The 57,671-nt window shown below is 40.8% G+C and carries 55 protein-coding genes and 1 pseudogene; 12 read left to right on the forward strand and 44 right to left on the reverse strand.

Annotation, left to right across the window (positions count from 1 at the left end):
- Nucleotides 1-369: 369 nt before the first annotated feature.
- The 5 genes from KQ486_RS10460 to hprK all read right to left on the reverse strand — a co-directional run bounded on the left by KQ486_RS10460 (nucleotide 370) and on the right by hprK (nucleotide 4,465).
- Nucleotides 370-873: an acyltransferase gene (locus KQ486_RS10460; RefSeq protein ID WP_216687590.1), complete on the reverse strand. Its 504-nt coding sequence runs from the start codon at nucleotides 871-873 to the stop codon at nucleotides 370-372.
- 28 nt (nucleotides 874-901) lie between these two features.
- Complete coding sequence (gene ppaX / locus KQ486_RS10465; protein ID WP_216687591.1) at nucleotides 902-1,543, reverse strand: pyrophosphatase PpaX; 642 nt, start codon at nucleotides 1,541-1,543, stop codon at nucleotides 902-904.
- Nucleotides 1,540-2,487 (reverse strand): nucleoside recognition domain-containing protein, encoded by a 948-nt coding sequence (locus KQ486_RS10470; protein WP_144163504.1) that lies wholly within the window; start codon nucleotides 2,485-2,487, stop codon nucleotides 1,540-1,542. The genes ppaX and KQ486_RS10470 overlap by 4 nt, the downstream gene beginning before the upstream one ends.
- 34 nt (nucleotides 2,488-2,521) lie before the next feature.
- Nucleotides 2,522-3,445: a prolipoprotein diacylglyceryl transferase gene (lgt, locus tag KQ486_RS10475; protein WP_144163505.1), complete on the reverse strand. Its 924-nt coding sequence runs from the start codon at nucleotides 3,443-3,445 to the stop codon at nucleotides 2,522-2,524.
- An 81-nt stretch (nucleotides 3,446-3,526) separates the two neighbouring features.
- Nucleotides 3,527-4,465: an HPr(Ser) kinase/phosphatase gene (gene hprK, locus KQ486_RS10480; RefSeq protein WP_144163506.1), complete on the reverse strand. Its 939-nt coding sequence runs from the start codon at nucleotides 4,463-4,465 to the stop codon at nucleotides 3,527-3,529.
- Nucleotides 4,466-4,649: 184 nt separating this feature from the next.
- On the opposite strand from hprK, the gene KQ486_RS10485 reads away from it, so the two are divergent.
- The gene (locus KQ486_RS10485; protein WP_216687592.1) at nucleotides 4,650-5,486 is read left to right on the forward strand and encodes a YrhK family protein; all 837 of its coding nucleotides are present in this window, start codon (nucleotides 4,650-4,652) and stop codon (nucleotides 5,484-5,486) included.
- Nucleotides 5,487-5,547: 61 nt separating this feature from the next.
- Here KQ486_RS10485 and KQ486_RS10490 read toward each other — a convergent pair whose 3' ends face one another.
- Both KQ486_RS10490 and KQ486_RS10495 read right to left on the reverse strand, forming a co-directional pair.
- Nucleotides 5,548-5,904: a phage holin family protein gene (locus KQ486_RS10490; protein ID WP_144163508.1), complete on the reverse strand. Its 357-nt coding sequence runs from the start codon at nucleotides 5,902-5,904 to the stop codon at nucleotides 5,548-5,550.
- Nucleotides 5,905-5,932: 28 nt separating this feature from the next.
- Complete coding sequence (locus tag KQ486_RS10495; protein WP_144163509.1) at nucleotides 5,933-7,006, reverse strand: DUF4097 family beta strand repeat-containing protein; 1,074 nt, start codon at nucleotides 7,004-7,006, stop codon at nucleotides 5,933-5,935.
- Between the two features lie 137 nt (nucleotides 7,007-7,143).
- Between KQ486_RS10495 and KQ486_RS10500 the strand changes: the two genes are divergently transcribed.
- Nucleotides 7,144-7,776 carry a hypothetical protein gene (locus tag KQ486_RS10500; protein ID WP_216687593.1) on the forward strand — a complete coding sequence of 211 codons (633 nt, stop codon included), beginning with the start codon at nucleotides 7,144-7,146 and terminating at the stop codon, nucleotides 7,774-7,776.
- A gap of 53 nt (nucleotides 7,777-7,829) precedes the next feature.
- Here KQ486_RS10500 and bshB2 read toward each other — a convergent pair whose 3' ends face one another.
- The 6 genes from bshB2 to KQ486_RS10530 form a co-directional block, all read right to left on the reverse strand.
- Nucleotides 7,830-8,516 carry a bacillithiol biosynthesis deacetylase BshB2 gene (bshB2, locus tag KQ486_RS10505; RefSeq protein WP_144163511.1) on the reverse strand — a complete coding sequence of 229 codons (687 nt, stop codon included), beginning with the start codon at nucleotides 8,514-8,516 and terminating at the stop codon, nucleotides 7,830-7,832.
- Nucleotides 8,517-8,543: 27 nt separating this feature from the next.
- The gene (locus KQ486_RS10510; RefSeq protein ID WP_144163512.1) at nucleotides 8,544-8,897 is read right to left on the reverse strand and encodes a YojF family protein; all 354 of its coding nucleotides are present in this window, start codon (nucleotides 8,895-8,897) and stop codon (nucleotides 8,544-8,546) included.
- Between the two features lie 30 nt (nucleotides 8,898-8,927).
- Nucleotides 8,928-11,789 carry an excinuclease ABC subunit UvrA gene (gene uvrA, locus KQ486_RS10515; protein WP_216687594.1) on the reverse strand — a complete coding sequence of 954 codons (2,862 nt, stop codon included), beginning with the start codon at nucleotides 11,787-11,789 and terminating at the stop codon, nucleotides 8,928-8,930.
- Between the two features lie 6 nt (nucleotides 11,790-11,795).
- On the reverse strand, nucleotides 11,796-13,775 hold the full coding sequence (uvrB, locus tag KQ486_RS10520) for an excinuclease ABC subunit UvrB (protein WP_216687595.1): 1,980 nt from the start codon (nucleotides 13,773-13,775) through the stop codon (nucleotides 11,796-11,798).
- Between the two features lie 488 nt (nucleotides 13,776-14,263).
- A complete protein-coding gene (locus KQ486_RS10525) occupies nucleotides 14,264-15,913 on the reverse strand; it encodes a hypothetical protein (protein ID WP_216687596.1) in 1,650 nt (549 codons plus the stop codon).
- A 904-nt stretch (nucleotides 15,914-16,817) separates the two neighbouring features.
- On the reverse strand, nucleotides 16,818-17,498 hold the full coding sequence (locus KQ486_RS10530; RefSeq protein WP_216687597.1) for a hypothetical protein: 681 nt from the start codon (nucleotides 17,496-17,498) through the stop codon (nucleotides 16,818-16,820).
- Between the two features lie 226 nt (nucleotides 17,499-17,724).
- Here KQ486_RS10530 and KQ486_RS10535 point away from each other — a divergent pair.
- Nucleotides 17,725-17,817 (forward strand): annotated as a pseudogene (locus tag KQ486_RS10535) (IS3 family transposase); the annotation flags it as partial.
- Nucleotides 17,818-17,870: 53 nt separating this feature from the next.
- On the opposite strand, the gene KQ486_RS10540 reads toward KQ486_RS10535, so the two are convergent.
- From KQ486_RS10540 to flaG, 13 genes are all read right to left on the reverse strand, one after another.
- Nucleotides 17,871-19,367, reverse strand: a complete 1,497-nt coding sequence (locus tag KQ486_RS10540; RefSeq protein ID WP_216687598.1) for a S41 family peptidase — start codon at nucleotides 19,365-19,367, stop codon at nucleotides 17,871-17,873.
- 180 nt (nucleotides 19,368-19,547) lie between these two features.
- Nucleotides 19,548-21,068 (reverse strand): murein hydrolase activator EnvC family protein, encoded by a 1,521-nt coding sequence (locus tag KQ486_RS10545; protein WP_216687599.1) that lies wholly within the window; start codon nucleotides 21,066-21,068, stop codon nucleotides 19,548-19,550.
- 81 nt (nucleotides 21,069-21,149) lie between these two features.
- Nucleotides 21,150-22,043 (reverse strand): permease-like cell division protein FtsX, encoded by an 894-nt coding sequence (gene ftsX, locus KQ486_RS10550; protein WP_216687600.1) that lies wholly within the window; start codon nucleotides 22,041-22,043, stop codon nucleotides 21,150-21,152.
- Complete coding sequence (ftsE, locus tag KQ486_RS10555; protein ID WP_144163521.1) at nucleotides 22,033-22,719, reverse strand: cell division ATP-binding protein FtsE; 687 nt, start codon at nucleotides 22,717-22,719, stop codon at nucleotides 22,033-22,035. The genes ftsX and ftsE overlap by 11 nt, the downstream gene beginning before the upstream one ends.
- 630 nt (nucleotides 22,720-23,349) lie before the next feature.
- The gene (cccB, locus tag KQ486_RS10560) at nucleotides 23,350-23,685 is read right to left on the reverse strand and encodes a cytochrome c551 (RefSeq protein WP_144163522.1); all 336 of its coding nucleotides are present in this window, start codon (nucleotides 23,683-23,685) and stop codon (nucleotides 23,350-23,352) included.
- Between the two features lie 54 nt (nucleotides 23,686-23,739).
- Nucleotides 23,740-24,841, reverse strand: a protein-coding gene (gene prfB / locus KQ486_RS10565; protein ID WP_144163523.1) for a peptide chain release factor 2 whose coding sequence is annotated in 2 segments (ribosomal slippage) — nucleotides 23,740-24,768 and nucleotides 24,770-24,841 — 1,101 coding nt in all. Because the reading frame shifts where the segments join, the coding sequence is not laid out codon by codon here.
- Between the two features lie 1,170 nt (nucleotides 24,842-26,011).
- A complete protein-coding gene (gene secA / locus KQ486_RS10570) occupies nucleotides 26,012-28,522 on the reverse strand; it encodes a preprotein translocase subunit SecA (protein WP_216687601.1) in 2,511 nt (836 codons plus the stop codon).
- An 895-nt stretch (nucleotides 28,523-29,417) separates the two neighbouring features.
- A complete protein-coding gene (gene hpf, locus KQ486_RS10575; protein ID WP_216687602.1) occupies nucleotides 29,418-30,002 on the reverse strand; it encodes a ribosome hibernation-promoting factor, HPF/YfiA family in 585 nt (194 codons plus the stop codon).
- 153 nt (nucleotides 30,003-30,155) lie between these two features.
- Complete coding sequence (locus tag KQ486_RS10580) at nucleotides 30,156-30,347, reverse strand: hypothetical protein (protein ID WP_216687603.1); 192 nt, start codon at nucleotides 30,345-30,347, stop codon at nucleotides 30,156-30,158.
- The gene (gene fliT / locus KQ486_RS10585) at nucleotides 30,347-30,709 is read right to left on the reverse strand and encodes a flagellar protein FliT (protein WP_216687604.1); all 363 of its coding nucleotides are present in this window, start codon (nucleotides 30,707-30,709) and stop codon (nucleotides 30,347-30,349) included. Before fliT ends, KQ486_RS10580 begins: the two co-directional genes overlap by 1 nt.
- Nucleotides 30,702-31,100: a flagellar export chaperone FliS gene (fliS, locus tag KQ486_RS10590; protein WP_212367243.1), complete on the reverse strand. Its 399-nt coding sequence runs from the start codon at nucleotides 31,098-31,100 to the stop codon at nucleotides 30,702-30,704. Before fliS ends, fliT begins: the two co-directional genes overlap by 8 nt.
- A 21-nt stretch (nucleotides 31,101-31,121) precedes the next feature.
- Nucleotides 31,122-32,630 carry a flagellar hook-associated protein 2 gene (locus tag KQ486_RS10595; protein ID WP_216687605.1) on the reverse strand — a complete coding sequence of 503 codons (1,509 nt, stop codon included), beginning with the start codon at nucleotides 32,628-32,630 and terminating at the stop codon, nucleotides 31,122-31,124.
- A gap of 12 nt (nucleotides 32,631-32,642) precedes the next feature.
- Nucleotides 32,643-33,011: a flagellar protein FlaG gene (gene flaG, locus KQ486_RS10600; RefSeq protein WP_216687606.1), complete on the reverse strand. Its 369-nt coding sequence runs from the start codon at nucleotides 33,009-33,011 to the stop codon at nucleotides 32,643-32,645.
- Nucleotides 33,012-33,193: 182 nt separating this feature from the next.
- Here flaG and KQ486_RS10605 point away from each other — a divergent pair, with 182 nt between their 5' ends.
- The gene (locus KQ486_RS10605) at nucleotides 33,194-34,456 is read left to right on the forward strand and encodes a cytochrome P450 (protein ID WP_216687607.1); all 1,263 of its coding nucleotides are present in this window, start codon (nucleotides 33,194-33,196) and stop codon (nucleotides 34,454-34,456) included.
- A gap of 62 nt (nucleotides 34,457-34,518) precedes the next feature.
- On the opposite strand, the gene hag (KQ486_RS10610) is transcribed toward KQ486_RS10605, so the two are convergent.
- The 13 genes from hag (KQ486_RS10610) to KQ486_RS10670 form a co-directional block, all read right to left on the reverse strand.
- On the reverse strand, nucleotides 34,519-35,358 hold the full coding sequence (gene hag / locus KQ486_RS10610) for a flagellin Hag (protein ID WP_216687608.1): 840 nt from the start codon (nucleotides 35,356-35,358) through the stop codon (nucleotides 34,519-34,521).
- An 83-nt stretch (nucleotides 35,359-35,441) separates the two neighbouring features.
- The gene (hag, locus tag KQ486_RS10615) at nucleotides 35,442-36,299 is read right to left on the reverse strand and encodes a flagellin Hag (protein ID WP_216687609.1); all 858 of its coding nucleotides are present in this window, start codon (nucleotides 36,297-36,299) and stop codon (nucleotides 35,442-35,444) included.
- Between the two features lie 123 nt (nucleotides 36,300-36,422).
- Nucleotides 36,423-36,647, reverse strand: coding sequence for a carbon storage regulator CsrA (gene csrA / locus KQ486_RS10620; protein WP_216687610.1), 225 nt, complete (start codon nucleotides 36,645-36,647; stop codon nucleotides 36,423-36,425).
- Nucleotide 36,648: 1 nt separating this feature from the next.
- Nucleotides 36,649-37,089, reverse strand: a complete 441-nt coding sequence (fliW, locus tag KQ486_RS10625; RefSeq protein WP_216687611.1) for a flagellar assembly protein FliW — start codon at nucleotides 37,087-37,089, stop codon at nucleotides 36,649-36,651.
- Nucleotides 37,090-37,103: 14 nt separating this feature from the next.
- A complete protein-coding gene (locus tag KQ486_RS10630) occupies nucleotides 37,104-37,658 on the reverse strand; it encodes a DUF6470 family protein (RefSeq protein ID WP_216687612.1) in 555 nt (184 codons plus the stop codon).
- A gap of 66 nt (nucleotides 37,659-37,724) precedes the next feature.
- A complete protein-coding gene (gene flgL / locus KQ486_RS10635) occupies nucleotides 37,725-38,612 on the reverse strand; it encodes a flagellar hook-associated protein FlgL (protein WP_216687632.1) in 888 nt (295 codons plus the stop codon).
- Between the two features lie 6 nt (nucleotides 38,613-38,618).
- The gene (gene flgK / locus KQ486_RS10640) at nucleotides 38,619-40,073 is read right to left on the reverse strand and encodes a flagellar hook-associated protein FlgK (RefSeq protein WP_216687613.1); all 1,455 of its coding nucleotides are present in this window, start codon (nucleotides 40,071-40,073) and stop codon (nucleotides 38,619-38,621) included.
- A 25-nt stretch (nucleotides 40,074-40,098) separates the two neighbouring features.
- A complete protein-coding gene (locus tag KQ486_RS10645; RefSeq protein ID WP_216687614.1) occupies nucleotides 40,099-40,593 on the reverse strand; it encodes a flagellar protein FlgN in 495 nt (164 codons plus the stop codon).
- A 27-nt stretch (nucleotides 40,594-40,620) separates the two neighbouring features.
- Entirely contained in the window at nucleotides 40,621-40,884 is a 264-nt protein-coding gene (flgM, locus tag KQ486_RS10650) for a flagellar biosynthesis anti-sigma factor FlgM (protein WP_216687615.1), read from the reverse strand.
- Between the two features lie 77 nt (nucleotides 40,885-40,961).
- Entirely contained in the window at nucleotides 40,962-41,387 is a 426-nt protein-coding gene (locus KQ486_RS10655; RefSeq protein ID WP_216687616.1) for a TIGR03826 family flagellar region protein, read from the reverse strand.
- A gap of 89 nt (nucleotides 41,388-41,476) precedes the next feature.
- Entirely contained in the window at nucleotides 41,477-42,145 is a 669-nt protein-coding gene (locus KQ486_RS10660; RefSeq protein ID WP_216687617.1) for a ComF family protein, read from the reverse strand.
- The gene (locus tag KQ486_RS10665) at nucleotides 42,146-43,537 is read right to left on the reverse strand and encodes an ATP-dependent helicase ComFA (protein ID WP_216687618.1); all 1,392 of its coding nucleotides are present in this window, start codon (nucleotides 43,535-43,537) and stop codon (nucleotides 42,146-42,148) included. It lies immediately after the preceding gene.
- Between the two features lie 105 nt (nucleotides 43,538-43,642).
- The gene (locus KQ486_RS10670; RefSeq protein ID WP_216687619.1) at nucleotides 43,643-44,488 is read right to left on the reverse strand and encodes a DegV family protein; all 846 of its coding nucleotides are present in this window, start codon (nucleotides 44,486-44,488) and stop codon (nucleotides 43,643-43,645) included.
- Nucleotides 44,489-44,614: 126 nt separating this feature from the next.
- Here KQ486_RS10670 and KQ486_RS10675 point away from each other — a divergent pair, with 126 nt between their 5' ends.
- Nucleotides 44,615-45,013: a hypothetical protein gene (locus KQ486_RS10675; protein ID WP_216687620.1), complete on the forward strand. Its 399-nt coding sequence runs from the start codon at nucleotides 44,615-44,617 to the stop codon at nucleotides 45,011-45,013.
- On the opposite strand, the gene KQ486_RS10680 is transcribed toward KQ486_RS10675, so the two are convergent.
- Together KQ486_RS10680 and KQ486_RS10685 are read right to left on the reverse strand one after the other, a co-directional pair.
- Nucleotides 44,985-45,656, reverse strand: a complete 672-nt coding sequence (locus KQ486_RS10680) for a response regulator (RefSeq protein WP_216687621.1) — start codon at nucleotides 45,654-45,656, stop codon at nucleotides 44,985-44,987. The genes KQ486_RS10675 and KQ486_RS10680 overlap by 29 nt on opposite strands.
- Before the next feature lie 250 nt (nucleotides 45,657-45,906).
- Complete coding sequence (locus KQ486_RS10685) at nucleotides 45,907-47,049, reverse strand: sensor histidine kinase (protein WP_216687622.1); 1,143 nt, start codon at nucleotides 47,047-47,049, stop codon at nucleotides 45,907-45,909.
- Nucleotides 47,050-47,483: 434 nt separating this feature from the next.
- Here KQ486_RS10685 and KQ486_RS10690 point away from each other — a divergent pair, with 434 nt between their 5' ends.
- From KQ486_RS10690 to KQ486_RS10700, 3 genes are all read left to right on the forward strand, one after another.
- Nucleotides 47,484-48,128: a YigZ family protein gene (locus tag KQ486_RS10690; protein WP_216687623.1), complete on the forward strand. Its 645-nt coding sequence runs from the start codon at nucleotides 47,484-47,486 to the stop codon at nucleotides 48,126-48,128.
- 16 nt (nucleotides 48,129-48,144) lie between these two features.
- Nucleotides 48,145-49,137 (forward strand): LCP family protein, encoded by a 993-nt coding sequence (locus KQ486_RS10695; protein ID WP_216687624.1) that lies wholly within the window; start codon nucleotides 48,145-48,147, stop codon nucleotides 49,135-49,137.
- 598 nt (nucleotides 49,138-49,735) lie between these two features.
- A complete protein-coding gene (locus tag KQ486_RS10700) occupies nucleotides 49,736-51,181 on the forward strand; it encodes a S8 family peptidase (RefSeq protein WP_216687625.1) in 1,446 nt (481 codons plus the stop codon).
- Nucleotides 51,182-51,986: 805 nt separating this feature from the next.
- On the opposite strand, the gene KQ486_RS10705 is transcribed toward KQ486_RS10700, so the two are convergent.
- Complete coding sequence (locus tag KQ486_RS10705) at nucleotides 51,987-53,486, reverse strand: APC family permease (RefSeq protein ID WP_216687633.1); 1,500 nt, start codon at nucleotides 53,484-53,486, stop codon at nucleotides 51,987-51,989.
- A 322-nt stretch (nucleotides 53,487-53,808) separates the two neighbouring features.
- Between KQ486_RS10705 and KQ486_RS10710 the strand changes: the two genes are divergently transcribed.
- Nucleotides 53,809-54,411, forward strand: coding sequence for a hypothetical protein (locus KQ486_RS10710; protein WP_216687626.1), 603 nt, complete (start codon nucleotides 53,809-53,811; stop codon nucleotides 54,409-54,411).
- A gap of 11 nt (nucleotides 54,412-54,422) precedes the next feature.
- Here the strand turns inward: KQ486_RS10710 and KQ486_RS10715 are convergent, their stop codons facing one another.
- On the reverse strand, nucleotides 54,423-54,908 hold the full coding sequence (locus KQ486_RS10715; RefSeq protein WP_216687627.1) for a hypothetical protein: 486 nt from the start codon (nucleotides 54,906-54,908) through the stop codon (nucleotides 54,423-54,425).
- Between the two features lie 136 nt (nucleotides 54,909-55,044).
- On the opposite strand from KQ486_RS10715, the gene KQ486_RS10720 reads away from it, so the two are divergent.
- Genes KQ486_RS10720 through KQ486_RS10730 form a run of 3 tightly spaced genes read left to right on the forward strand, consistent with a single transcriptional unit; the run spans nucleotide 55,045 to nucleotide 56,585 of the window.
- Nucleotides 55,045-56,127 carry an AI-2E family transporter gene (locus KQ486_RS10720; RefSeq protein ID WP_216687628.1) on the forward strand — a complete coding sequence of 361 codons (1,083 nt, stop codon included), beginning with the start codon at nucleotides 55,045-55,047 and terminating at the stop codon, nucleotides 56,125-56,127.
- A 34-nt stretch (nucleotides 56,128-56,161) separates the two neighbouring features.
- Nucleotides 56,162-56,338 (forward strand): hypothetical protein, encoded by a 177-nt coding sequence (locus tag KQ486_RS10725; RefSeq protein ID WP_216687629.1) that lies wholly within the window; start codon nucleotides 56,162-56,164, stop codon nucleotides 56,336-56,338.
- A complete protein-coding gene (locus KQ486_RS10730) occupies nucleotides 56,322-56,585 on the forward strand; it encodes a hypothetical protein (RefSeq protein ID WP_216687630.1) in 264 nt (87 codons plus the stop codon). The genes KQ486_RS10725 and KQ486_RS10730 overlap by 17 nt, the downstream gene beginning before the upstream one ends.
- Here KQ486_RS10730 and KQ486_RS10735 read toward each other — a convergent pair.
- Nucleotides 56,534-57,565 carry a nuclease-related domain-containing protein gene (locus KQ486_RS10735; RefSeq protein WP_144163804.1) on the reverse strand — a complete coding sequence of 344 codons (1,032 nt, stop codon included), beginning with the start codon at nucleotides 57,563-57,565 and terminating at the stop codon, nucleotides 56,534-56,536. The two genes, KQ486_RS10730 and KQ486_RS10735, sit on opposite strands and share 52 nt — an antisense overlap.
- Nucleotides 57,566-57,671: the final 106 nt, after the last annotated feature.

The raw sequence follows: 57,671 nt of genomic DNA on the forward strand, positions 1-57,671 counted from the left end.
TATTAATTCTCCTCATATTTATTAGATTAAGTTTAATTGACCTTATAAAATCTGTCCAACCAAGTGTAACCGATTCAGCAACTTTCTGCGGCCGTTCGAGGGTATAGAGACCTTCTATAAGACTTTCCAGCAACTTTTTCCGCCCATTCAGGGGTATAGAGACCCCCTATAAGACTTTCCTACAACTTTTCCCGCCCGTTCGAGAGTATAGAGCCTCTCTATAAGACTTTCCTACAACTTTTTTCGCCCGCTCGGGGGTATAGAGCCTCTCTATAAGACTCTCCAGCAACTTTCTGCGGCCGTTCGAGGGTATAGAGCATTCCAAAATCAAAAAGAGTCCCCCACTAAAACGCGGGGAACTCCTCACCATCATTTTCTATTTTCCATTTCTTCTTTCGTGTAAATCAATTTCATTGGATTACCACCGACGAACGCTCCGGCAGGAACATCTTCATGCACCAGTGTAGCCGCTGAAACGATTGCTCCATCACCAATCGTCACACCGGGCAAAATCGTGCAGTTCGCTCCAATCATCACTTCATCACCGATGATGACATCCCCTAATCGGTATTCATCAATTAAGTATTCATGAGCTAAAATCGTCGTGTTATAGCCGATGATTGTATTTCGACCGATTGTTATTTTTTCAGGAAACATCAAGTCAGGCATGACCATCAAAGCAAGAGACGTTTCACGATCGATCTTCATCCGCAAAAACGTTCGGTATAACCAACGTTTTAAACGAAGAGAGGGGGTGTAGCGCCCTATTTGGATAAAGATAAAATTTTTCGCGACTTTAAAAAACGATACCGTTTGATAAATATGCCATAGCGAGTTCGCGCCCTTTACGGGATATCGTGTTGTTTTCCGCATGGCTACCCACCTCTCCATTTTACGTTTCTTATTTTCCTTGAACGATTTTTTCTAAATCAGAAATGTGCTCAAGCATGTAATGTGGATCGAATGTTTGTAAAAATTCCGTGCCTTTGGCCGACCAAGCGACACCTGTAGCCAAAACGCCTGCATTGTGAGCCGCTTCGAGGTCGTGTGAATTGTCACCGACCATCATCGTCGTCATTGGATCTGCTTTCAATTGGTCCATCGCTTCGACCAATGCTTCCGGATGAGGTTTGGCATTGTCGACATCATCCAAGCCGATGATGACATCGAAGAATTGATCAATCCCTGTCAACACCATTCCTTTGATGGCTGTATCCCGTAGCTTACTCGTAACGATCGCCATCTTGATGCCTTTTTCATGAAGGTTTTTAACCGTTTCAAAAACACCATCAAAAGCTTTCACTAAACGGTCATGGTTTTCCAAGTTATGCGAACGGTAGGTGTCCATCATTTCATCTACTTGGTCTGGTCGAATTTTCATTAATGAATCGCGAAGAGGCGGTCCAATAAACGCTTGGATTTCATCCTCTGTATATTCTCTGTCTGCATATTGCTTAATCGTATGCTGAAAAGACCCCATGATCAAGTCGTTTGTATCAAGCAACGTTCCATCTAAATCAAATAAAATCGTTTCTATTTTCATGTTTGAATCGGTTCCTTTCTCCGTAGTGTTTTGTCTTTTTCAACTCGTTTCCATATTACCGCAACCGTAATCGTCAAGATGAGCGCTGTAACGAACCGGATAAGCAGTAATGGCCATACTGGTATGCCGAGCGGGATGAAGATGAGTGTATCCTCAACAACTGCGTGACATGTCACGAGAAAAATCATCACGAGGTACATATCTTTTTTGGAAACATGATCTTCTTTCACCGCTTGGATCATCACACCTGCCCCGTAAGCAAGCCCAATCGTGAGCCCTGCTACCAACGTCATCGAAGCATTTCGCTCAACGCCGATCACTTTTGTGAATGGCGCGAGTTTCCGCGACATCCAATCCATCCAATGACGATCGCGTAACCATTGCATAACGATCATCAGCGGTATGACTATCAATGCCAATTGTAAAATCGCCAACGTTGCTGTTTGTACGGCATTTAAGACAATCGCTGTCCAGCCCTCCGGTTCAGCTTGAGAACTGATCATCCCATATTGAGCCGCTTCACTTCCGCCCTTCCACAACAAATTAACTAGGAATGCAGCAACCAACGCCAAGCCGACACGAACGAGTAAGATCACCCAAAATTTAATGCCGACTTTTGAAGCGACTGCTGATTCAATGAATAAGTTATGGCAAAACGAAAGCATAATCGCCATGATGAAAACTTCTTTCACCGTAAACTCAAAGCTGACAATCGCAGCAATGCCTGCATACAGATTCAAGAAATTTCCCAACACCAATGGGACGGCAGCTTCGCCGGATAAGCCAATGAATTTCATGAACGGCTCCAGCCACTCAATCACCATTGGCATTACCGGTGTGAACTGCAAAATCGTCACGATCAATGTAATTGGAAAAATGACTTTCCCCAATGTCCACGTTAGATTCAGCCCGCTAAACAGACCTTTTTGCAACGTTCCAGTCAATTGACATACTCCTTTTCCGCTTGATGCTGAGTCGTTATTTCTTCTTACCTTTTTGGTTCTTCTTTTTCACGTTTTTCTGCTGGTTCGCTTTTTTGTTTTTCGACGGACTTCCCTTCTTGTAACCACCGACAGGCGTACCATCATACAATTCATCTGCATAACCTTTTTGCTTACGATAGAACATGACAATGAGCGAGCCTGCAATCAATAGAATGGATACCAACTGAGCCGTACGCAATTCAACAACGAATAAATCGATATATAAACTATCCGTACGCATGCCTTCGATAAAGAATCGGCCGACAGAGTACCAAATTAAATAGTTTAAGAAAATAACGCCACGTCTTGGGTTCACTTTATATCGTAAAATCAATAACAAAACCAAAACGAGCACATTCCACATCGACTCATATAAAAAAGTCGGATGCATGTATGTTCCATCAACACACATTTGGTTCATAATCCAATTCGGTAAATATTGGTGGAAATTTTGATAGGCTTGCTCAGATATCGGCCCACCATACGCTTCTTGGTTCATGAAGTTACCCCAGCGACCAAGAATTTGCCCAATCAATAAGCTCGGAGCAGCAATATCGGCAATTTTCCAAAAGGACACTTCTTTTACTTTTGCATAAAAATACGCAGTTATTACAGAAAACAATAACGCCCCGTGAATCGCCAGGCCACCTTCACGAATATCGATAATATCCATCAGTGAATTGTAACGTTCCCATTCAAAAACAACGTAATAAAGTCGTGCACCGACGATGGCTGCGGGTACGGCAAAAATCAATAGATCAACGAAAAAATCTTTATGTAGACCGAGACGCTTTCCTTCTTGGGTGGCAACAACTAAAGCAATTAACGCCCCCATCATGATCAGAAAGCCATACCAATAAATCGGTAACGAACCAATTTCGATAAACACTCGATCATATGGCTCTTGTGTACAATACATCGAATCTCTCCTGTCTTTCCTTAACTAGACAACTTAATACGAATTCTATTTCAGCAGACTACTTGTAAATAAGACTTGTTCCTATTCAATCTCGGTACTATCTACATCATCAAAAACCGAGTTTAGCCGTTCGGAAAATTCCTCTGCCGTATTGACGCCCATTCGTTTCAAGCGGAAGTTCATCGCGGCCACTTCAATAATGACGGATAAGTTTCTCCCTGGGCGAACCGGAATAATTGCTTTCGGTAAATCCACGTCCATAATTTTCATCCGATCCTCATCAAGGCCGAGGCGGTCATATTGCTTGTTTTCTTCCCATGTTTCCAAATGAACAACAAGTGAAATCCGTTTATAATTACGGACTGCCCCTGCACCGAATAAAGTCATGACGTTGATGATTCCCAAGCCTCGAATTTCCAATAAATATTCAATTAAATTCGGTGGATTCCCAATGAGTGTATCATAGTCTTCCTGGCGAATCTCCACATTATCATCAGCGACTAATCGATGCCCTCTTTTGACAAGCTCCAATGCGGTCTCACTTTTACCGATCCCGCTTTTTCCGGTAATCAAGACACCTACACCGTACACATCCACTAATACACCATGGACAGCCGTTGTCGGTGCGAACCTTGTTTCCAAGTAGTTTGTCAAGCGACTGATGACCCGCGTTGTTTTATGAAGCGAACGCATTAACGGTACACCTGCTTCATCTGCTACATCAATCAATCCTTGAGGTACGTCCTGACCACGCGTAATGACGATCCCTGGTGTGACATCCGTACAAAGATTATCCATCAACTGCCGCATTTCATTATTCGGAAGATCGATCAAAAAGGATAACTCCGTACGCCCCATTAATTGGAGACGCTCTTTCGGGTAATATTTAAAATAACCAGCCATTTCCATCCCTGGACGGGAGATATCACTCGTTACAATTTCTCTATGTAAACCGTCTTTTCCGCCAATTAGCTCTAAATGAAACTGTTCCAATAAATCTCTGGTCTGCACCTTGATCATCTATGATTCCTCCAAACATTCATCACTCATCATCATACCATTTCTTAGGAATAATCGCATAACTCATGATAGATTTTTCATGATTTTAAACAAAACAATCATTAAGAAAGTGTGTAAAGCGAAGGAATCCGGGTAAATAATATCTATGATGACATAAGAGACAATTGAAGAAGGAGGGAACATGATGAAAAGGTTCGTTCCTAAAATCAAAACGAAAGAAGATCAACAACGAAATAAATATGACTTAGAAATCAAAAATGGACATTTTAAAATATATTTCACTGAAAAATACGCCTCCATACAGCTATTTGGCGATATTGCTGTCGGTTTTTTCTTTGTGTTCGGAAGCTTGATTAATATATTCGGTGGACCTTCAGTCATCAGTAATAGCGCTTATTTAGTCGGAAGTCTTTCACTTACCGTCCGCCCAATTTTAAAGATCATTCGCCGCACTTGGATTTACAATGAGAAAAAAGAAGACGACCAAGACATTACTGATTATCGACAAACTCATTCAACGACAGAAGAATACAGACGTGTCAAAGACCAAGCCATTCATGTAAATGGTGAGTTTTCAGAAGATGTCCAGCAAGCTTTCCTTGACCGAGGAGAACTTAAGGATGAAGGTGGCATGGAAGTCACACGGAAAGGAGCACACTTTGAAAGTCATACAATCGGAAAGGATATTCAATTAGACACTAAAAACGAACTCTCAAGCGAAGAAGAAATGATGGAACAAAGTGAGGATTCGACGCAGCCATCCAGTCATTCAAAAGGACAAATTAATCTTGACCACAAAGCAGAAGAAAAGAACGAACAAGAAGAAACTGCCGACAATACACCCGATCCGAAAGAGGGACAAGAACAGAATGATTCGGAAACGGACGAAGATGATACAGGAACCGACCGAGGTTTCTTCCACCATGACGCCAGCGAAGATAACAGTGAAAGCAATGAAGACGAACAATCACTTTCCGTCGACCCTGAAGATCGTGAAGAAAAAGAAAAAGATTCGTCATAACAAAACAAAGCGAAAACGCTCCAACAGTTGTGTTAGAGCGTTTTTATCATTGGTCTATATTTTACTTCGCTATATCTTTCACTAATCTTTCCAGTAACGTATTTAACAAGGAAATGATTAGTGCAGCGAGAATCGCCCAACCAAATCCGTCAATGATGAACGTATCACCCATCATCCACTGGGCAAGCATCAAGGTAATCGCGTTAATGACAAATAGAAACAGGCCAAGCGTAAAAATCGTGATTGGCAATGTAAAAATCAAAATAATCGGTTTCACAATCACATTTAAAATCGATAAAATGAACGCAGCTATTAAGGCATAACCGAAATGCTCAATTTTCACGGCATCGAAGAGCTCTGCCACAGCAATAATCGCAACAGCATTGAGGATAATTGAAATAATCCATTTTCGCAGCATCAAAAAACTCCTTACTTTAAACGTTTTCTTATTTTTCGATAATAGGATTTACCTTAATATTACCTGTTTTTGTTGATAGGTCAATGTCCAAATATTCTTTTTCTTGATCGGTATTATAGAATTGAGCCTGTTTTTTCATCAGCTGTTCATCCATGTTCATTTTCATGACGTCCTTCAGTTGGACGTCAATATTACCAATCGACGTATTCGCTGAGCCGATCATCGGTATGTCTTCCGGCAGATAGATTTGGATGGATCCAGTCATCGTTTCAACATACAAAGATTTTGCTTGCTTGTTCCGAAGATAGTTTCGAACACTACCGGTTACCACATAAATATCCAAATCTTCCATCGAACCGTCGACATAGACGGAACCCGTCGTTGCTGTCAGTTTACCCTTCGTGAATTGAACATCATCAAGCTTAATCGATCCGTGCTTTGTTTCGACATACAATGCATCACCCGTATATTCATCCATCGTAATACTTCCATTGGTTGTCGAAATGCTTGCTTGCTCAAAATGAGTCGATAGAAATTTCATCGAGCCATTAAATGCTTTGAACGATGCCTTCTCATATTTTTTCTTCGGCAAATAGATTACTAATTTAGTTTGTATATTATTATCCTCTGTTTCAAAGCGTAATGTGTCCCCTGTAAGCCCGACTTCCGTATAGCGGTCGAAATACTCCTCCGCCTTTAGCTGATCATTTTCCTTATACACCTTCGCTTTACAATCAATGACGATTTCACTCGAACCAATCGGCAAAAATTCCAACGTTGTATTAAATAAATCGAAGTCTAGATGATTCACTTGGCTAACTGGAAACGTATACTTACGGTGAATATCCATTTGTTGAAAGTTAAATTCAAATGGCCCGTCTTTAACACGTTGAAATGTATCGTTTAAAAGATTTTTAACACCCTCAGTAAAGCTACGGACATCTTGTTTGAACCTCTCTTGTGTATAGCCTTCACTGTTATTTTTTTGACGTCCTTTTTCAGCTTCTGTTTCATCTACATCATCCAATAAACGATCCGCTTCATCGCTCGTAATTTGACCCTCTTCCAAAAGCCTCAAAATACGTTTTCTTTTTTCACTCATAAATTTTCCTCCATTAATACATCATCTTCATCTTATGTTTATTATAGTGGATTTAGACATCAAAAGGAATCAAGCAACAGTCTGAAAATTCAAGCAAAAAAACTCATCCTCGCGACCGAGCTGGTGATTAGCATGTGGTGACTGATGAAAAACGCGTGTTAACTGGTGATAAACGAAGGCTGACTGTTGATAAATGCTGGCTAACTGGCGATAAACTTACGCTAACTGCTGATAAACGTGCGTTGACTGTCGATAAATGCACGCTGACTGTTGATAAACGCTTGCTAACTGTTGATAAACTCGTGCCAACTGTCGATAAAATAACGCTGACTGTCGATAAACGCGCTCTAACTGTTGATAAGCGCTGGCCAACTGTCGATACACTCATACTGACTGCTGATAAACGCTTGCTGACTGTCGATAAATGCACGCTGACTGTTGATAAACGCTTGCTAACTGTCGATAAACGTGCGCTGACTGTCGATATACTCATGCTGACTGTCGATATACTCATGCTGACTGTTGATAAACTCGTGCCAACTGTCGATAAAATAACGCTGACTGTCGATAAACGCGCTCTAACTGTTGATAAACTCGTGCCAACTGTCGATAAAATAGCGCTGACTGTCGATAAACGCGCTCTAACTGTTGATAAACGTGCGCTGACTGCTGATAAACGCTTGCTAACTGTTGATAAACTCGTGCCAACTGTCGATAAACTCATGCAACTACTGATAAAAGCACCCATCCAGCAGTCCCATACAAATTAAAAAAGAGGCCATTGAAAAACAAATCGTTTTCAATGGTCTCTCAGAAAATCAGCTTATTCATTAAAGTTAACCGTATGATAGGTTTCATATCGGAAATGACGCAAGGCGAGGTCAAATTCACTGAGCTCTTCATTTCCTTTGCGAACTTTTTGTAACATGCCATCGATCTGGCTCTTGTGGGCTTTCAATGCATTCAGCTTCTTTTGGAAGACTGTTTTTGTATCAACGACAATGTCAGGGCTCCCTAGGATTTCTTCATGGCCATTTGAGATGGCGTTGGCCCATACCTCTGGCCGTTTCTCTGCATCCATATCACGGATGGCACGGAAAGCTGCGCGTCCCATCGCATTGTGATCAGGATGTACGGCATGAGGTGGATAAAATGTGATGACTAAAGAAGCATCCAATTCTTCAATTCGCTGACGAAGGTCATCAGCTACTTTTTGCTCATCCTCAAATTCCATTGTTTTATCTCGATAGCCGAGCATTTGTAGATCCATGTCGATTTCTTTACATGCTTTAATCAGTTCTTGCTTACGGATTTCAGGTAGTGTCTCGCGGTTTGCAAAAAACGGACTACCCATGTTCCGGCCCATTTCACCGAGTGTTCCACAAAGGTAAGTGACTGGGACACCTGCTTCTCTGAATTTCACGACTGTTCCTGCTGTTCCAAATGATTCATCATCCGGGTGAGGATAAATCACGACGACTTGTTTATGTTTACTGTAATCAATTTCCATGAGACCCCTCCTTTTTGCACATCATTTTTAATAGTTGAATGGTTTTTCGCTCAGCTGCATGGCAACCATCAAGCGACCGTCCGCATCATGTCCTGCCATCAGCAATTGATTGTTTTCATTGAATTCAAAGTCGGTTAATCCTTCTGCATAAATCCAACCGATTTCATGTTTGAGGCCGACACGGTAGGCACCTTCCTGCTCGACAATTTTCCCTTGTGTATAAGTGATTTGAGCATTTCGAACATAGGCCCCTACATTATATGCGTTGGCATCAAAGTGCTTGGCATAAGCACCGTTTGTTGTTTCGACGTGTACATATACTGGTTTGTTCGTCCATTGGTCAAGATACTCTTGGACTTTGTTCAAATTAATTGATTCCATATCCATTCCTCCAACTGCTATTGTTCAGATTTAATTCGATGGTTCCAATAGCTCTTTCATTCGTTTTCGATCTCGTTCCAATATCGGCTTCAAATATTGACCTGTGTGTGACTGCTCTACTTCGGCTACTTCTTCCGGCGTTCCTGTGGCAACGATTTGACCGCCACCGTCTCCGCCTTCAGGTCCTAAGTCGATTAAATAATCGGCAACTTTAATGACATCTAAGTTGTGTTCGATGATCAAGACCGTATCTCCATTATCGACCAATCGTTGCAACACATTGAGCAGTTTAGCGATGTCTTCTGAATGAAGACCTGTTGTCGGCTCATCCAAAATATAAAAGGTTTTACCGTTTGACCGTCGATGCAACTCACTGGCAAGCTTGACGCGCTGTGCTTCGCCCCCTGATAGAGTCGTTGCAGACTGACCTAATCGAACGTATCCTAAACCGACATCATAAATGGTTTGTAGCTTCCGTTTGATTTTAGGAATGTTTTCGAAAAATTCAAGTGCTTCCTCAATCCGTAGGTCAAGTACTTCCGCAATGTTTTTCCCTTTGTATTTCACTTCCAACGTTTCACGGTTATAACGCGTTCCGTGACATACTTCACATGGGACATAAACATCTGGGAGGAAGTGCATTTCAATTTTAATGATTCCATCCCCTTTACAAGCTTCACAGCGTCCGCCTTTTACGTTAAAACTGAAACGTCCTTTTTGATAGCCGCGAATTTTTGCTTCGCTCGTATCCGCAAATAAATCACGAATATTATCAAAAACGCCTGTGTAGGTCGCTGGGTTTGAACGGGGTGTCCGGCCGATTGGTGACTGATCGATGTCGACTACTTTTTCCAATTGCTTTAAGCCCGTAATTTTATCATGTTTGCCTGGCTTTGTTTTCGCTCGTTGCAATTGCTGAGCTAATGCCTTTTGTAAAACACCGTTGATCAGTGTACTTTTACCTGATCCAGAAACACCTGTGACAACATTCATGACACTAAGTGGAATGGATACGTCAATATTTTTTAAGTTGTTTTCGTGTGCACCTTTAATGTTGATCATTTTATTCTTATTCACTTTTCTTCGCTCTGCAGGTAAGTGGATGAATTTTTTGCCGCTTAAATATTGACCTGTCAACGATTCTTCAACTTCCATGACTTCTTTTGGCGGTCCGCTAGCAACGATTTCGCCGCCTTGCGCTCCAGCACCTGGTCCGATGTCGACTAACCAATCGGCTGCAAGCATCGTATCTTCATCGTGCTCAACGACAATGAGCGTGTTATCCAAGTTACGCATTTGCTTGAGCGTCTCGATTAAACGGTCATTATCCCGTTGGTGCAATCCAATCGAAGGTTCATCCAATACATACAGTACACCGGTTAGTGCTGAACCGATTTGTGTTGCTAAACGAATCCGTTGAGCTTCACCACCGGATAAAGTTCCTGCCGACCGAGATAGCGTTAAATAATTCAACCCGACATTTTGCAAAAAGTGCAGACGGTTGTTAATTTCTTTCAAGATCATTTGGGCGATTTGTCGATCTTGCTCGGATAATGATAATTCTTGAAACCAATTCAATGAATCGGTAACCGAAAAATCAGTGACTTCAGAAATATGCTTATGATTGATTTTGACGGACAATACTTCTTCGGATAGACGGTAACCATCACAAGTCGGGCATGTGTGCTCTGCCATATATTTCCCCATCAATTCACGCGTGAAGCTTGAAATCGATTCATGGTAACGACGAGAAATATTGTTGAGTACACCTTCAAAGAAGATTTGATTCTCACGTACTTGGCCTTGCTCATTTTTATAACGGAACTTAATTTTTTCGTCTCCGCTTCCATTCAAAACAATATCCATATGCTCTTTCGGTAAGTCTTTGACTGGTTTTTTCATATCAATGCCGAAATGTTTACATACACTTTTTAAAAGCTGTGGATAATACTGTGAAGACACCGGTTGCCAAGCAGCGATTGCGCCTTTCTGTAATGACAGATCCCAGTCTGGAACAACTAAATCTAGATCCACTTCCAAGTTGGACCCAAGACCATCACATGTTTTACAAGCACCAAATGGACTGTTGAACGAAAACAATCTAGGCTCAAGTTTCCCGACGGTAAACCCACAGATCGGACAGGCCAAATTTTCATTAAACTTCATTTCATCACCGTCGATCAAGTCAACGATCACTTGGCCTTCTCCGAGCTTCAAAGCTGTTTCCATCGAGTCCGCCAGTCGACTTTCGACACCTTCTTTGACGACAATCCGGTCGATGACGACTTCAATCGAGTGCTTTTTATTTTTTTCCAGTTCAATTTCCTCGGAAATTTCTCGCATTTCTCCGTCTACACGTAGACGAATGTACCCTTCTTTTTTCAAGTTAGCCAATACTTTTTTATGCTCACCTTTTCGGTCCGAAATAACGGGAGCAAGTAGTTGGATTTTCGTCCGTTCTTCAAGTTCCATGACTTGATTGACCATTTGTTCGACGGATTGGGCACTGATTTCCACGCCATGTCGCGGACAAATCGGTTTCCCGACTCGTGCATAAAGCAGACGAAGATAATCATAAATCTCTGTCACTGTTCCAACCGTCGAACGTGGGTTACGGCTCGTCGTTTTCTGATCGATGGAAATCGCTGGAGAAAGTCCTTCAATCGCATCAACATCCGGTTTATCCATTTGACCGAGAAACTGTCGTGCATAAGCGGAGAGGGACTCCACATAGCGGCGCTGTCCCTCTGCATAAATCGTATCGAACGCTAAAGATGATTTCCCTGAACCGGATAACCCTGTCATAACGACTAATTTATTTTTTGGGATTTGCACGTTTACATCTTTTAAATTATGCGCACGTGCACCTTGAACGGTAATTTCTTTTGTCATTTACGCTCATCCTTCCACTTTCAGTTCCAATAATGCATCGCGTAGTTCCATCGCTTTTTCGAAATCCAACTCTTTTGCTGCTTGTCGCATTTCTTCTTCCATTTGATCGATGAACTTCTGTTTCTCTTCTTTCGATAAATTCGCATACTCGGAAATCAGTTCAGCTTGCTGATCGTCTTCTGAATCATAAGTGGCGCGAATGACATCGCGGATTTCCTTTTTGATCGTTGTCGGTGTAATGCCGTGTTTCTCGTTATAAGCCATTTGCTTTTCACGGCGTCGGTTCGTCTCTTCAATCGCGGCCTGCATGGAATCTGTCATTTTGTCAGCATACATGTGTACTTGTCCGTTCTCATTCCGTGCAGCACGGCCAGACGTCTGAATCAATGAACGCTGGGAACGGAGGAACCCTTCTTTGTCCGCATCCAAAATAGAAACGAGCGACACTTCTGGAATATCGAGTCCTTCACGTAACAAGTTAATGCCGACAAGAACGTCGTATTTCCCGATTCGCAAGTCGCGAATGATTTGAATCCGCTCCAATGTTTTGATTTCACTGTGCAAATAGGCAACTTTGATGCCCATTTCTTGCAAATAATCCGTTAGGTCCTCAGACATTTTAATCGTTAACGTCGTAACCAACACACGTTCATTTCGTTCAATCCGTTTATTGATTTCACCAATCAGGTCATCAATCTGTCCCTTACTTGGTTTCACGGTAATTTCAGGATCCAACAAACCTGTCGGACGGATAATTTGCTCAACCATTTTCGGTGTATGCTCAAGCTCATAAGGACCCGGTGTGGCTGAAACATAAATTGCTTGGTCCACATGCTTCTCCCATTCTTCAAATTTCAACGGACGGTTGTCCAATGCTGAAGGAAGACGGAAGCCATGTTCAACGAGCGTCATTTTTCTGGCACGGTCTCCATTATACATTCCACGAATTTGCGGCAACGTAACGTGCGACTCATCGATGACCATCAATGAATCATCTGGGAAATAATCCAGTAATGTATATGGCGTTGCACCTTCATCGCGCAACGTTAAATGACGAGAGTAGTTTTCGATTCCTGAACAGAAACCCATTTCACGCATCATTTCCAAATCATAATTCGTCCGTTGCTCAAGTCGTTGCGCTTCAAGAAGCTTTCCTTGCTCCTCAAATTTCGCCAACTGCTCTTCCAGTTCTTTTTCAATATTTTTAATGGCAATCTGCATTTTTTCATCTCTTGTGACGAAGTGGGATGCCGGGAAGATCGCTACGTGATCACGATCACCGATAATCTCGCCAGTCAAAGCATCCACTTCACGGATCCGGTCAATTTCATCACCAAAAAACTCAATCCGGATACAATGCTCTTCGCGTGAGGCTGGTATAATCTCCAAGGAATCTCCACGGACCCGGAACGTACCACGTTGAAAATCGATATCATTTCTTGCATATTGAATATCGACAAGGTCACGTAACACTTCATTACGCTCTTTTTCCATGCCGACACGAAGCGAGAGTACTAAATCGCGGTATTCCGTTGGATTCCCTAACCCGTAGATACAGGATACACTCGCGACAATCAGCACATCCTGGCGTTCAAACAACGAGGATGTTGCCGAGTGACGCAGCTTATCAATTTCATCATTGATGCTCGCGTCTTTTTCAATAAATGTATCAGAGCTCGGCACATAAGCTTCCGGTTGATAGTAATCGTAATAACTCACGAAATACTCAACGGCATTATTTGGAAAAAATTCTTTAAACTCACTATATAATTGTCCAGCCAATGTCTTGTTGTGAGCAATGACAAGGGTTGGACGATTGATTTCTTTCACAACATTCGAGACAGTAAACGTTTTCCCCGTTCCTGTCGCTCCTAATAAGGTTTGATGTTTTTGTTTCTTTTCGATTCCATTGACCAATTGTTCGATCGCTCGAGGCTGATCTCCCTCTGGCTGGAACTCAGAAAACAACTCAAATTTTTGACTCAAACACATCATCTCCAAAAATAATTTCACTAATCTATTTTAACATGTCACGAACAAAAGTTCTATTGTAGTGACTTGGCCTTATATACCTTAAGAATATTTTCTTCTACTCACTTTTGCAAAGAATGTGATGTCTAAGATTTTCCATAAAAAGAACGACAAGGTTGTGATAAAAGTTCTTTAAAAAATAAAAACCGAACAATTTAGGCGTAAAAAATTGTTCGGGTTTTCTTCTTAGTTGGCGCTCCATCAAAATACTTCGCTTGCACCCAAAGGGCATAAGGCGACATCTGCGATAAATCGCAGTGTCTTCTATACCGCGGGCACGGCTCGAGCCTCCTCGGCCGAAAACCGTGGCCTGTGGGGTCTCGAGTCACGTGCTGTTCCCGCAGGCGTCTACGTATTTTGATTCCGCTTCCTATCTTTACTTGTTATATAAATAGTCATCTTTTGCATCAATATTTTTCTTTTGTCTCAGTTTTCCCGATAATTCAGTCCTTCTTTTGGTCGTCTTCATTGCTGCGTAACTCTTCAATCAACGACATCAGTTCATCTTCGTAGAGAGCTTTTTCATTGATGTTATGCTCACTATTTTTCGGTTCTTCAATTTTTTCTTGTTCCGTATGTCTTGGTCCAGTTCGGTTTGCTCTTTGATTCGGAGCGTCCAGTTTTTCTGGCGACGCTTGTTTCGGTGGTTCAAGTTGATCTTGCTCGCTTGAATCACTTTCCAAAAAGTCTAAGAACGAATCATGCGATTGTTCAATTTTTGGTTGCTTCTCTAAGTCAGATGATTCAAGCTTATCCTGTTCGTTCCACTCGATTGAAAATTGTTCTTCTTCCATGTTTCTATTCGTTGTGTAACTTTCAGGTGAATCCGACTGATGATATTTTTGCTGATTCTTTTCCGTCGCGGTTACAACTTCATCTAAATCAAATTCTTCTGTTTGACTCGGTTGCAGGCTAAACTTTGGCTTTTCTTTAACAAACACCAAGCCCAGTTCGTGACGTTCATTTTGATAGATGGGACGTTGTACGAATCGAACTTCCCCATCTAAATTTTTCACAGACAGCTTACAATAGGTTTGATTGACACTCATAATTTCATAAAACTCATGTTCATTACTCACTGGGTGATCGTGGACTCGGACAATTTTTTCACCGATGACTAAGCCCATTTCATCCGCAGGTGAGTGTGGTGTGATGCCGACAATTTGGATTCCGTCTGGTTGTGGACTATAAATCGAGCGTTTTCCTGACTCGCTCATGTAAGTAGCCCATTGAATCAATAGGCGTCCAACAATCGCAACTGCTAGAAATACATAAACCCATTCTGGATAAAAATATAGCCCGACCGCCAGAGCTAACAGTACGACGAACAACAGCGTAAGTTTTTTGGCTAGCTGCTTGGCTCCGTGATCACTCAACGTGCTATGGAAACGCTGCTGGAAACCAATAATAGCTGGGAATAACATGAGACTAAACGTTGTGGAACCCATTTCAAACATTGGCCACCACGGCAGCCACTGGTCCAGTTGTAATGCTGTTCCTTGAATCGGAACAAAAAATGGAATGAGCATGAGTCGTTTCGCCGAATGAAAGCCGACGAACTTACCGCGGTCACTTTTTTCTAACCCAGGGAATGTCCGTGAGCGTTTCGTCGTTGTGACCAATATAATTTCCGCCAAAAATAGAACGAGCATGATATAGCTTACAAAGACAAAATCGACGGTGTAAATCGCATCCGAAATGGCTTGATTAATAATCGTTATATCAAAGAAGTTCAATAGCCAGATCGTCAATGCAGAAATCCCGATTGTATAGATCGGCGACAGTAAACGGGTTTGGTTAAATAACAGAAATAGAAGTGTAACTGCGGATACGAACAGCATCCATTCATAACTAATCAATCCGCCGGTCAATAAAATCCCGATAGAAAGAAGCAAGCCAAATAACAGGCCTGTTAACCAAGTTTTCTTCCATTCTGCTGTGATTTCAAAAATCCGGTGACCGAACTGCTTACGTTCCTTTTCAATTCGTTTATACCCTGTCCAAAACGCAAAGATTATGGCTGCATATAAAAGAGGTTGCCATGTCACACGTAAAATTCCTAGTCCGATCTCAACCAGCCATTCCATCCACACGTTCAATCCCTCACTCTCTCTAAGAAGCAACTTCGTCTATTTAAAGATCTATTGTAAATTTTAATACATTGTATTTGAAATTACTAAACAGGGCTATCGAAAAACTCGTTAATACTATATACATTTCGTCAAAGCTAGTGCAGAATCCTGCAAACTTTGCTAATAAAATTCTAGATTAGTAGGTTATGTAGCTCCCAACTGTATATGTCCCCAAAAACTTGAGTTATGAACCTCTTATGGTGAAATTTCCTTATTGTTGATGTCAGCTATGCGAACTGTTTGGAAAATACGTGTTCAGGGGTAGTAGGTATTCACTCTCTGGGAAATATGCTTTCAGTTGTAAGAAATATGCCTCTAACCCTATGTCATATCGACCAAACTATGATTCATGTTTCGATAGATTCTTGGTGCGGTTAGTCTTGAAAAAAATGCTTACTGAATTTTAGGTATCAGTATATTACAACATGTAATTATGGATCCTAGCTAAATACAAAAATCATTCCAATATAAAACTTTTTGAAGGATTTCAACTGAATTATATAGAGTGGGATTATAAAGGCGAAGAAACTTTAACTTTTGTATATGTACATGAAACTTTCACTGATAGTTATGTTGCAACAGATGGCGGTAATTTTACATTAGATGTTACAAGTTATGGAACAAATTTTAATAGTTTCAGTGCAACAATGTATGTTAACGGTAATTATCATTCTTCAAAACCAGTGGCATATTCTGATGGCAACGGTACTGTTGAATTTAGTAGTATTCCAGCTGGTAGCACAGTGAAATTCTATATTGGAGTGAGTATAGACGATACCGTTAATATTAAATTTTATGATTAATGATTGATGACTAATGTGATTAAATCGACTACGGAAATGACATAGTCGTTTTTTTATTTATCTTAATTATCCACATTTTTCACAGATACATCGTAACCTTGAATCTTAGAGATAGAATTAAACTTCTGAGTATTTAACAGTTCCTTAACCTCTTTTTCAATTTCTTTCATTTTTGATTGAACATATTGATCGGTTCCCTTAATTTTTGTTTCTATTGTAATAGACTTTTGATATTGTGATTTTATATCGATTACTTCATCAAAAACCTGAAGTTCTTTTAATAAAGTTTCCGTTATGGCTAATAATTCACTATGAATTTCGTTCAATCTCTCCCTCTCTTTGAAAGAAGAAACATACTTAGTAACAGAAATTAAATGTTCGTTAAGAATTGTACCTTCAATTAACTTTTTCACTGAATTCTCTATATCTTTTTCAACCGATGTTAAATACTTTTGAGAACCTTTCACTTCTACTACTATTGTATTTGACGGATATTTGGTTTTTATCACTGCAATATTATAGTTGGGTTGTAATTCTGCTTTAATCTTCTGTAAAATTCGGCTAATTTCTTTATTGGTCTCATCACTTGAAGGGATTAGTTCTGAATCTTTCACCTCTTCATTAGTGCTACTTATTATTGTTTGATTAAATAAAAAGGTTGAACCTAATCCCACAACAAAAAAATTCCGATTAAAATGATGATGTTTTTTTTCATTTTTTATTCTCCCCCCCCCTTTTAACAAAATTTACATCTATTATTCATTATTATTCAAAAGTATTTAATTAATTCTAACTTAAAGGTATTTTTTAAAATCTCGGTGTGGCGATTTTTAGCTTAGGCGAAACACATTAAACTTCCCATCACTTTACAACCTTGTGGTTGAAAGTGGGGGATTCTCGGCGTAATCGCCAGTTATTGATTAGGCTAGACCCTCAGTACTTACGGTTAGAAGTCTTATGGCTTCTTTGGTTTTTTACTACAATAACGAACGAATAAAAATAAAGTTGGCTGGTTTAAGTCCAGTACAATACCGAACTCAAACCAGCCAAACAGCTGCATAATAAAACTCTAACTTTAAGGGGTCACTACCAAAGCCATCTTTTTCGTTTATTATTTAACTACCTGTAATTTCTTCTAAAGCACGTTTTAACTGAAGGTCGTTTTCTGTTTTTTCAACTGCTTCCAAGATTAAAGTTTCTAGTTTTTCTTCAGTCTTTTCATTGATTTCACCAGTTACTTTCAAATCATGCTCTTGCTGGAAGGTTTCAACTGCATCTGTTGTTTGCTTGTCGAAATATCCATCTGTCCGGTCCATTTCGTAACCTAAACCTTTTAGCATAATTTGAGCTTTCTCCACTTCAGCGTTATTCATATTGTACTTCAACGGTTCTTCCGTTTGAATGAGCGTCGTGTAGAAATAATCTGGCTGTTTCACTTCGATGGTAGGTTCGACACCGACTTCATTGATCTGATTTCCATGCGGACTGAGCCAGTTCATGACCGTAATTTTCAACATGCCATCGCCTAACTCCATCGCTTGCTGTACAGTACCTTTTCCGAACGTCGTTTCACCAATGATGTCTGACTCGACGACTTCTTTAAAGGCTGCCGCTAAAATTTCAGACGCAGATGCACTGCCTTCATTGATCAATACAGCAATCGGATAATCTTTTCTGCCTTGACCATTCGTATAATAGGCTTCACCTTTCTCGCCACGTCTTTCTGTCATGACGAACGGATCATCCGGACCGAGGAAGTTGGCTAAAATACTTTCGACTGAATCGAAAAGACCTCCTGGATTTCCGCGGACATCAATGACAAGTCCTTCAATATTTTCTTCATCTTCTAATTTTAATAATTGGTCGTTAAACTCTTTTGCCGTTCCTTCACCGAATGAACGGATTTCCAGAACCCCGACTTTCTTGCCATCCTGTTCCATCACATCAGAATAAACGGTCGTAAGCGGGATGGTATCTCTCGTGATCGTAATTTCAATCGTTTCTTCGTTGCCTGGACGATCGATTGTGAGGACGACATCTGTTCCTTTTTCACCACGAATGAGCGAAGTCGCTTCATAAACCGTGTAGTCCTCAACCGATTCACCATCCACCTCAATCACTCGGTCGTTCGGCCGGATGCCTGCCTCTTCAGCAGGGGAGCCTTTCAATGGCGCAATGATGGTAATATGCTCATTACGTTTGGTAACTTCAGCACCTATACCTTCAAAGCTCGACTCCAACGATTGATTAAACTGCTTCGTCATCTCGGCATCCAAGTATTCACTATAAGGATCATCCAATTTACTGACCATCCCTTCGATGGCCCCGTTCACGAGCTCTTGGCGTTCCACTTTGTTGACGAAATTAGCTTGAATCAGATCAATCGCCCGGTCCAGTGATTGAAATTCGGCCGGTGTTTCCGCTTTTTCAGACTTCGATTCTTCGTCCTGATCATTCTTTGAATCAGTCTCTACTTTTCCATCTGTTTCTTCCTGTGTTTCCTGGTCACTAGCTGTTGTATCCATCGCTTGCATCGTCAACCCCGTTGCGACGCCACCGATGAGCAGAGCGATCAAGATCATGCTTATAAACAACTTTTTACTGATATTCATTTGGTCACCTCAAAACAAGAAAGTTTGTCCAATTTCACTATGTATCGATTTTAACACCGATATATGATTCGAAGACGAGGCTTCATTTCGCAACGTCTATAAAAATAGATAAAAGCATCACACAAACTGTGTAATGCTTTTATCGTACTATAGGTCATCTCATCCGTAAATGAGAAAAACTTATCTGATTCCGAAACTTGCTGGATTTACTGCATTACTCTTAGAGTAATTCCATCCGCCTCGGTGAATTTCGAAGTGTAAATGCTGACCGAATGATTGTCCTGTGTTCCCCATGTTTCCTAAGTATTGTCCTTGGCTTACTGTTTGACCAGTAGAGACCGCTCGATTTCTCATATGTGCATAAACAGTCGTATACTTCTGTCCTTTAATGATATGAGAAACAAACACGACATTTCCGTAACTGCTGGAGAAATAAGAACGACTTACAATTCCTGAAGCAGCGGCTTTGACTGGCACCGTTCCACCTTGTGCGATATCTACACCTGGGTGGTATGAAGAACATCCACTACAACTTCTGTGACCGAATCCAGAAGAAATATAACCTGCTGCAGGTTTGATGAAACCACTGGAAGAAGTCGTTTGTTCAATTTCAGGACTTCCTGAATCGTTGTTGGATGAACCTGAATTGTTTGAACTTGAATTATTTGAGCTTGAGTTTGAGTTATTCTGTTTCTCTTTTCTTTTTCGTTCTTCTTCTTTTTGTTGCGCGATGAGTTTGTCAAAAGCAGATTTCTGGCTTCGAAGGTTTTCTTCTTTTTCAGACAAGCTCATTTGGTGATTATGTGCTTCTTCTTCTTGCTTTTCTAACTTCGCCATTTGTGTATCTTTCATGCCAAGTTGGTCTTCCAACTTCACAAACAGGTTGTCCAGTTTGGATTTCTCAGCAGCTAAAGAAGCTTTTTGAGATTCTAACTGTTTCTTTTCAGAAGCGACTTGATCGCGTTGTGCCGTTACAGTCTCTTTATCTTTTTCAACTTGTACTTTATTTTCTTCGACTTTTGTTTTATTTTCTTCGACTTGTTGTTTATTGTTCTCCAAGTCTATTTTCTCTTGGATATGTGTTTCTAGAATTTGATTGTCTTGTTCCATGATTTTATTGACAGCGACGGTCCGGTTAATAAAATCACCAAAGTTTTTCGATCCTAAAATCACTTCTAAGTATTGGATGTCTCCTCCATTTTTTTGCAGACTACGTAAACGATTTTTCAATAAATCTTCACGCTTCTCAATACTCGCTTCTTGTTCTTTAATTTCTTCTTTGAGTTGTTTGATTTCTTCTTTCAACTGTTTAATTTCATCTTGGAGTTCTTTAATTTTTGTTTCTAGTGTATTGATTTCTGCATTTAATTCATCGATTTCACTTTGTTTCGTATTAATTTGGCTTTCTTTCTTTTCTAGCTCTTTAATTTTTTTATCAATCTGGCTCTGTGTATTCGATGCTTTTTCATCCAGTTTATTGATTTCACTTTGTGTATTTTTCTGTTTTTGTTTAATTTCATTCAAGCGATCTTTCGCTTCATCCAGATCACTTTTAACTTCTTTGTGCTTCTGATTCACCTGGCTTTTCTCTTTCTGTAAGTCACCGATACTTTTTGCACTGACATCTGCTACTGCTGTTAGTTGAAAAATTCCTATGAACAAAATTGCTGCTAAGAATAGTTTTACCGTTTTTTTTCCCAACTTTTGTTCCCCTTTCAAATCTTTAAAAGATTAGTAGATTTGTTTGCTGTCTTTCTCTAGCGATGCTTGTATGATGGTTTTCTATACGCGCAAAAACTTACGAACGCTCATGACGCTTCCCCAAATACCGATGACAACGCCAATTCCAAGTAATATTCCTGAGATTTGCCAAATGAATGGATTCGCCGGTAATAATTCAAAGAATGGAATCGGAATTTCATCTGCGAATTGATTGTAAAGATAGTAATATCCACCAGCTACAACAGCTATCGGAATAATCGATCCAAGAACGCCCATCAAGGCACCTTCAACGAAAAATGGCCAACGAATGAAACTGTTTTTCGCTCCGACAAGCTTCATAATGCCGATTTCTGTCTGACGTGCGATAATCGTCATTTTAATCGTATTGGAAATAAGGAAAATCGCTGTCAACAGTAGTGCGCCGATGAAGATAATTCCAATCCATCTTGCAATGTCATTGAAGGCGATTAAACGATCGACGACATCTTTCATGTAATTGACTTCTTCTACGTTATCCATTTGTTCAATTTGATTAGCAACGCCTGCCAACTGCTCTGGTTCATACGTTTTTATATTAAAAGCGTCATTCAATGGGTTGAATTGTTCAAATAGCTCCCATTGATCGCCGGATTCACCCATATCGGAGATGAGCCCTTCCAGTTCATCTTCTTTTGATGAAAATTCCATCTCACTAATATCTGAGATTTCATTGATTTGTTTTTCCAATGCTTGAATGTCTTGGTCTTCAGCAGTTCTTTCTACGTAAACTTTCATCTGTGCTTCATTTTCAATGTTCTCAGCCAGCTGATTTAGGTTAAACATTAATGCGAGGAAAATCCCGACCAACACTAACGTTGTCGTTACCGCACCAACTGACGCTACCGTCATCCAACTGTTTCTGACTATATTTTTCGTGCCCTCTCGCACGTGTCTTCTCATTGTACTAAGCTTCATAACCGTATTCCCCTCGGTGCTCGTCTCTCACTATTTGACCGTTTTCCATAGCGATGACTCTTTTTCTAAGTTTGTTTACGATTTCCTGACTGTGAGTCGCCATAACGATTGTCGTTCCTCGTGTATTGATCTCTTCAAAAATTCGCATGATTTCCCAAGAAGTTTCAGGGTCCAAGTTTCCTGTTGGCTCATCAGCAATGACAATCTTTGGATTGTTGACAATTGCCCGGGCAATCGCAACTCGTTGTTGTTCCCCACCTGATAACTGGTTTGGAAGGAATCTTGCTTTTTGCTTCAACCCGACCATTTCCAATACTTCGAGTACACGCTTGTTAATTTTCTTTGGATTTTCTTCAATAACTTCCAACGCAAAAGCGACATTTTCAAACGCTGTCAAACGAGGAAGTAATTTAAAGTCTTGGAAGATGACGCCGATATCGCGTCGTAAGAACGGAACGTCCTTCAATTTCATGTCGGTCACATTCTTACCTTCAATCAAGACTTCACCTTTTGTGGCTAGCTCTTCGCGGTACATCATTTTAATAAATGAACTTTTCCCAGCACCACTCGCCCCTACAATATAAACGAATTCACCTGCATCTATATTTACGGTTAAACCGTCAACGGCCATAACGCCGTGGCTATATTCTTTATAAACATTTTTCATCTCTATCATAATAAGTAACACGATCCCCCTAGGATGTTTTTCGTTAGCTGTCGATTCTATGTGTTTTTTCTATCATTATAGGAAATCTAGTAGATTGGTCGTTTGATTTGTTTCAGGACAACCAACTAACTCTTAATTCAAAACCTATTATAACATCATTCGGCATAAATTTTACCCTTTTTAATATTACATTTTCATTTCAAAGTCATGTCTACAATCGTATTTACTAGGAGATTTGTCTCTTCTTTACGATTAACTCACTGTCTTTTGATATATATCGACCAGATTCCCTCTTTCTTTACATCAATTTTTCTGAATGAATCATTCAAATTACCTAAACATAATGTGGTGATAGGTCAAATGGAACAATTTAAATAGAAATAGAGTAGAAAGTTGAGGGGGTGATTAACACTGAAGGATGGATTTTTAACACTGAAGGTGGGTGAGTTAACACTGAAGATTGGGGAAATAACACTGAAGAAATGTGAATCAACACTGAAGGTCTAGGATTTAGCACTGAAGGTAGAGCAATTAACACTGAAGATCACACGATTAACACTGAAGATTCACAAGCGTATCCAACAAAAAACTACCCCATCCATTTTAGATGAGGTAGCTTGTTCAATACATCCATTCAATTTACTGTTGAACTAACCAATCAGCGATTTCTTCTGCATCGCCTTGTTCAACGTTTTGTGCTGGCATTGAACCTTTACCGTTTTGAATGATGTCTACGATTTCACTTGCATCGTAGTCATCTCCAACGTTTTCTAGAGATGGACCTGCTCCACCGGATAGGTCACCGCCGTGGCAAGATGCACAGTTTTGCTGGTAGAGCTCTTCACCTGCGCCAGTGTCGCCACCGCCAGATGCTGATTCTTCTCCACCGCCGTCTCCGCCACCGTCATCGCCGCCACCACAGGCAGCTAAGACAAGCATTCCACCAAAGATTGCAGTGAGTAACTTTTTCTTCATGTTTGTTGACCTCCTCATTATGTTTGTTTGTATGTTTCCCTAAACATCCAAAAGTTAATCAACTTTTGAACGTAAATAGGCATCAATAAATGAATCTAACTCTCCATCCATGACGGCTTGAGTATTGCCGTTCTCAAGGTTCGTACGATGGTCTTTCACCATGTTGTACGGATGGAACACGTAAGAACGGATTTGACTGCCCCAGCCAATTTCCTTCTGTTCTCCTCGAATTTCATCCATTTCTCGTTGTTGTTTTTCAATTTCCAATTGGTATAGTTTCGATTTTAACATTTTCATCGCTTGTTCGCGGTTTTTGATTTGAGACCGTTCCGACTGGCAAGTAACAACAGTACCTGTCGGCTCGTGTGTAATCCGGACGGCTGAGTCGGATGTGTTGACGTGCTGGCCACCGGCACCACTCGAACGGTACGTATCAATGCGCAATTCCTCTGACTTCACATCAATTTCAACATCTCCGGAAAATTCCGGGACGACTTCACATGATGCGAATGAAGTATGTCTTCTGCCTGAGGAGTCAAACGGTGAGATCCGCACTAGTCGGTGTACACCTTTTTCAGCTTTTAAGTAACCATAAGCATTATGCCCTTTGATTAAGAGCGTAACACTTTTAACGCCTGCTTCATCTCCGGGTAAATAATCCATCGTATCGACTTTAAAACCTTTTTTCTCAGCATATCGCGTATACATCCGGAGTAACATCTCTGCCCAATCTTGAGACTCAGTTCCACCGGCACCCGAATGGATCTCTAAAATGGCGTTATTTTTATCGTAAGGCTCACTCAGTAAAATTTCAAGTTCGAAGCTGTCGAGCTCCTTCGAAAAATGTTGAATGCTTTCATGTAAATCATCAAAAAGCTCTTGATCATTTTCTTCTTTGATTAATTCATAGGAAACATCGAGATTTTCAAGTTCCTCTGAAAGCTTATCGAGCTCTTGAACCGTTTTTTTTAGGCCATTCATTTCATCAATCACTTGCTGGGCGTTATCTTGATCGTCCCAGAAGCCTGGTTCAGTCATTTGGATTTCTAACTCTTCAATGCGTTTACGCTTTTCAGGTAAGTCAAAGTGACCTCCTAAAGTTTTCTAAAGTCTCATTCATTTTATCGATTTTCTGTTTGATTTCTGTTAAATCCATACTTTCACCTCTGTTGATTATTGTTTACATTTACCCGTATTATAACACGACTAAACAAAACTAAAACTGAACAATTCGTTACAGATGGTTGGATTTCCCAGTCAATTCATTAAAAATAGTGCCTTACACCTAGAGGTTTTGCAACTTGAGTTTATTTTATTTACGATTCAACGCAAAATTTGTGTGACTTATTGTGTGGATTTGCGACCAATATTCGGATATATGCGCCGGCTAGATGTAGATATGCACCTTTTTTTTCGTGAGTTAGGAATGTTTTGCGCTCTATTCAGTTTTATTTGAGACCAATGGAACCGGATATGCGCCCGACTAGAAGACTTATGCTACCAAATTTCGGATATATGCGCCCTATTGTACGATTTATGTGACCAAAATGAAAAAATATGCCCTCAAACCAACAACATCAGTGATAATCCAACTAAAGATGAGTCATCAGCTACATTAAGCAAAATACCAGTAAGCCCTCAACATATTCAGTATGTTATGCGCCCTATTCAGTTTTATTTGAGACCAATGGAACCGGATATGCACCCGACTAGAAGACTTATGCTACCAAATTTCGAATATATGCGCCCTATCGTACGATTTATGCGACCAAAATGAAAAAATATGCTCCCTAACCAATAACATCAGTGATCAATCCAAATAAAGATGAGTCATCAGCTACATTAAGCAAAATACCAGTAAGCCCTCAGCATATTCAGTATGTTATACGCCCTATTCAGTTTTATTTGAGACCAATGGACTCGGATATGCGCCCGACTAGAAGACTTATGCTACCAAACTTCAGATATATGCACCCTATCGTACGATTTATGTGACCAAAATGAAAAAATATGCCCTCAAACCAACAACATCAGTGATAATCCAAATAAAGATAAGTCATCAGCTACATTAAGCAAAATGACCAGTAAGCCTTCATCATCTTCAGTATGTTATGCGCCCTATTCAGTTTTATTTGAGACCAATGGACTCGGATATGCGCCCGACTAGAAGACTTATGCTACCAAATTTCGAATATATGCACCCTATCGTACGATTTATGCGACCAAAATGAAAAAATATGCTCCCTAACCAATAACATCAGTGATCAATCCAAATAAAAAAAGTCGAAAAGCTGGGAAACCAGCTTTTCAACCTTTTAGCATTTCATTATTTTCCATGACAGTGCTTATATTTTTTCCCGCTGCCACATGGACATGGTTCATTACGTCCGACTTCTTTTTTCTTTACAATCGGTTGGCGCTTTTTCTTTTGATCTTGGCGTCCGCCCGCAATCGCCTCGGTACCTGTCGCGACAGCTTGACGTTGCAAGTTTTCTCGAATTTGTGCCTTCATTGCATATTTAGCAACTTCTTGTTCGATGGAAGCAATCATCTCTTCAAACATCGAGAAGCCTTCCATTTGGTATTCCTGCAATGGATCGTTTTGACCGTATGCACGCAAATGAATTCCTTGGCGTAGTTGGTCCATCTGGTCGATGTGATCCATCCATTTGCTGTCAACCGTACGCAATAGGATGACTTTTTCAAATTCACGCATTTGATCCTCGGTCAATTCTTCTTCACGAGCATCGTATTTCTCTTGTGTTTTTTCAATGACCCACTCAATGATCTCTTCTGGTTCTTTTCCTTTAAGATCATCAACAGAGACTTCATCCTGGTTCAACACGTTCGCTTGTAAAAATTCAGCCAGTGCTTCGAGGTCCCAGTTCTCATCGTCTTCATCTTGCGTATAGGCATGCACATTCCGTTCGACTGTTGAACGAATCATACCTTCAATGATTTCACGTAGACTATCGGACTCAAGCACTTCTTTCCGCTGCTCATAAATAATATCGCGCTGTTGACGCATAACATCATCATAAGCAAGTAGCTGTTTACGCGCATCAAAGTTATTCCCTTCGACTCGCTTCTGAGCCGATTCCACTGCTCGGGAGACCATTTTACTTTCAATCGGTTGGTCTTCTTCCAAACCGAAACGGTCCATCATCGATTTCATATTGTCTGATCCGAAACGGCGCATCAATTCATCTTCCATGGAAAGGTAGAACTGAGAGACACCTGGATCTCCTTGACGACCCGAACGTCCACGAAGCTGGTTATCAATCCGGCGTGATTCATGTCGTTCTGTTCCGATAACGGCCAAACCGCCAAGCTCTTTTACACCGTCACCTAATTTGATGTCTGTACCACGACCGGCCATGTTCGTCGCAATCGTTACGGCACCTTTTTGACCCGCTTCCAAAATGATTTCAGCTTCTTTAAAGTGGTTCTTTGCGTTCAAAATATTGTGCTTAACGCCAACCTTTTTCAAGAAGTTTGAAATCAATTCAGACGTCTCAACGGCGACCGTACCAATCAAAATCGGTTGTCCTTTTTCGTGGCGCTCTTTCACTTCTCGAACGAGCGCTTGGTATTTCCCATCAACGGTTTTATAAATCAAATCCGCCCGGTCATCCCGGCGAATCGGTTCGTTCGTTGGAATGGAAACGACCTGCATATTGTAAATATTACGGAATTCTTCTTCTTCCGTTTTTGCCGTACCGGTCATCCCGGAAATTTTTTCATACATCCGGAAGAAGTTCTGGAAAGTAATCGTCGCAAGCGTCATACTTTCCTTCTGGATCGGCAAGCCTTCTTTCGCCTCGATTGCTTGGTGAAGACCATCACTATAACGACGGCCTTTCATCAAACGACCCGTAAATTGGTCGACGATGACGACTTCGTTTTCCTCAACCACATAATCGGTATCTTTACGCATGACGACATGCGCTTTCAACGCTTGGTTAATATGATGCGTCAATGCAACATTATTTAAATTATAAAGGTTTTCGATATTGAAATATTGTTCAGCTTTCGTGATTCCTTGCTCTGTCAGCTGCACATTCCTTGTTTTTTCATCATACGTATAGTCTTCTTCATTTCTTAATGTCGAAGCAAACTGATCCGCTTGTAAATAATTGGACTGTGATTTTCGCTGAGACCCAGAAATGATTAATGGTGTTCGCGCTTCATCAATTAAAATCGAGTCAACCTCGTCAATGATCGCAAAATAAAGTGGTCGCTGCACCATTTTTTCTTTATATAACACCATATTATCGCGTAGATAATCAAAGCCGAATTCATTATTCGTACCATACGTAATATCTTTGGCGTATGCTTCACGCTTTTCGTCTTTTGATAAACTATTCGTATTCAAACCGACTGTCAGACCAAGCCAATTATATAGCTCACCCATCTCATTCGAGTCACGATCGGCAAGGTAATCGTTCACCGTAATGATATGAACGCCTTTTCCTGTAATCGCATTTAAGTATGCCGGCATGGTCGAGGCCAATGTCTTACCCTCACCGGTTTTCATTTCCGCTATATCCCCTTGATGCAAAGCAATCGCACCAAGCAGCTGGACGTAGAACGGACGCATGCCTAGCACACGTTTCGAAGCTTCACGCACAACCGCATACGCTTCCGGCAACAAGTCATCCAATGACTCGCCATCTTGATATCGTTTTTTAAACTCATCCGTTTTTTCCTGTAACGCATAATCAGAAAGCTGCTGCATCTGTGGTTCTAGTTCTTCTATTTGATCCGCAACTTTTTCTAGTTTTTTCAATTGGCGACTATTTCCATCACCAAAGACTTTCGTCAATAATTGCTTCATATATCCTCAACCCCAAGATTAAATTTACACTTGCACAACATTAATGATAACACTAATGAAACCACCATGACAACAATCCTCACCTGCATAAACCCGTCGCACTGCCGGCCAAAAATCGACAAGCAATTGATATTTACACTAAAGAAAAAATGGTTGACTGGGGCAGTAGTCAACCATAACAAGACCATTAAGCGGATGGTTATTTGGAATTGAGGAAGGAGTAGGATTTCGGCTGAAGGATTTCTGGAGCGTTCGTTGTGGAGGTATAAACACTCAGATGGTCTTCAATGACAGATATTTTTTCATTAGACGCTGCGACAATGCGCATTAATTGTACGATGATCTCGTTCTGTTGATTAAGCTTTTTCTCGAGACGTGAACAACTGGGGCAAGGTTTGACATTGCACATCTCGTATTCCCCCCTTAATGATCTTGCATATCTTAGTTATATCACAGAGTGTTGAGCAATAAAAATCGCTAAAATGCTCGCATACCAGGGTTTTAGGACACTTTTTGTCTAGAATTTGAGATAAGTGAGCAGAAATCGATTGGAAAAATGATTTATCTACAAAATGAAAGTTTTTTAAAATTTTTTGTGGGTGAATAGGATATGGACCCAAGCGGTTGAAATATGTGCTCATTGATTGTGAAACCCTCACAGTTTAGCAGTGGGATGCGCCTCAATGACGCAGATATGCTCCCTAATTAGATGGATATGAGCCTCACTAATGATATATGTTCCCTCATTTGATCGATATGTGCCCGGATCATCGAGATATGCTCCCTAGGATAGAAAATATGTGCCCGATTTGAAAATATATGAGCCGTTCATGTTCGAGAAAATAAAAATAGCCTCAGTCCAGCAATCGGACCAAGGCTATCTGATGTAATGCCATTAAGCATTCGGCTCAATCAAACCATATCTTCCATCTTTACGTTTGTAAACGACATTCGTTTCACCTGTGTCAGCACTTTCAAATACGTAGAAATTATGTCCTAACATATCCATTTGTAGTGCCGCTTCTTCAGAATCCATCGGTTTTAGATTAAATCGTTTTACACGAACGATATCCACTTCACTATCTTCTTCTTCTGCTTCATCTTCATCTAATAGCAAACCACCATTGGCGTTTGCTTCTCTTTCCATTTCAGCAAATACGTATTTCGCAGCGCCTTTTTGACGGAACTTACGATTCACTTTTGTTTTGTACTTACGAATTTGTCTTTCCAATTTATCTACGACTAAATCAATTGCAGCGTATAAATCGTTATGTGCCTCCTCAGCGCGCAGAACCAAATCTGTCATTGGGATCGTCACTTCAATTCTTTGCCCATCATTATGAACACTTAAATTCACATGTACTTCAGAAGTAGGCGTTTGATCAAAATAACGCTCCAATTTGCCGATTTTCTTCTCGACGTAATCCCGAATCGCATCGGTCACCTCGATATTTTCACCACGGATATTATACTTAAACATAAGCAGGCCTCCTTTTAGTCGTATGTATATATTATTCTACCTTACCCGCTCATAATCCTCCATAAACTCGACTTTTATTTTATTCTTTATAGTTAAGATTCATGATTTCGACAAATTTCCCGGGAAATAAGGGGGTTGCTGGACTATTGAGGCTCAGGGCTGATGATCTTCTTTAATGTACAAACCTTTTCGTATCGTCCCTTCATAATTCAAACTCACTTTTTGCTTCACTCGCTCAGTACCTTGATTTGTATGCAAAGCATTGGCTTGAATACCGAGTAAATCCATTTGTTTAGAGCTAAAAAAAGTAGCATCCATCTCATGAATGCTACGTCGTTGTCTCATTATTTCCGTTTGTCCAAAAAAGCTCCATCAGGACTCTTCATTTTGCTGTATGGATTGGTATATTTCATGTTGGTATCTTTCTTTTTCTTCAGTATAATGATTTCACGTTTAAAGCTATCAAAGTACTGGTTCACCATGCGATTAAGTTGTTGATCAAGCTCGATTACTTCATCAATAATCGATTGCTGCGTTTTTCTCTCTTCATCAGAAAGATTCAATTCTTTCAGCAACTCATCACGTTCGTCAGCAGCTTGCTCGATCACTTCAATAAAAGTCTCGTGATCATGCTCAGCTGCTAACTTTTCAACTTTCTCAATTGTTCCTTCGAGTAGATTCTTAAGCTGAATGAGTTGTTTATCCATTCACAGGGACCTGCTTTTGTTGTTTATTTAGCTTCAATACTTCTTTCCACGTATCGCGAAACTCACTGACCAAGCCCTCTACTTCTGATAAAATCTCCACATCATTTTTAATGTTCGCCTGAATCAATTGACGGTTCATATAATCATACAACGGGCGCATTTGATTGGAAATTTCCACCTCAGGATTCAACGTAACCATCAGTTCATTGATGATATTCTGAGCTTTTTGGATATTGACGTTTTTCTGCTCAATATTCTCGTTTTCAATGCCCTTTTTTGCGAGTCGAATAAATTTCAAGCAGCCGTTATATAGCATCATCGTCAACTCTCCTGGGCTGGCAGTTTGTATGGAATTTTGCTGGTAGGCTTGATGTGGTTGTTGGTAATTCATGATAACACTCCTACTGGGTTATTATTGGCCACCGTTTAATTGGTTCATTAACTGGGCAGATTGCTGGTTCATACGCTGAATCGCTGTTTCCATCGCAGTAAATTGTTTGTAATAACGATTCTCGACTTGAGCCAAGCGACGTTCGAAGTCTGTAATTCGCTCTTCCATCCCGAGCAACTCACGACCCATTGTATAAGTCTGTTCCGTCCGGTTTTCGTTCCCGGCTTTATCCGTGATTCGAGAGATCATATTGTCGAGATTATCTTCGACACGGTTGATTAATCCTCGTGAATCATCATTTGCAGAATTTGAAAATAATCTTCTAACATCCTCCGAATTATTTTCAATCGCTCCTCGAAGTTTGTCTTCGTCAATCACTAACTTTCCGTTATCCCGATAGTTATTGGACGTTGTGATCCCAAGATCCGCTAAGCGGTTAAACGCTCCATTTTCATTCTGTACATTCGAATAAAATGCCGTACGCATACCCGTCATGCCACTTTGAATGATATTGTCACTTCGAAGCAAACCACTTTTCGCTTTTTCCTCCCACAACTCGATTTCATTCTCAGACATATCGTCCTTTTGCTCTTCGGTTAATGGAGGAAAATCACGATGCCGTTTTTCGCTCGTTTTTTCGGACGTGAATTCAATTAATTCGTTGTATTTTTCGACAAACTCAGTGATCTTATCAAACGTCTTTTGTGTATTTGTCCGTACATTAAGGACTGCATTATCAACTGTCTGATGAAATTGATAAGTGACGCCATCGAGTGTGTATGAGTTTTCTTTAGACGTTAACTCAACATTGTTATAGGTGAATTTAGCATCTTCTCCACCGTATTCTTGGCCAGTGAGTTTTAGGGTTTCCGTGAAAAAAGAACCCGCATCGCCAGCGCCGAATGTGATTTCTGCTCCGTCTGGGTTGAAATCACCCGAAGCGGTGCGTTCCATGAAAACTTTATCAGAGTTTACATCATAGTAAGCACGTACAGCTCCGTCAGATGCTTCATTAATTTTTTTGAAGACATCATTTAATGAATCATCTTCAGCAATCGTGATTTCATGTGGGTTAGCTTGTCCGTTTTCACCATATGTCTGAAAGGTAAACGTTTTCCCAGATAGATCTGAAAAGCGCGCGGCTAAGGCTTCGTTTGGGTCAATCTGTTCTCCATCTCCTGAAATACCTGTCTCTGAAACCCGCATCGCCTTCGAAGCCAGCTGACTGACAGAAATCGAGTGTGTTCCTTCTTTAGCTGCACTTGTTGCTGACGCATTTACACCGATTGCTGATGTCGTAACTAGCTTCGACTGGTAAGCATCAGAAAACTTTAAATCCCTGAACATATTTTTAAACTCAGACAGCTTCGAATTGACTTCACGATAAGCATCGCGCTGCCACGTCAGCCATTCCTGATCTTGTTGCATCTTGGTCATTGGAATACGTTCAGCTTTCATCAAATCTGCGATGATCTGATCCGTATCCATTCCAGATGCAAGTCCACTCACACGCATGGTATTGTTAATCATAAGAACACCTTCCTACACTTTCTCATCAACGATAAAGCCCATAAATTCTGCCATCGCCGCATACATATCAAGCATTTTTTTCGGCGGAATCTCTTTGATGACTTCATCGGTATTTTTATCAATAACGGATACATAATAACGGTCTAGCTTGTCATGAAGTTCAAACTTAATCGATGTGTGCATCGGTTCAATAAAATCATTAAGTCCCTTTACAAGCTCTGCTGCTTCTTCTTTTGAAACTGATTCTTCTTTTGAAACTGATTCTTCTTTTATTGTTTGCTGCATGTCCGGATGTTCTGGTTGCTTGACCTTCACCGATTCATGAGTTGATGCCGGTTGCTGCAAAATAGGAGAACTTTTGAGTAATGTGTCCAATTTCATCCTATTTGCTCCTCCACTATTCTTTTTAATTATATCGGAACATTGTGCTAAATGTTTAACTTTTGTGGAAAGCATCTATGGATAATTTAAGGATCTTCAATCCAAATTAAGGAAGATATCGTTTGAACTACTGCTTTCAGGGTATAAATGGAATAGAAGCATTAAAAAAACGAGGTGTTAGCATGACTAGAAGATCAAGCATTCCACGGGAAGTCGGATTAGACCATACGAAAGATGTTCTCCGAGAAGGCTATCAATACATTCCAAATAGAAAAAAAGCCTTTCAATCGGACTTTTTTGAGTCACGAATACTCGGTGAAAAAACGGTTTTTATGAGTGGCGAAGAAGCAGCGGAACTCTTTTATGATACGGATAAATTTAAACGAGAAGGCGCTGCACCGAAAAGAGTTCAAAAGACATTATTGGGCGAACATGGTGTGCAAGGATTGGATGGACCGATCCATCGCCACCGTAAAGAAATGCTCATGAGCTTAATGTCCGAAGAACGTCTGCAAGCGTTAGACCAGACGATTGAAACATACTTAGAACAATACATCGATAAATGGGAAAAGAAAAAAAGTATTCAATTATATGATGAAGCGGTAGAGATGATTTTTCAAATTGCTTGTGATTGGGCTGGAATTCCACTTGAACAGCATGAAATCAGAAATCTCGCACCTAAGACAGCCGATTTGTTTGAATCGCCTGCGACCATTGGAGTGAAACAATTTAAAGGACGGAATTCGAGAATTCAACTGGAAAACTGGGCGAAAGATTTGATTATGAAAACCCGTGAAAAAGAAATTCATCCACCTGAAGAGACTGCTTTATATGTAATTGCTTGGCATAGAGACTTGGAAGGTAAATTAGAGGACATTGAAGCGGTTGCCGATGATTTGTTGAATATTATCCGCCCGATGGTTGCTATATCGATTTATGTTACCTTTACGGCTCATGCTGTTATTCATCATCCAAAAGAAGTAGAGAAATTACGAGCGCATGATGACCGAGATGCTTATAAACGATTTATTCAAGAAGTTCGGCGCTTTTATCCATTCTTTCCATTTAACGTAGCTCGTGTGAAAGAGGACTTTGTTTACCGAGGTCATGCATTTAAGGAGAATGACCAAGTGATCTTTGACTTTCACGGAACAAATAACGATCCGAAGATATGGAACAATCCTGATTTGTTTACACCCGATCGATTTAAAGATTGGGATGGTAGTCCGTTTAACTTTGTCCCACAAGGTGGAGGAGATTACTTAGGTGGACATCGCTGTGCAGGTGAATGGATTACGATTCGAATGATGCAGATTTTCTTGCATTATTTTGTGGAGAAGATTGATTTTGAAGTGCCTCCGCAGGATATGAGTTATAGTTTAGTTCATCCACCGACAATGCCGAAGAGTAAAATTGTGATGAAGAATGTGAGATGGAAAGCATAAGCAAGAAAAACGTCCAAAAGCCGGAATAGCTTTTTGGACGTTTTTTGTAAGTAAAAATAATATTACTGAAGTAACTGAAGTACTCCTTGTGGTTGCTGATTCGCTTGAGCCAACATCGCTTGAGAAGCCTGAGAAAGAATGTTATTCTTCGTGAACTCCATCATTTCTTTAGCCATATCAACGTCACGGATACGTGATTCGGCAGCTGTTAGGTTTTCAGCAGAAGTACCCAAGTTATTAATTGTGTGTTCTAAACGATTTTGAACAGCACCTAATTCAGAGCGTTGAGCTGATACATCTTTAATTGCAGCATCTATAGTATCAATATATCCAGTTGCTTTAGTATAATCCGACACATCAATAGAATCAGCAGCAGTTAGCCCTAAAGAAGTAGCTTCCATACTACTAATTTCAACTTCAATGTTCTGTCCATTGTTTGAACCAATTTGTAGATTCAATATTCCTTCTCTACCACCACTTGTTAATGAGCCATCAAGTAATGTTTTACTGTTAAATTCCGTATTGTTTGCGATTCGATCAATCTCTTTGGTTAGCTGTTTTAATTCGTCGGTAATTGCATCTCTATCAACTGATTCGTTAGTATCATTTGCAGCTTGGACAGTCAATTCTCTCATTCTTTGAAGAATAGAGTGAGTTTCTGTTAAGGCACCTTCAGCTGTTTGGATCAATGAAATACCATCTTGAGCATTTTTTTGAGCCATTTCTAATCCACGAATTTGACCACGCATTTTTTCCGAAATCGCTAGTCCTGCGGCATCGTCACCTGCACGGTTAATCCGAAGCCCTGAAGATAGTTTTTCCAAAGATTTTTGGATGTTGTTGCTGTTGTTCGTTAACTGGTTGTGTGTGTTCAACGCAGCAATGTTGTGATTAATACGCATAAGTAATTTCCTCCTTGAAATGTTTTTTAGGCACATCCATGTGTCTGTTTATTATTTTGGGTATTCTTAAATTTTAAAAATTACTATTGAAGTAATTGAAGTACACCTTGTGGTTGTTGATTTGCTTGAGCAAGCATAGCTTGAGATGCTTGAGATAGGATATTGTTTTTAGTAAATTCCATCATTTCTGAAGCCATGTCAACGTCACGGATACGTGATTCAGCGGCTGTTAGATTTTCTGCTGATGCATCAAGGTTATTAATAGTATGTTCCAGCCGGTTTTGAACTGCACCTAATTCAGAGCGTTGTCCAGAAACAGTCTCGATAGCAGTGTCTAGTTCATCTAAGAAAGCAGTTGCATCAGAATAGGTTGAAACATCAATACTAGCTGTATCTACACCCAAAGTTTTAGCGTCCATTTTACCAATTTCAAATTTGATATTTTGATCTTTATTTGCGCCAATCTGGAAATTCAGTTCAACACCCATTTTTCCATTACCATCTAAATTTACGGAAGTATCAAATGAACCATCAAGCAAAGTTTTGCTATTAAATTCAGTATTATTTGCAATTCGATCAATTTCGGCAGATAACTGCTCTAATTCATCGTTAATTGCAGTTCTGTCTACTGACTCGTTCGTATCATTAGCTGCTTGAACTGTAAGCTCGCGCATTCTTTGAAGAATTGAATGAGTCTCAGTCAAAGCACCTTCAGCAGTCTGAATCAATGAAATACCATCTTGCGCGTTTTTAGAAGCCATTTCCAAACCACGAATCTGACCACGCATTTTTTCGGAGATTGCTAGTCCTGCAGCATCGTCACCTGCACGGTTAATCCGAAGACCTGAAGATAATTTTTCCAAAGATTTTTGGATGTTGTTGCTGTTGTTCGTTAGCTGGTTGTGTGTGTTCAACGCAGCAATGTTGTGATTAATACGCATAAGTAATTTCCTCCTTGAATTGTGTTTCGCCACGTCCTTGTGGCGGCTAAGTAAAATGAAACGTTTGTCGGCCGACGTTTGTTTCATCTTCTACTAGATATATCGGTACGTCTTTTGGTTTGTTTACTCTCTTTTAAGATTTTTTATAAAATCTTTTATATCTTTATTTAGAGAGGCTTGTTGGTTTGCTTCAATAATTTGTTGATAGATTTCCGAGCGGTGGATATCCACATTTTTAGGAGCATCGATGCCCAGTTTGATTTGGTCGCCTTCCACAGCTACAATTTTAATGGTGATATCATCACCAATTTGGATTGATTCCCCAGTTTTTCGTGTGAGTACGAGCATCTTACTCCCCTCCTTGCTTGACGGCTTGGATTGGGTGTTTCGTTGTGTAGGTATCATCGTCCAATACAATTTGCTTTGCTTGTTTCTTGGTTTGGTTAATGACCAACGGTGCTTTAAGGTTAATCGTCGATTGGTCAAATGGTTTATGTACAGTTAAAGTTGAACGAATCAGCACATCTTTTTCCGACTCGATTTCTAGTTGTTCTACGACTGAATTTTTTACGTCAAATTGATAATTTGGATAAATTAAAAATGGGTCGGTTATCACAAATGCTAGATTTTCGTTACTGATTGATTGCAATACTTGGAATGCCGGATTGCCTTCTAGATCGACAATGACAAATTCTTTTTCATCCGGAAAGCCTGGTAGGCCATTTACAAAGTTGATAACTTTCGTTTCATCAACGGTCAACTCGCCAAAATAATTCGTTTGGATTTTCATTTCTATCATCCTTTCTATGCTTGGAACTCAATTTGCAGGTCAGCTGGTTGTCTGACATAAATGTCTAGGTTCCCTGGTTGGTATTCGTGAACCACTTTTTGAGGTGTTGCGTTAATCACTGGTTTTCTTGCTTGTGCTGAAATTTCCACTTCAGCTGGTGTATACCTTGTTTTCACGGAAAAAAGTGATGGAATCCAGTCCAGTTCTGCTGGCTTCACATCTGACATTGTTTGTTGTTTCGAAAGAGAAGCGATGACGTTCCCGCCATTTTCAATCTTCATGAGCTGCTTACCCTCACGAGATTTCTCAGCAATTGCTTCCATTGTCGCTTGTTTCCATTTTTGAGCAGCTTTCTTCGTCGCCTCCAAAGCTCCGAATTTTCCCATGTCAGCCCATGCTTGTGATTGATCAATCGATAATTTGCCAGATCGCTGTGTGATCGACACGTCTGCTTTTGGTTGCTGAATTTGCATGTCAGCTTTCGGTTGCTGGATTTGTTGTGAAGCAGGTTGGATGTTCATACCAAGTAATGCAGGCTGTGACTGAATACTTAATCGTGGAAATTGCATCGCTTCTCCTCCTCTCGTGAAAGAAAGCTATCTGCATCAAACACAGATAGCTTATCCAGTAATCTATTAACGTAAGAAATCAAGTAATGTCGGTTGAATGACTCGTGAGCCTGCGCCAAGTGCCGCTCGGTGAACGCTTTCTGCTTGCACAAGATTCATAATGACTTTTTCCATGTCGGCATCTTCATTGGAAGACATCAAGTCAGTTGTCGCGACACGTTGCTGTGCGATTCGGCTCTCCATCAATTCCACTCGGTTCATGCGTGCACCTAAGTCAGCACGTTCATTCGTCAAGCTTTGCGTAAATCCGTCGATGTCTTCGATATATCCCTCAATCGTTGCGTTACTCGCATTTGGATTTTCCAACTCAGCAACAACTTCATCCAGCTTTGAAAACAAGTCAGCCGGAAACGCATTCGCTGGGTTCACGTTCGAACGAACTTTAATTCCATCCGCTAGTTCAATTTCGACATCGTTATTATTTGTATCTGCCGCATTGATCAGTTGACCGTCTTTATCAAAGCGTGCTTCCGTCGTATTCGTACCGTTAAAAATATACTTGTTATTTACTTTTGTGTTGGCGATATCGACTAAATGCTTTTTTAGCTGATCGACTTCCTTGCTAATGTTGTTTCGCTGGTTTTCTTCATACGTATCGTTACTCGCTTGAATAATCAATTCACGCACACGATGAAGTGCTTGTCCCGCTTCATTCATCGCATCATCTGAATTGTCCATCCAGTTATTCACTTCGGCAATGTTGCGCTCGTATTGTTCGATTTTTCCTAAACTGTCTCGATGGCTTACTCCACGCATCGCAACGACTGGATCGTCGGAAGGGCGATTAATCTTTTTCCCAGTCGACAATTGATCCATATACTTATCAATCTGTGAATAGCTATTGCTGATATTTTTCAGCATGTTTTGACTGATCATGGACTGTGTAATTCGCATCATTCATTACCTCCCGACGACACCCATTTGGTTAATGATTCGGTCGAGCATTTCATCGACGACCGTCATACTTCTTGCTGCAGCATTATACGCATGCTGGAATTGAATCAAATTCGACATTTCTTCGTCCAGTGAAACACCACTGACAGACTGACGATTTGCGTTCACCGAATTCTTCAGTACTTCACTATTATTTTTCAATCGGTTCGCTTCTTGTGCTTGAACACCGAGCTCCCCGACCATTCCTTCATAAAATTCTTGAACCGAGCGATCGTCTAAACCTGCAATCGGCTGGTCCTTCACTTTTGCAAGTTTAATTGCATTGTCGCCGTTACCGGGAAAACCATCGAGTGAGGCTGCGATTTTACTCACGTCATTTAAAATTACATCGGATACGGCTAAGTCAGCGGCGCCATTACCAGTGAAAAAGTCACCACCGGCATCGCCGTTTAAATCCGTTCCTTGAGTGTGTTGCGTGTTAAAGGCTTCTTTAAATGCATTAGCCATTTTATCCAAATCCGTCAGTTGTTCGCCGTAAAACTCACTTGATTCCTTTAACCCACGTAAAGAACCGACAGCTGTTAATTCAAATGTTGCCCCAGCAGCAACTTTTCCGTCCTCATCCATCGTACCAACAGAGAATTCACCACCATTGACAGCTAATCCGTTCAGCTCACCATCTTTGCCAATGAGTGTCTGCTTTGTACCATCAGCGAGTGTAAACGAAATGGTAGTTTTCCCCATTGCAATATCTTTTGCATTACCACCACTTGGCTCTGTTCCGACTTCGATATCGAGCTTTTGGGACAAGCGATCAATTAGTACATCCCGTTGATCATACAAATCATTCGGTAAGTAACCATGCGGCTCAACCTCACCGATTTGTTGGTTCAAGTCATTGATTTGACGAAGCAGACTATTCACTTCATCGACTTCGGTTTCGAGTTGATAGTCGATTTCGTCTTGAACGCCACTTAATGTGTTATGTAAATAATTGAGTGTATCGGCAACGGCAACCGCTCGCTGTGCTGCCACTTTCCGCGCCCCTTCATCTTCCGGGTTTGTCGCCACGTCTTGTAACGATGACCAGAATCGGTTCATCACTTTCGATAAGCCCTCATCGCTCGGCTCGTTCATCACATCTTCCATGCGTCGCAATGCTTCAGCTTTCGATTCCCAATAACCTGCCTTGGAATTTTCATTTCGGAATTGCAAATCTAAAAAGCTATCACGAATTCGTGTAATATCACCCGCTTTAACACCGGTTCCCATTTGACCAGGTAGCTCTGGACGATTCATGCCGCCTGCAGGCCATGGAGTTTCCGCTTCAAAATTGACCCGCTGCCGTGAGTATCCTTCCGTCTTCGCATTCGCGACGTTATGAGAAGTTGTATGTAGTGCACTTTGTTGTGTAAAAAGTGCACGTCGAGCTGTTTCTAGTCCAAAAAAGGTTGATCGCATAATAAGCGAACCTCACTTTCATTCGTTAAGCTTTCGAATCAAAAACCGATTGACTCGCTTTGTTTTGTTGTACTTGCTTTTTATCATAATTCATATTTTTCTCATGGTTTGGCTTTAACAAATCTAGCGATAACTCGACGAACTGAAGCGATTGTTCCATCAACTCCCGGTTCAGTTTTTCTTGATTTTTTAAATCTGCCAACACATAGATGAAATTTTCATAGATCGCTTGAAGCTGTTCTTTTTCTTCGTTGTTTTGCAAATGGTCGATCACTTGCTGGATCGTTTGCTCTTCCGCTTCTGGTGCATACGTTCGGAACCATCCACTCGTCGCGATCACTCGTTTTTCTTCCAATTGCTGAATGGCTTTGACGTGCTTCCGTTCGTCCATGAGTACTTGACGCATGCCATCGATGTTATTGTCTTTAATGAGTTGCTCTTTTTGCTTCGAAATCTCCAGCAAACTCTGATGCAGTTGATATGTTTTTTCTAGCAATTGTACTTGGTTTTCAATAGACAAAGGATTGTCCTCCTTCAGATGGTTGGTTTAACGACCGTTCCAAAATTCAACCATTTTTTCAGCAGTTTGTTTTGGGTCCAACTGATAGGTGCCGTTTTGGACTTCCTGCTTCAAACTCTCAACTTTCTTTTGCCTTGCCTCGACAATCGGATTGGACTGTTGAAGCTGTTTTGCTTCTTTTGAAATTTGAACTTGGTCAGTGGCTTGGTTTTTGGACTGCGTCTGTTGTTGCTGCTGTACTTGTGGTTTATAAGCATTAATTTTGGGATTGTTCAATGGATTGATTTTCATCCGGCTCACCCTTTCACGATTTACGACGTTTCTCTACTCTTTTATATCGGTATGTTTTGGAATTAGTTTAATTTCAATTACGACCGCCATGTTCGGTCCTTCGTTACATTATAATAGATATCGTTCTTTTTTTCTTCTTTGATTTTATCAGCAATCGTTGGTTCGTCGCTCGCTTGCAGATCATGATAAAGCTCATTCTTACAAGAATCACACAGCTTTCCTTCGTGGATTTGTTCTCCGCACCGCTCACACGAGTACGTCAGATTCGGAAAGTCTGCTCGATGAATGCGACGCTCCTTGACCCATTTTCGGATTAGTGATTCTTTAACGCCTGTCGCTTCAGCTACTTCATCAACTGTTGCGGTACGATTTTTCTTTTTCCGAATATATTTATACACCGTCTCAAACTGTTCTTCTTCTTTTTCATAACAGCTTCGACAAACCGTTAGTATTTCTTTTAAAAAGAGCTCGCCACACATTGGACAGTTCGCTAATTCGCCCATTCTTCATCATCCTTTTCATTCTACTACGTATTATATCGGTATTTTTTCGTGAATTGAAAGAGGAATTGGTAGGAATTTTTGCGGTTGGATCAGCTTCTAACCAATGTGAGCGACGAAACACGCTTGGCGCCAGCCTTTTTCATCAATTGTGCAGCAAACCGTACGGTAGAACCGGTCGTGAATAAATCATCGATTATGACGATGTTTTCTGGTGGTGTTTCTGTCAGTTCGAATGGATTGCTTGCTAAAAGTCGTTCCCACTTCGATTTTTTAGATTGCTTTTCTTGTCCAATTCGAATCATACCTGCAAATAATGGTTGGTCCACTAAGTTTGCCAACGCTTCAGCTTGATTAAATCCGCGTTCGTGAAATCGGCTTTCTGCTAACGGAACGGGTAAGAGATGACTTTCTTTAGGGAAATGCTCTTTGAATGTTTGCTGGAAGGAATCTTTCCAAGCGTGGACGATTTCATAATCCCCTCGGTATTTAAACCGCGCCATCGTCTCTTTCATATATTCGTTGTACGTATAAACGGATACATTTCGGTCGAGCGGATCCTTTCCCCAATACTGCTCCCAAAACTTGCAGTCGGAACAGAGCTTCTCTTCCGTTTGTTTCATGCATTTTTCGCACGTTGGTTCTTGGATTGTTTCCAGTTGCTCGTTACAAGACGGACAGAGCGTTCGCTCACGAAAATCAAATAACGTGGACCAAGTCGTGTCTTTCTCAATCGAGTGCATACAAATTTTACAGTGCATTTAGTTGGACTCCTTTTTAAATTTCTTTCCTTCCAAATTTTTCAGCTCGGTATATTGGCGCGCCTTCACCATCGCTTTCGTTTTGACATTATAGAAGAAAGTTACATCACCGTCCGGGTCATCCGCACTTCTTCCCGCACGTCCGGCAATTTGAATGAGTGCCGCTTCATCAAAAACCTCATGGTCCGCACCGATGACCGCGACATCGATGGACGGAAATGTCACCCCCCGCTCGAGAATCGTCGTTGTAATCAATGCTTCGTAGTGCTGGTTTCGAAATTGATGAATGAGTTCCTCGCGATTCGAGCTTTCCGAGTGAACATACGGGATGCCGAGGGTTTCGGATAAGGCATGGGCATTTTCAATCGTTGGGACGAATAATAAAAATCGCCTTTTCGCTGATTTTCTCTCGTCAATCCAGCGAGTAATTTTAGTCGGAAGTGTGCCTTGTTGTAGGTGCTGATGTAATTTGAAAACTTGCGATAGTTTCGGAAGCGGAAGTGGATGGCCGTGATAGCGTAATGGAATGGATATGGTTTGTAGCTGTTTCAGTCGGGAAGCAATTTTTAAATCCAAGCGCGGGGTTGCAGTTAAGTAAATGAGTGCGTGGGAATCCTTGACGGAGCGGGCGACGGCTTTCGGGAGCGATTTGTCGTGATGGTAAGGAAATGCATCGACTTCATCGACGATCATGACATCAAATGATTTCGAATAACGAAGGAGTTGATGTGTCGTTGCGACGACTAAATGTGCGGTTACATCGACTTCTTGTGTGCCGCCATACAGAGCTGCCACTTCAATCGACGGAAAATCTCGACGCAAGCGTGGGGCGAGTTCCCGGACGACATCTGCACGTGGGGTCGCAATACAAACGCGAAAACCATTTCGAAAAGCGATCCATAAACCGCGGTAAAGCATCTCCGTTTTTCCTGCGCCGCATACCGCATGGATGAGTAATTTTGATTGATTGCGTATGGCCTCCACCATCGCATCTGCCGCCTTGCTTTGCAGTTTGGTCAATTCGCCTCGCCAAACGGATGGTTGCTTGATTTTTCGTGGTTTGGCAACAGGGCCATTCCACTCATAAAGGGGTTCATTTGTGCTCACTCTGCCCATTTGTATGCAATTCCGGCAATAAGTAATTGACTTGATTGTTGGTGAATTTTGATGTGAAAAAGATTGAATGGTTTTCATGGGGATTTTTCCGAAATGGGATGGTTTTCGGGTATGGCATCGTTGGCATTCATGATAAAACAAGACTTTTTGGATACCAGGAATTTCTATTAAGTAGCCTTTCTCTAGCAAGCCTTTGAAAACAGATTCAGAGAGATTGAGTTCATTTTTCAGTAACCGTTTTCCTGAAAAACGAGGGGACCAAGGATTGGCGTTCATCAATGTGCCTCCTTATTGGGATGGGGTTATGTAGTGGGGATCTTGAATGGATCAAAAGAGATTTCCTGCGAGCTTACAGGGCTCTCGCAGGATGTTCTCTCTTTTTTACCTTACTTTATACCATGTAATACCAATCGCGCCTTCACCTAGGTGAGTGCCGATCACCGGGCCGAAGTAGCTAATCTCAAATTCGACATTCGGATACTTTTCAGACAACTCGTCTCGCCATCTTTTCGCTGTATCCTCTCGTTGGGCATGAATAATGGCGGCCTTCACTTCTTCCGCATCGTCCGCCGTTTCCTTCAACAGATTTTCCATTCGCTTAAATGCTTTTTTGCTCGTGCGAATTTTTTCAAACGGAACGATTTGCTTATCTTTAAAATAGAGAAGTGGTTTCACTTGAAGCAGACTTCCAATCATCGCTTGTGCACCTGTCAACCGGCCACCGCGTGCCAAATGACTCAAATCATCGACCATGAAATAAGCATTCATGTTTTCCTTCATCGTACGAAGCTCTTGCAAAATCTCTTCAGGCGTCTTTCCTTCCGCTGCCAGATCGGCCGCTCGCAACACATAAAATCCTTGAGCCAAAGCACTGATTTCCGAGTCGAATGGATAGACATCGACGCCCTCAATCATGCTACCGGCGGACACAGCAGCTTGATACGTCCCACTGATGCCACTGGAAAGATGGACCGAGATCACCGCATCGTGCTCCTTCGCGATTTCTTCATATTTCGTCGTAAACTCACTGACAGACGGTTGAGATGTTTTTGGCAAATCTTTTTCAGCCTTTACTTTTTCATAAAATTCCTCAGTTGTTATGTCATAAAATTCACGATAAGTATCTTGTCCAAATGTTACGCTAAGTGGCGCAACATAAATATTTTTTTCTTCTATTAAATGATCGGGTATGTATGCGGTACTGTCCGTTAACACTGCCGTTTTCATCTTAAGACCTCCTCTATAGCAAATATTTTACTATACTCTTCTAATTTATGCACTGTCATTTTAGAAATCGCTTACTTTGCTTATGATGATGTAAGGATTAGTGCATGATGTTGAGCGGATTGCTGTTTGGTCGGGCGGCTACACGCGTTCATCGAGCGGTTACACGCGTTCGTCGAGCGGTTACACGCGTTCGTCGAGCGGTTACACGCGTTCGTCGAGCGGTTACACGCGTTCGTCGAGCGGTTACACACGCTTGTCGAGCGGTTCCACGCGTTTGTCGAGCGGTTACACACGTTTGTCGAGCAGTTCCACGCACTTGTCGAGCGGTTGCGCGCACTTGTTGAGCGGCTCCACGCGTTTGTCGAGCGGTTGCACGTGTTTGTCGAGCGGTTACACACGCTTGTCGAGTGGTTGCACACATTCATCGAGCGGTTGCTCCTACTCACATATCCAAAAAGAAACCGCGGTCTACGCGCGGTTTCTTCCATAATGAAAATTAGTTCACTTCGACCCATCCATTCTTAATGGCCGTGACGACGGCTTGGGTTCGGTCGTTCACACTCATTTTTTGTAAAATATTCGAGACGTGGTTTTTGACCGTCTTCTCACTGATATAAAGGTCTTCTGATATCGACCGGTTGCTTCTTCCGTCGGTCATGAGCTGCAGTACTTCACATTCTCTTCTTGTCAATAAGTGAAGTGGTTTTCGGTATTCCACGTGGGTAAACCCTTCACCTTCTCGTGAAGATAGACGGTGGTAGTCTTTCAATAGATTATGTGTCACTTTTGGATGTACATAGGACCCGCCTTCGCTCACGATTTTGATCGCATTGACGAGTTCATCTGTATCCATCTCCTTTAACATGTAGCCGAGTGCACCGGTTTTCAATGCGTGGACCACGTAAGACTCATCATCATGAATAGACAAAATAATTACTCGGACATCCGGGAAGCGGTCAATTAATTGCTGGGTGGCCTCTACACCGTTTATATTTGGCATATTAATATCCATAATGACAACATCCGGGCGATATTTCGAAACGAGATCCAAAGCTTCAGTTCCATCGTTTCCTTCTGCCACCACTCGGAAGTCATCTTCAAATTCCAAGATTCGCTTTATTCCTTCTCGAAATAATTTATGGTCATCAATCAAGACGATACTCGTCATTAACTTACCTCCTAAAAGTGCTACTTCGATTACTGGGTATAAGCTTCGGTTCATATTTGTTTTTGTGCAACCTACAATAAGATCGGCAATCCATAAAAATAAGCTTACTTATGTCTATCTGTTTTTATAAAACATCTCTAGTATAACTATCGGTATTCTATGAAAAATTAAAAGGGCCGTAACGTTTTTTCTCTATTTTTTTACTGCATCACACTTTCAGATACAACAATCTACGCTACGTGTCACTGTGTTACATTGATTGATGCGGAATAGAAATTTTCACACGGGTTCCCTTACCTAGACTGGAATCGATCGATAACTCACCTCGGAGAATATCAATCCTTTCCCTCATGCCGATCAACCCAAACGAATCTTCTTTTTTTTCTGCTGGATTGAATCCTTTTCCGTCATCGATAATATGCAAATTCAATTTTTCTGGTGTATTTTCGTAAATCACTCGAATCACACGGGGTTCCCCATGCTTCAGTGCATTTTGCAAGGCTTCTTGAATCAAACGGAATGCGGCGGTTTCGAATTGCTGATTGAATCGCTCCTCTTTACCGCGGATAACAAACTCAATTCGGACTTGATGATACTCTTCGGTCGTTGCAATATACTTTCGTAGGGTCGGAACCAAGCCGAGATCATCCAATGCCATTGGCCGGAGATCATAAATGATCCGCCGCACTTCGTATAATGCTTTTCGCACCATTTCTTTCATCGTTTTGACTTCGCTCATTCCTTGTTCAAGCCCTCGCTCACGGAACGTTTTTCCGACGATTTCTGAGCGAATCATCACATTTGCAAGCATTTGTGCCGGTCCATCGTGCATTTCACGTGAAAGGCTTCGCCGCTCTTCTTCTTGTGCATCAATGATCTTCAATCCGAATTCTTGGCTATCTTTCGCCGATTGGATCGTTTCATTAATTTCTTTAAAATCTGTCATTAAGTAGTTTAAGATAACATTCGTTTTACTCATTAAATTTTCAGATCGTTGAATACTGGTTCCCAATGACCGTATGCGTTGTTCAAGTTCCTCACGGCGTTTGATCAATCCTTCTTCTTTTTGCCGTTGCAAAACAATTTGTGTCTGCAGGCTATGTGTATGGTTGTACACTTCGCGAACTTCTTCTTCACTATATCGATCGAAGTATTTGCTGACCTCAGATAAACGCAGTCGGGAAAGCTTTAATTTTCGTTCCAGTTGATCGTTTTCATCAATTAGATTTTTTACCTCTTGTTTAATGTTCGTCAATTCTCGTTCCAAGGCCTGTTGTTGTTTACGTGCTTCTTCACCTAACGAGAAAATTTCATTTTTACTATTGCTGACCACATCAACCATTTCATTGATGATCTGATCCAATGCTTTTTCGGAATCCTGCACAGTCGACATTCAGTAGACCTCCGTTTTACCTATAACTTTCGTCGTACAAAAGTTGATTTTGGGGGGTTATTCAAATCATTTAACCTTTATGTGGTCAACCTTAAATTACTCACCATCATATCATAGTTCATACCCATTCGCCTTTACAGTTCGCTAACAAATCCTTTACTATACGTTTAATGTTCGTCTTTCAGAACGATCCTTTTTCTGTTGAAAAGTGCTTGCTTCCGTATAAACAATTACTGTTTTGATGATATTATTTGTTTCTCCTATTATATTTTCCGATGCATTGGTTAAAATTACTATTCTATTTATTATTATACCGTTACTTTTGATATTTTTTAATAGAAATCCATGATTTTTTTGCTAATTTGCATTTTCTTGTCCAATACATTGCCGTTTTTTGTCCAATTTTATATACTATAAGCTTAGGAGGCTTAACTATGCTAGAAAGCTATTTAACGATTAAGGATGAGGGTGAGCATGAAATCGTCATCCAAAAATCCCGATTTATCGGTTATGTCAAACGAACAGAAACTGCAGAAGAAGCACAACAATTCATCCAGCAAATTAAAAAGAAGCATTACCAAGCGACCCACAATTGCTCAGCATATATGATTGGAGAACAAAATCTGACCCAAAAAGCGAATGATGACGGCGAACCAAGCGGCACAGCTGGTATCCCGATGCTCGAAGTATTGAAAAAGATGGATTTAAAGGATACATGTGTCGTCGTTACGCGTTATTTTGGTGGCATTAAGTTAGGGGCAGGCGGCTTGATCCGCGCTTACTCCAGCGCTACGTCTGAAGCCATTAAGCATGTTGGAGTCGTCAGACGGTCATTGATGAAAGAGATCATCATTGAAGCTGACTATCATTTACTCGGCAAAGTAGAAAATGAACTACGGAACCAAGAGCATTTGATTGATACGATCGATTATGCTGATCGCGTGAAGTTCCATGTCTATGTTCCTATTGCTGAAACGGAATCATTTCAGCAGTGGATGACAGATTTTACCAACGCTCAAGTGAAACTTTCTGTCGGTAACGAACGTCATATGGAAGTAGATGTGTCATTAAACGAATAAGAGAGGATTTCGACGAATGAGAAAACGAACAAAAATAATGATTGGATTGCTTGTCGTCCTATTTATTAGTCTGGCAGGAATCTTTGTATATGGTCATTCAATCTATCAAGAGGCAGAAAAAGCGGTAGACGCCTCGCAGCAAAAACTGGAACGCGGCGATAAATCGGAAAAGCGTGAAGAAAAAGTTGATCCAAGTAAAGATAACGTATCGATTTTATTTATTGGTGTTGATGATAGTGATGCGCGTGAAGGATCTTCCAGCTTGGCAGACGCACTCGTGTTAGCGACGTTTAATAAGAAAGAAAACTCGATTAATCTAGTAAGTATTCCGAGAGATTCCTACGTGGATGTGCCGTACCGAACTGAAAAGGACAAAATTACCCACGTCCATGCGAAAGCCGGATTGGATGAAACCGTCGATACGGTCGAAGGCTTACTCGATGTTCCAGTCGACTATTATGTGCGCTTGGACTTCGAAGCATTCGTCAAAGTTGTTGATACATTGGGCGGCATACCGTTTGACGTTCCGTACTATATGGAAGAATCCAATAGTCAGGACGAGAAAGGTTCCATCGTTTTACAGCCTGGCGAACAACAATTGACCGGTGAAGAAGCTCTTGCGATTGCCCGAACGCGGAAATATGATAACGACTTGATGCGCGGTCAACGTCAAATGGAATTGTTGGATACCATCTTGAAAGAAACGATGTCCATTTCCAATATTACAAAGTACGGCGACTTGATCGAAGACATCAGCAATCATTTAACAACGAATATGCCGTTTAATGAAATGGTTAGCCTTCACAGTTATATAACGGATATGAATGGAGTCCAAATGGATAAAAAGCAATTGGATGGAAATAACCTAATGAAGAATGGTGTGTATTACTTCGAGTTGGAAAATGAAAGTGTTGAAACGATCCAGAAAGATTTAAGAGAACATCTAGATCTTCCGACTTCAGTGGCCGATTCGACAGAACAGAAAGAAATAAACAATTCAGGTAGTTAATTCTTGAAAAACATGAAATTTAACAAAAACCTGCAAAGTTTTTAAAACCTTCCGTTCGGGAGGTTTTTTTATGCAAAAAAAAGACCACCAACACGGATGTCGGTGGCAAAAAGATAGCGTCTAAATAAAACCTTATGATCGAGGTTAACTCTATTGTAATACAGGTGGATGCGCTTTACAATACATGACTTATTGAGAAATAAAATAAAAAATGATTGTTAAAATACAATGATAGTTATATTTTTGTTCATGTTATTATAATTAATGTTTGTTTATAACTATTATAATTAATTTTCTATTTTAAAGGATTTTTTAAACATAGGTAATAAGAACTAAGATTAGTTCTTAAACCTTTTTTTATAAGCATACGCTTTCAAAACCGTAAACAGCTGTTCTATCGCGGTTTTTAGCTATATCAATATTGAACAACTTCATTTGAACGAATCCGATAGACATCTCATCAGACAATTATTCATGTAATTTTCAAACTATTCTAGGTATTTTTTATCTTACAAATTTTGATTCTAAATACTCAATAAATTCAAACTCTTTTCCGTTATACTATTAAATGTTACTAAATTTTCCAAGGAGGAATTAAATGAAGAAACTCGTTTCACTATCCATTCTTTTATTTGTACTGATCTTCTCGGTTTCTGCACTATCTGCTCAAGAGTCTGAGGAATACTACTCTGTCGTCTTGAACAACAGCAAGCAGGTTAAACAATTTAAGCAGGATTTGAAAGATACGGGTGCAGAGGTTGTCTATGAAGTACCTGAATTAGGCTATTACCAAGTAAAAGGTACACCGAGCCAAGTAAAGGACTTAAACCAATTGAATAGTGTCGCAGCCGCTTCCCCTTCATTGGAATGGGAATTAGAAAAAACAGAAAAAGTAAAAATGTCTCAGCAAGAAATTGACGCGCAATTAGAAGCTGCAGACCCTGGACAAGCTGCCATGTGGCCGCTTCAGTGGGATGTTCAGCGAATTACAGAAAACGGGAAAAGTTATGACGTTCATACAGGTTCTCACGACACTGTCGTCGCTGTACTCGATACAGGAATTAACTTGCAGCACCCTGACTTAGCTCCAAATATCGTTGAAGGATCTAAAAACTTTGTCCCTGCCGGTGGTTTCCGTGGCACAGAACCTTGGGAAACTGGTGATGTAAGTCAAGTTCAAGACCTTCACGGACATGGAAGTCACGTTTCTGGCCACATTGCCGGTAATGGAAACATGCTAGGTGTCGGTCCTGATCTAGGACTACGCGCTTATCGTGTATTCGGACTCGGCTCTGCTGAAACTCCATGGATCTTATCCGCAATGGTACAGGCAGCAGATGACGGATCGGATGTCCTTTCCATGAGCCTTGGTGGCTTTGATTATCTCGGACAAGTTTTCGAAAAGAATCCTGAAACAGGCAAATGGGAGAACGCAGGAAACAACAGCGCAGATATGGTCGCTTATAAACGGGCGCTTAAATATGTTGAAAGCAAAGGTGCAGTCGTCGTCACTTCAGCTGGAAACGACGGATTGGATGCACGAAACAACAAACAAGTCGTTGAATTCATCAACGAAAGCCTTGGCGAAAATGTTCAATTACGTGGAACGGCGAAAATTGCTCCAGCTGATTATGCAGGAATCATCAACGTTTCTGCAACAGGACCAAACGATCAATTAGCTGTTTATTCAAACTACGGCGCTGGATTTGTTGACCTAGCTACGGTCGGTGGTGACACACGCCTATACGATCAGTACGAAGCTGAAGGCCGTCTCGATGAATACTTAGCCAATAATATGCACTACAATGAATTCACAATGAGTGCGGACTCAGAAGGTTCCGGTTACTACTTCAGCGTCGGTACTTCCATGGCAACGCCAAAAGCATCTGCAGTTGCTGCTTTGATTATCGACCAGCATAATGGTGAATTGAAGCCAAATCAAGTGAAAAAGATCCTATTCAAAAAAGGCGTTGAGAAAGTGAAAGGCAACGAAAAGAAAAAGTTTGGCAATGGCCATTTGAATGCATTTGAGGCGGTAAGATAAGACTGTTATCAAGAAAGAAAGGCACTGACTTCGGTCAGTGCCTTTTTATTGTTGAAGAAGTGGAAATGAACGTAAGCGTTCAAGCATGAAAAAGATTGTGAGCCGACCACAAAAGTTGAAGTAAATTCAATGATAGCACGGATAAATTGTGCACTACCTTCGATTAGAAGCGTTCTATTCTAAGGTAGCACGGAAAATTGGTGCTCTACCTTCGATTAGAAGCGTTCTATTCATAGGTAGCAAGCAAAAATGGTACTCTACCCTCTATTACAAGCGCTAAAACACGGCTTTCTAGCTCAATTTGTAAAGAGAACGTTGCCGATCAACTGTTCAAATAATAAAAACATACTAAGATTAGTGGGTAAGATCATCGACGGATGATCTTGCCACTATTTCTATTTATACGATATAGTGAGGTTGGGACAAATGATATTTAGTTAAAGAGAAATCCGAACAATGATTCATAAATATACGAATCGTTTCGGATTTTGTATTAGCGTAGGAAAAACATGAAGACTCCTGCGGTCAACTAAATGCGGCCACGTCCTGTGGCCAACGTTGACACTAGCCCGTCCTGGGCGTCGGGATGAAAAGCCTAGGTGAGACCCCGCAGTACGGTAGTACGAGGAGGCTCAACAGCGCCCGCGGTATAGAAGACACTGCGATTTATCGCAGATGTCGCCTTATGCCCTGTGGGTGAAAGCGTAGTGTTTTTCCGAAGCGGTGGACGATGATTCAAATATATTGTTCGTATTAAAGAGTGAATTTTTAATTATGTCCTAGCCCCGCTTCCTTATAAATCCATTTATACCGCGCCGTCCGTAAATTCCTTTTCTTCATCTTTCGAATCTTTTAAGTTGAACTGATCTTTACCTAAGATGAAGTAAGCCAAGTCTTTCCGTTTGTAGCTCATTAAATCTTTTCGTTTTACTAAATAGAAAACTAGGCCGACAACTATCCAAATACCTAAAGCGATAAAGGATTCTTTTCCGAGTACAGCAGGCGATCCTGGTACTAATAGCAAGAGTAAAAATCCAATCGATGAAATCATGCCGAGCATGGCAATGAATTTTTTCCCTGGCGAGACGATTTCACGTGCTGTATCGACTTCACCGTCGTCTTTCCACCGCAAGATTTTATAAGCCGTAAAACAAGTATAGAAATAAGCGATTGATACACCGACGGATGACATATCAACAACCCAGCCGAGGACATTACGCCCAAAGAAAGGAGCGATCAAGACGACGATCGCCGTAAAAATAATGCCCCAATACGGTGTGTTATGTTTTTTATGCAAGCGAGAAAACGCGCTTGGAAGAACCTTGCCGCGGGACATTGCGAATAATACACGGCTGGAACTGATCATGAATCCATTCAGTCCAGTAAATATCCCCATGGATAACCCGATGGCCAAAACGACAAGTCCCCACGTACCGAGTATTTCTTGAACCACCGTACCAGTTCCCCATAAATAACCCGCTTCAGACGTTCCAATCCAAGGGGTTGCGACAGCGGTTGCGGCAATCATCAACGTGTAGATCACCCATGCAAAAATAACAGCCAACATGATCAAGGTTAACGCTTTTTTCGATGAAAAATTAAATTCTTCAGCCGCTTGCGGTACGTTATCGAAGCCGACATAGGCAAACGGTGCAATCGCAACAATCGTCAAGATCGCTCCGATGGTTGAAATGTCAGGTGCGAAAGCTGGTGATAGATTATCCAGTGACGTTTCCGGGCTGCCGACCATAAACGAGGAAACGGTCACAACAGCGAGGATGAGCAATAGACAGAAAAAGAATTGCATTCGTCCAGATAAGCTAGAGCCACGGATATTCATGACAGCAAACAGTAAAATCAAGGTAGAAACAATCACAATTTCCGTTATATAAACCTCCCAGCCAGCAACTTCATATAGCTTGCCTTGCTGAATGAAATCTGGAAAAATGAACTTTAACATTAAGGCGAAAGCCGTTGCATTCAACGCCACGATACATATATAACCTAAGGTCAAAAACCATCCACTGATAAACGCGTGGGTACGGTTTAATCCTAAAAAGGCGTATGCAAATTCACCCCCAGAAACAGGGAAGTTGCGGATCAACACACCATAACTAATGGCGATGATAGCCATCAATAAGGCGCCAATCCCAAGGCCAATAATGACTCCGGCAGGTCCCGCTTGTCCCATCCATGTGGCCGGCATGACGAAAGAACCCCAACCAATCGAGGAACCGAGTGCGATCGCCCACACCCAATGAGGTTTCAACGTACGATCTAATGTTTCTCTCTTTTCAGTGTTCATTCTCTTTTCTCTACTCAAAACAACGGACTCCTTCTATTTATATCAATGTAATAACTATACCCGAATAGCATTTTTATAATCCGATATGTATTGTATCATTAAATTTTTTAACTATTTTGTTCGATTGGTCTAAGAGCTAGTTAAAGGAAGGAATAAATAGCAATAAGTGAAAATTGATTATTTATATTTTTCTCTCACTGAAATACGATAAGTTTTCGTATCATACAGCGGAATTTCCGAAAAAAATTATCGTTTCATACCGTATAAGCTGGCTTTTTTTAGTCGATAATGGTGTAGAAAGCTAGGTGATTACATGAAGTTCGTGAAGAAAATATTCCTTTTGTTCATCCTATCTCTTTTATACATAGTTGTTACTAACGGCATTCGGTTTTATTCTTATATGGAATCTTCATCTGTCGCCGAGTGGATCGACCGATTTCCAGAAGCGGTAGAAACATTTCAAACAACCGATATTGATTCTATGGAAATCACGGAAGAACCTATGCCACAAGTTGCCCAAGAACGGACAAAAGAATCTCATGAAACAGACTCACCTGTAGCAGCCATCAAAGAGCCGAATGAAATTTCATCATACGATATAAAATTTGAACAGTTACATCAACAAACCTTAACGGAGATCAAAGAACTGGCAGATGAATTTAAAGATGACCTGGCAGATCAAGAAAATGCTCTGTCACAAAGTATGTTGTTTTTTAAATATGAAAAGAAAGCACGTGAATTCGAAGAGGAGATCGACAATCGTTTTGATGAATTTTTAACAGAGCTGAAAGAAAATACGGATATTGATGAAGGAAAACGGTTGGAGAAAAAATACACAAGTAAATATGAACAAGCCAAAAAGAAACTCGTTGAACGGGTAATGGAAAAAGCCGGTGAATTGTTTACGGCTGGGGAAGCGGAATGAATCTGTGACGATTATTCCGCTATGTTTGCATCTTCGGTTTCAATATTCAATTTATTGGCTACCTCACTGGCAGTGGAGAAAAAAGGCTCTCGCTCATAAGCTTGATCGTTCGACCAGGCTTCTTCATAATTTTCTAGTTCCGTAAGCATCGTATGGAGCAATTCAATGACCTCTTCTTCAGACGAAGATAGCGGTTCGCGATCAGAGGTTGTCTCGGTTCCTGATTGGATTTGTTCATAATGATAGGTTGTCCACTCAACAGAGACGGAATCTTCAGGTACTTGGCGATCAAGCCAACCATCCATAAAATCTTGGTAGGCATCCCGCGCGGAATAATAAAAGGAGTCATTGATATCCTCAGGAATTTGTTTTTCCTCATCTTCATAGATCGGTAGAGTCAAGGCAAATAACGCAACAATAATCAGCCAAAACCATGGTGCCTTCCACAGCGGTTTCATCATTGATTCACTAAAGTCCTTTTTCGGTCGGCGTTCCATACTGTAGCCTCCTTATCTCTTGCTCATTATATCACGTAATGTTTCATTTTCTTAAGATTTGTTTATTATATTTAGACAGGAACCCGTGGCTGTATTACAATAAAACTAGCAAAAAAGTGAGAGAGATGGTGATGTTGTGCCAAAAGGAAAATGGTTCCGAATCGGCTATGGAATTATCATAGTTTTATTAATTTTACTATTGGCAAAGAAAGTCCAATTTGTTTTTGAACCAATCTTCGTTTTAGTACGGACTTTGTTTACCCCGATTATTATTGCAGGTATTTTATATTATCTGACACGACCAATTGTCGACTTCCTTTCCAAGAAAATTCCAAGACCGCTCGCTGTTGTGATTATGTATTTATCTGGCATCGGACTAATCGCCGGACTAATTGTTCTTGGTGCACCTGAGATTCAAAGGCAGTTCAATAACTTCGTGAATAACATTCCAGATCTGATTAATGATACGAATCAATTGCTTTTGAATATTCAGGATAGTAGATGGTTTCAGGCAGTCGCACCAGAAGAAGATTCAATTACACAATGGTTAACAGGATTAGAAAGTCGATTGACTGAAATCTTATCTACCGTCGCGAGCCATATTACAGACTATGTCGGCATGATTGCGAGCACCATCGTCATTTTAATCGTTGTACCTTTTGTTCTTTTTTATCTATTGAAAGATGGCGAACGACTACCGAAACGATTAATCGGCTTTTTGCCGAAAAAGTATCGTGATGACACCGAAGAAATTCTTGATAATATGGATGAAGCATTGAGTTCATACATTCAAGGACAAGTCATCGTCGCATGTTTTGTTGGTGCTCTTGCTTATATCGGATATTTAATATTAGGTTTACCGTACGCACTGATTCTCGGACTGACTGCCTTATTTACAAACTTCATTCCGTTTATCGGTCCTTGGATCGGTACAGCACCTGGTGTTATCGTTGGATTTTTTGAATCACCGGTCACAGCGTTACTCGTTGTCGTCATGATTGTCATTATCCAACAAATCGAAAGCAACTTGATCTCACCTCAGGTCATGGGTAAAAAATTAGATGTTCACCCGATCACGATTATCTTCCTGCTACTATTTGCCGGAAGTATCGGTGGGATCGTAGCGATGATTGTCGCTGTTCCAGCATACGCCGTCGGAAAGGTCATCGTCAGCCACATTTGGCAAATTATCAAACTACGAAATAAGGAAATGTTTTAATAGCTAATTGAACAACCTCCGTGCGGTTCGGGGGTTGTTTTTTTGTTCAGTCGGGCGGGCGCGTGAGGCGCGTGCCTTTGTCGAGCGGTTAGAGCCGTTTGTCGAGCGGCTACACTGCCTCGTCGAGCGGTTGGAATCGTTTGTCGAGCGGCTGCACTGCCTCGTCGAGCGGCTACACGCCGTTTGTCGAGCGGTTGGAGCCGTTTATTGAGCGGTTGCACTGCCTCGTCGAGCGGTTGAAATCGTTCGTCGAGCGGTTGTACGCGTTTGTCGAGCGGCTGCACACGTTCGTCGAGCGGTTGCACACGTTCGTCGAGCGGTTGTACGCGTTTGTCGAGCGGCTGCACGCGTTCGTCGGGTGGTTGCATGCGTTCGTCGGGCGGCTAGCTCACTTGGTTAAATATATTCATCTATTTTTTCTTCTAGTTTGCAAGAACTTTGTAATTATATTTAAATAGTTGAAGTCAGTTTTATAATCATACGACAATCTATGTTTAATAACATTCGTTTTCCCGACTAACTCACTAGAATTCCTCCTAAGAATATCTCTTGCAGTGTGTCTAGATTCTAAGCCAGTAAATTCACGAAACTCTCGATTACTGATTTCATTACTTATCAACAAAAAATAATCCTTCAAAGAATTTTCATGAGCCGTCCGATCTCGATAGCCACATGGGCATCGCCATCGCTTCTGAATCATTTTCATTCCTAATTTTCCACATTGTAAACAATAGACTCCTCTTAACAATTCATTTTCTGATACTCGGTTCTTTTCTAAAATATTCGGTAAATACGGTTTATGTTGTTGGATCAATTTTTGGGAAAGTTCACTAAGAATTCTTGGAGAAATGATATTTTTTTCATATTTAGCATTTAATTCACGGAATAAGGAAGGTAGGCGTTGCAGTGATACGACTTTTTCAGCGTGGTGATTATTCGTAGCATCAATTCGCAATCTGGTTCGTGGGTTAGTCATAACGACAAATGATTCAATTGGAAGTTCTGGAAATCCATTAGCATTAAACCAATTGGAAAGTTGATATGCTTGCTCCTCAACTTGAAGAACAGGATCATCATAAACTCTATATTCTTCATCTATACGTTGAACGACCTGATGTGCTACTTGATCGAAAGTCAGGTCAGCACTATAATACTTTGATTCTAATATAAGCAGAAATTTTGATGTCAGAATAAGATGATCAATTTGAAAATAACTTGAATCGATGAAAAGTCGAATGTTCGGCATACTCACTTTTGGGATTGGAAATTTACTGAGTGGATATAGCAATCTACTTTCACCATATAAACCGGCGAGTTCATTCTGTACTTTTTTCTCGATGTATGCGAATTGGTCGTGGCTTTGTGGGAGTCGATGATAAAGTGCTTGGAGCATAAGAACATGGGGTGGCACATTGTGAGGTGCTTTGATCGTGGACAATATAATAATCTCTCCTTTTTAATCTTCTACTTAAAATTATAGTCGAAACTAGCTGTTAAGCAAGGGAGGAAACATAGTTAGTTGAGTGGTTTCTAGTCTGTAGTCG

Source organism: Allobacillus halotolerans, from assembly GCF_018967645.1.
Classification (GTDB): Bacteria; Bacillota; Bacilli; order Bacillales; family Alkalibacillaceae; genus Allobacillus; species Allobacillus halotolerans.

Excerpts from the sequence above, each read along its gene's own strand:
- KQ486_RS10460 (WP_216687590.1), bottom strand. The coding sequence starts at position 873 with ATGCGGAAAACAACACGATATCCCGTAAAGGGCGCGAACTCGCTATGG.
- ppaX (WP_216687591.1), bottom strand. The coding sequence starts at position 1,543 with ATGAAAATAGAAACGATTTTATTTGATTTAGATGGAACGTTGCTTGAT.
- lgt (WP_144163505.1), bottom strand. The coding sequence starts at position 3,445 with ATGTATTGTACACAAGAGCCATATGATCGAGTGTTTATCGAAATTGGT.
- hprK (WP_144163506.1), bottom strand. The coding sequence starts at position 4,465 with ATGATCAAGGTGCAGACCAGAGATTTATTGGAACAGTTTCATTTAGAG.
- KQ486_RS10485 (WP_216687592.1), top strand. The coding sequence starts at position 4,650 with ATGAAAAGGTTCGTTCCTAAAATCAAAACGAAAGAAGATCAACAACGA.
- KQ486_RS10490 (WP_144163508.1), bottom strand. The coding sequence starts at position 5,904 with ATGCTGCGAAAATGGATTATTTCAATTATCCTCAATGCTGTTGCGATT.
- KQ486_RS10495 (WP_144163509.1), bottom strand. The coding sequence starts at position 7,006 with ATGAGTGAAAAAAGAAAACGTATTTTGAGGCTTTTGGAAGAGGGTCAA.
- bshB2 (WP_144163511.1), bottom strand. The coding sequence starts at position 8,516 with ATGGAAATTGATTACAGTAAACATAAACAAGTCGTCGTGATTTATCCT.
- KQ486_RS10510 (WP_144163512.1), bottom strand. The coding sequence starts at position 8,897 with ATGGAATCAATTAATTTGAACAAAGTCCAAGAGTATCTTGACCAATGG.
- uvrA (WP_216687594.1), bottom strand. The coding sequence starts at position 11,789 with ATGACAAAAGAAATTACCGTTCAAGGTGCACGTGCGCATAATTTAAAA.
- KQ486_RS10540 (WP_216687598.1), bottom strand. The coding sequence starts at position 19,367 with ATGAATATCAGTAAAAAGTTGTTTATAAGCATGATCTTGATCGCTCTG.
- ftsX (WP_216687600.1), bottom strand. The coding sequence starts at position 22,043 with ATGAAGCTTAGTACAATGAGAAGACACGTGCGAGAGGGCACGAAAAAT.
- ftsE (WP_144163521.1), bottom strand. The coding sequence starts at position 22,719 with ATGATAGAGATGAAAAATGTTTATAAAGAATATAGCCACGGCGTTATG.
- cccB (WP_144163522.1), bottom strand. The coding sequence starts at position 23,685 with ATGAAGAAAAAGTTACTCACTGCAATCTTTGGTGGAATGCTTGTCTTA.
- secA (WP_216687601.1), bottom strand. The coding sequence starts at position 28,522 with ATGAAGCAATTATTGACGAAAGTCTTTGGTGATGGAAATAGTCGCCAA.
- hpf (WP_216687602.1), bottom strand. The coding sequence starts at position 30,002 with ATGTTTAAGTATAATATCCGTGGTGAAAATATCGAGGTGACCGATGCG.
- KQ486_RS10580 (WP_216687603.1), bottom strand. The coding sequence starts at position 30,347 with ATGAGACAACGACGTAGCATTCATGAGATGGATGCTACTTTTTTTAGC.
- fliT (WP_216687604.1), bottom strand. The coding sequence starts at position 30,709 with ATGGATAAACAACTCATTCAGCTTAAGAATCTACTCGAAGGAACAATT.
- fliS (WP_212367243.1), bottom strand. The coding sequence starts at position 31,100 with ATGAATTACCAACAACCACATCAAGCCTACCAGCAAAATTCCATACAA.
- KQ486_RS10595 (WP_216687605.1), bottom strand. The coding sequence starts at position 32,630 with ATGATTAACAATACCATGCGTGTGAGTGGACTTGCATCTGGAATGGAT.
- flaG (WP_216687606.1), bottom strand. The coding sequence starts at position 33,011 with ATGAAATTGGACACATTACTCAAAAGTTCTCCTATTTTGCAGCAACCG.
- KQ486_RS10605 (WP_216687607.1), top strand. The coding sequence starts at position 33,194 with ATGACTAGAAGATCAAGCATTCCACGGGAAGTCGGATTAGACCATACG.
- hag (WP_216687608.1), bottom strand. The coding sequence starts at position 35,358 with ATGCGTATTAATCACAACATTGCTGCGTTGAACACACACAACCAGTTA.
- hag (WP_216687609.1), bottom strand. The coding sequence starts at position 36,299 with ATGCGTATTAATCACAACATTGCTGCGTTGAACACACACAACCAGCTA.
- csrA (WP_216687610.1), bottom strand. The coding sequence starts at position 36,647 with ATGCTCGTACTCACACGAAAAACTGGGGAATCAATCCAAATTGGTGAT.
- fliW (WP_216687611.1), bottom strand. The coding sequence starts at position 37,089 with ATGAAAATCCAAACGAATTATTTTGGCGAGTTGACCGTTGATGAAACG.
- KQ486_RS10630 (WP_216687612.1), bottom strand. The coding sequence starts at position 37,658 with ATGCAATTTCCACGATTAAGTATTCAGTCACAGCCTGCATTACTTGGT.
- flgL (WP_216687632.1), bottom strand. The coding sequence starts at position 38,612 with ATGCGAATTACACAGTCCATGATCAGTCAAAACATGCTGAAAAATATC.
- flgK (WP_216687613.1), bottom strand. The coding sequence starts at position 40,073 with ATGCGATCAACCTTTTTTGGACTAGAAACAGCTCGACGTGCACTTTTT.
- flgM (WP_216687615.1), bottom strand. The coding sequence starts at position 40,884 with ATGAAAATCAATCCATTGAACAATCCCAAAATTAATGCTTATAAACCA.
- KQ486_RS10655 (WP_216687616.1), bottom strand. The coding sequence starts at position 41,387 with ATGGGCGAATTAGCGAACTGTCCAATGTGTGGCGAGCTCTTTTTAAAA.
- KQ486_RS10660 (WP_216687617.1), bottom strand. The coding sequence starts at position 42,145 with ATGCACTGTAAAATTTGTATGCACTCGATTGAGAAAGACACGACTTGG.
- KQ486_RS10665 (WP_216687618.1), bottom strand. The coding sequence starts at position 43,537 with ATGAACGCCAATCCTTGGTCCCCTCGTTTTTCAGGAAAACGGTTACTG.
- KQ486_RS10670 (WP_216687619.1), bottom strand. The coding sequence starts at position 44,488 with ATGAAAACGGCAGTGTTAACGGACAGTACCGCATACATACCCGATCAT.
- KQ486_RS10680 (WP_216687621.1), bottom strand. The coding sequence starts at position 45,656 with ATGACGAGTATCGTCTTGATTGATGACCATAAATTATTTCGAGAAGGA.
- KQ486_RS10685 (WP_216687622.1), bottom strand. The coding sequence starts at position 47,049 with ATGTCGACTGTGCAGGATTCCGAAAAAGCATTGGATCAGATCATCAAT.
- KQ486_RS10690 (WP_216687623.1), top strand. The coding sequence starts at position 47,484 with ATGCTAGAAAGCTATTTAACGATTAAGGATGAGGGTGAGCATGAAATC.
- KQ486_RS10695 (WP_216687624.1), top strand. The coding sequence starts at position 48,145 with ATGAGAAAACGAACAAAAATAATGATTGGATTGCTTGTCGTCCTATTT.
- KQ486_RS10700 (WP_216687625.1), top strand. The coding sequence starts at position 49,736 with ATGAAGAAACTCGTTTCACTATCCATTCTTTTATTTGTACTGATCTTC.
- KQ486_RS10705 (WP_216687633.1), bottom strand. The coding sequence starts at position 53,486 with ATGAACACTGAAAAGAGAGAAACATTAGATCGTACGTTGAAACCTCAT.
- KQ486_RS10715 (WP_216687627.1), bottom strand. The coding sequence starts at position 54,908 with ATGGAACGCCGACCGAAAAAGGACTTTAGTGAATCAATGATGAAACCG.